Annotated in this window: 43 protein-coding genes and 2 pseudogenes; 23 read left to right on the forward strand and 22 right to left on the reverse strand. The window is 61.8% G+C overall.

The window, feature by feature from the left end:
* Positions 1–111 precede the first annotated feature (111 nt).
* From glgX to B348_RS0118975, 7 genes are all read left to right on the forward strand, one after another.
* Entirely contained in the window at positions 112–2,271 is a 2,160-nt protein-coding gene (glgX, locus tag B348_RS0118945) for a glycogen debranching protein GlgX (protein WP_017737649.1), read from the forward strand.
* 1 nt (position 2,272) lies between these two features.
* Positions 2,273–3,271 (forward strand): acyl-CoA dehydrogenase family protein, encoded by a 999-nt coding sequence (locus B348_RS0118950; RefSeq protein WP_017737650.1) that lies wholly within the window; start codon positions 2,273–2,275, stop codon positions 3,269–3,271.
* Positions 3,268–4,026: a PIG-L deacetylase family protein gene (locus tag B348_RS0118955; RefSeq protein ID WP_017737651.1), complete on the forward strand. Its 759-nt coding sequence runs from the start codon at positions 3,268–3,270 to the stop codon at positions 4,024–4,026. The genes B348_RS0118950 and B348_RS0118955 overlap by 4 nt, the downstream gene beginning before the upstream one ends.
* On the forward strand, positions 4,023–4,622 hold the full coding sequence (locus B348_RS0118960) for an SAM-dependent methyltransferase (RefSeq protein ID WP_017737652.1): 600 nt from the start codon (positions 4,023–4,025) through the stop codon (positions 4,620–4,622). The genes B348_RS0118955 and B348_RS0118960 overlap by 4 nt, the downstream gene beginning before the upstream one ends.
* The gene (locus B348_RS0118965) at positions 4,619–5,278 is read left to right on the forward strand and encodes a glycosyltransferase family 2 protein (protein WP_017737653.1); all 660 of its coding nucleotides are present in this window, start codon (positions 4,619–4,621) and stop codon (positions 5,276–5,278) included. The genes B348_RS0118960 and B348_RS0118965 overlap by 4 nt, the downstream gene beginning before the upstream one ends.
* Before the next feature lie 177 nt (positions 5,279–5,455).
* Positions 5,456–6,217 (forward strand): PIG-L deacetylase family protein, encoded by a 762-nt coding sequence (locus B348_RS0118970; protein WP_017737654.1) that lies wholly within the window; start codon positions 5,456–5,458, stop codon positions 6,215–6,217.
* Between the two features lie 245 nt (positions 6,218–6,462).
* On the forward strand, positions 6,463–9,024 hold the full coding sequence (locus B348_RS0118975; protein WP_017737655.1) for an autotransporter outer membrane beta-barrel domain-containing protein: 2,562 nt from the start codon (positions 6,463–6,465) through the stop codon (positions 9,022–9,024).
* Between the two features lie 29 nt (positions 9,025–9,053).
* Here B348_RS0118975 and B348_RS0118980 read toward each other — a convergent pair whose 3' ends face one another.
* The 7 genes from B348_RS0118980 to B348_RS0119010 all read right to left on the reverse strand — a co-directional run bounded on the left by B348_RS0118980 (position 9,054) and on the right by B348_RS0119010 (position 18,366).
* Positions 9,054–11,237, reverse strand: coding sequence for a TonB-dependent siderophore receptor (locus B348_RS0118980; RefSeq protein ID WP_157356528.1), 2,184 nt, complete (start codon positions 11,235–11,237; stop codon positions 9,054–9,056).
* 66 nt (positions 11,238–11,303) lie between these two features.
* Complete coding sequence (locus B348_RS0118985; RefSeq protein WP_017737657.1) at positions 11,304–12,236, reverse strand: siderophore ABC transporter substrate-binding protein; 933 nt, start codon at positions 12,234–12,236, stop codon at positions 11,304–11,306.
* An 8-nt stretch (positions 12,237–12,244) separates the two neighbouring features.
* Positions 12,245–13,009: an ABC transporter ATP-binding protein gene (locus B348_RS0118990; RefSeq protein WP_017737658.1), complete on the reverse strand. Its 765-nt coding sequence runs from the start codon at positions 13,007–13,009 to the stop codon at positions 12,245–12,247.
* Entirely contained in the window at positions 13,006–13,938 is a 933-nt protein-coding gene (locus tag B348_RS0118995; protein ID WP_017737659.1) for an iron chelate uptake ABC transporter family permease subunit, read from the reverse strand. The genes B348_RS0118990 and B348_RS0118995 overlap by 4 nt, the downstream gene beginning before the upstream one ends.
* Positions 13,935–14,867, reverse strand: a complete 933-nt coding sequence (locus tag B348_RS0119000; RefSeq protein WP_026136900.1) for an iron chelate uptake ABC transporter family permease subunit — start codon at positions 14,865–14,867, stop codon at positions 13,935–13,937. Before B348_RS0119000 ends, B348_RS0118995 begins: the two co-directional genes overlap by 4 nt.
* Positions 14,867–16,594: an ABC transporter ATP-binding protein gene (locus B348_RS0119005; RefSeq protein WP_017737661.1), complete on the reverse strand. Its 1,728-nt coding sequence runs from the start codon at positions 16,592–16,594 to the stop codon at positions 14,867–14,869. Before B348_RS0119005 ends, B348_RS0119000 begins: the two co-directional genes overlap by 1 nt.
* The gene (locus B348_RS0119010) at positions 16,588–18,366 is read right to left on the reverse strand and encodes an ABC transporter ATP-binding protein (protein ID WP_026136901.1); all 1,779 of its coding nucleotides are present in this window, start codon (positions 18,364–18,366) and stop codon (positions 16,588–16,590) included. The genes B348_RS0119005 and B348_RS0119010 overlap by 7 nt, the downstream gene beginning before the upstream one ends.
* 116 nt (positions 18,367–18,482) lie before the next feature.
* Between B348_RS0119010 and B348_RS0119015 the strand changes: the two genes are divergently transcribed.
* Positions 18,483–19,094, forward strand: a complete 612-nt coding sequence (locus tag B348_RS0119015; RefSeq protein WP_017737663.1) for a TetR/AcrR family transcriptional regulator — start codon at positions 18,483–18,485, stop codon at positions 19,092–19,094.
* A gap of 222 nt (positions 19,095–19,316) precedes the next feature.
* Here B348_RS0119015 and B348_RS01000000130125 read toward each other — a convergent pair.
* Positions 19,317–19,797 (reverse strand): annotated as a pseudogene (locus tag B348_RS01000000130125) (GNAT family N-acetyltransferase).
* Positions 19,798–19,846: 49 nt separating this feature from the next.
* On the opposite strand from B348_RS01000000130125, the pseudogene B348_RS1000000131990 reads away from it, so the two are divergent.
* Positions 19,847–19,924 (forward strand): annotated as a pseudogene (locus B348_RS1000000131990) (hypothetical protein); the annotation flags it as partial.
* Positions 19,925–19,996: 72 nt separating this feature from the next.
* On the opposite strand, the gene B348_RS0119025 reads toward B348_RS1000000131990, so the two are convergent.
* The 3 genes from B348_RS0119025 to B348_RS0119040 all read right to left on the reverse strand — a co-directional run bounded on the left by B348_RS0119025 (position 19,997) and on the right by B348_RS0119040 (position 23,161).
* Entirely contained in the window at positions 19,997–21,211 is a 1,215-nt protein-coding gene (locus B348_RS0119025; RefSeq protein WP_017737665.1) for an aldose 1-epimerase family protein, read from the reverse strand.
* A gap of 242 nt (positions 21,212–21,453) precedes the next feature.
* Complete coding sequence (locus tag B348_RS0119030) at positions 21,454–22,014, reverse strand: hypothetical protein (protein ID WP_017737666.1); 561 nt, start codon at positions 22,012–22,014, stop codon at positions 21,454–21,456.
* A gap of 760 nt (positions 22,015–22,774) precedes the next feature.
* Entirely contained in the window at positions 22,775–23,161 is a 387-nt protein-coding gene (locus tag B348_RS0119040; protein WP_017737668.1) for a hypothetical protein, read from the reverse strand.
* A gap of 51 nt (positions 23,162–23,212) precedes the next feature.
* Between B348_RS0119040 and B348_RS1000000131120 the strand changes: the two genes are divergently transcribed.
* A complete protein-coding gene (locus B348_RS1000000131120) occupies positions 23,213–23,446 on the forward strand; it encodes a hypothetical protein (protein ID WP_371105906.1) in 234 nt (77 codons plus the stop codon).
* 125 nt (positions 23,447–23,571) lie between these two features.
* On the opposite strand, the gene B348_RS0119050 is transcribed toward B348_RS1000000131120, so the two are convergent.
* The 3 genes from B348_RS0119050 to fos all read right to left on the reverse strand — a co-directional run bounded on the left by B348_RS0119050 (position 23,572) and on the right by fos (position 25,063).
* Positions 23,572–24,027, reverse strand: a complete 456-nt coding sequence (locus B348_RS0119050) for a VOC family protein (RefSeq protein WP_017737670.1) — start codon at positions 24,025–24,027, stop codon at positions 23,572–23,574.
* Positions 24,028–24,060: 33 nt separating this feature from the next.
* Positions 24,061–24,492 carry a VOC family protein gene (locus B348_RS0119055; protein WP_017737671.1) on the reverse strand — a complete coding sequence of 144 codons (432 nt, stop codon included), beginning with the start codon at positions 24,490–24,492 and terminating at the stop codon, positions 24,061–24,063.
* Between the two features lie 160 nt (positions 24,493–24,652).
* Positions 24,653–25,063 carry a fosfomycin resistance glutathione transferase gene (fos, locus tag B348_RS0119060; protein ID WP_026136902.1) on the reverse strand — a complete coding sequence of 137 codons (411 nt, stop codon included), beginning with the start codon at positions 25,061–25,063 and terminating at the stop codon, positions 24,653–24,655.
* A gap of 159 nt (positions 25,064–25,222) precedes the next feature.
* On the opposite strand from fos, the gene B348_RS0119065 reads away from it, so the two are divergent.
* Both B348_RS0119065 and B348_RS0119070 read left to right on the forward strand, forming a co-directional pair.
* Entirely contained in the window at positions 25,223–25,825 is a 603-nt protein-coding gene (locus B348_RS0119065) for a hypothetical protein (protein WP_017737673.1), read from the forward strand.
* 11 nt (positions 25,826–25,836) lie between these two features.
* The gene (locus B348_RS0119070) at positions 25,837–26,136 is read left to right on the forward strand and encodes a hypothetical protein (RefSeq protein ID WP_017737674.1); all 300 of its coding nucleotides are present in this window, start codon (positions 25,837–25,839) and stop codon (positions 26,134–26,136) included.
* A gap of 203 nt (positions 26,137–26,339) precedes the next feature.
* Here the strand turns inward: B348_RS0119070 and B348_RS0119075 are convergent, their stop codons facing one another.
* Positions 26,340–26,858, reverse strand: coding sequence for a GNAT family N-acetyltransferase (locus B348_RS0119075; protein WP_017737675.1), 519 nt, complete (start codon positions 26,856–26,858; stop codon positions 26,340–26,342).
* Positions 26,859–26,988: 130 nt separating this feature from the next.
* Here B348_RS0119075 and B348_RS0119080 point away from each other — a divergent pair, with 130 nt between their 5' ends.
* Positions 26,989–27,882, forward strand: a complete 894-nt coding sequence (locus tag B348_RS0119080; RefSeq protein ID WP_017737676.1) for a LysR family transcriptional regulator — start codon at positions 26,989–26,991, stop codon at positions 27,880–27,882.
* On the opposite strand, the gene B348_RS0119085 is transcribed toward B348_RS0119080, so the two are convergent.
* The 7 genes from B348_RS0119085 to B348_RS0119115 all read right to left on the reverse strand — a co-directional run bounded on the left by B348_RS0119085 (position 27,879) and on the right by B348_RS0119115 (position 34,399).
* Entirely contained in the window at positions 27,879–28,994 is a 1,116-nt protein-coding gene (locus B348_RS0119085; protein ID WP_017737677.1) for a carboxymuconolactone decarboxylase family protein, read from the reverse strand. The genes B348_RS0119080 and B348_RS0119085 overlap by 4 nt on opposite strands.
* Before the next feature lie 10 nt (positions 28,995–29,004).
* Positions 29,005–30,060, reverse strand: coding sequence for an alpha/beta hydrolase (locus B348_RS0119090; RefSeq protein WP_026136903.1), 1,056 nt, complete (start codon positions 30,058–30,060; stop codon positions 29,005–29,007).
* Positions 30,061–30,162: 102 nt separating this feature from the next.
* Entirely contained in the window at positions 30,163–30,828 is a 666-nt protein-coding gene (locus B348_RS0119095; RefSeq protein ID WP_017737679.1) for a TIGR02466 family protein, read from the reverse strand.
* A gap of 79 nt (positions 30,829–30,907) precedes the next feature.
* The gene (locus B348_RS0119100) at positions 30,908–32,119 is read right to left on the reverse strand and encodes an FAD-dependent monooxygenase (RefSeq protein WP_017737680.1); all 1,212 of its coding nucleotides are present in this window, start codon (positions 32,117–32,119) and stop codon (positions 30,908–30,910) included.
* Positions 32,109–32,600 carry a MarR family winged helix-turn-helix transcriptional regulator gene (locus tag B348_RS0119105; protein WP_017737681.1) on the reverse strand — a complete coding sequence of 164 codons (492 nt, stop codon included), beginning with the start codon at positions 32,598–32,600 and terminating at the stop codon, positions 32,109–32,111. Before B348_RS0119105 ends, B348_RS0119100 begins: the two co-directional genes overlap by 11 nt.
* A gap of 228 nt (positions 32,601–32,828) precedes the next feature.
* A complete protein-coding gene (locus B348_RS0119110) occupies positions 32,829–33,146 on the reverse strand; it encodes a hypothetical protein (RefSeq protein ID WP_017737682.1) in 318 nt (105 codons plus the stop codon).
* An 11-nt stretch (positions 33,147–33,157) separates the two neighbouring features.
* Positions 33,158–34,399, reverse strand: a complete 1,242-nt coding sequence (locus B348_RS0119115) for a hypothetical protein (RefSeq protein ID WP_017737683.1) — start codon at positions 34,397–34,399, stop codon at positions 33,158–33,160.
* A 379-nt stretch (positions 34,400–34,778) separates the two neighbouring features.
* Here B348_RS0119115 and B348_RS0119120 point away from each other — a divergent pair, with 379 nt between their 5' ends.
* The 10 genes from B348_RS0119120 (at position 34,779) to B348_RS0119165 (ending at position 45,997) form a co-directional block, all read left to right on the forward strand.
* Positions 34,779–35,399 carry a LysE family translocator gene (locus B348_RS0119120; RefSeq protein WP_017737684.1) on the forward strand — a complete coding sequence of 207 codons (621 nt, stop codon included), beginning with the start codon at positions 34,779–34,781 and terminating at the stop codon, positions 35,397–35,399.
* Positions 35,400–35,496: 97 nt separating this feature from the next.
* Positions 35,497–36,012 (forward strand): sigma-70 family RNA polymerase sigma factor, encoded by a 516-nt coding sequence (locus tag B348_RS0119125; protein WP_017737685.1) that lies wholly within the window; start codon positions 35,497–35,499, stop codon positions 36,010–36,012.
* On the forward strand, positions 36,009–36,980 hold the full coding sequence (locus B348_RS0119130; protein ID WP_017737686.1) for a FecR domain-containing protein: 972 nt from the start codon (positions 36,009–36,011) through the stop codon (positions 36,978–36,980). The genes B348_RS0119125 and B348_RS0119130 overlap by 4 nt, the downstream gene beginning before the upstream one ends.
* 97 nt (positions 36,981–37,077) lie before the next feature.
* Complete coding sequence (locus B348_RS0119135; protein ID WP_017737687.1) at positions 37,078–39,519, forward strand: TonB-dependent siderophore receptor; 2,442 nt, start codon at positions 37,078–37,080, stop codon at positions 39,517–39,519.
* 155 nt (positions 39,520–39,674) lie between these two features.
* Positions 39,675–40,394, forward strand: a complete 720-nt coding sequence (locus tag B348_RS0119140; protein ID WP_017737688.1) for an SDR family oxidoreductase — start codon at positions 39,675–39,677, stop codon at positions 40,392–40,394.
* Between the two features lie 59 nt (positions 40,395–40,453).
* The gene (locus tag B348_RS0119145) at positions 40,454–40,936 is read left to right on the forward strand and encodes a VOC family protein (RefSeq protein ID WP_017737689.1); all 483 of its coding nucleotides are present in this window, start codon (positions 40,454–40,456) and stop codon (positions 40,934–40,936) included.
* Positions 40,937–41,217: 281 nt separating this feature from the next.
* Positions 41,218–42,066 carry a 4-hydroxy-tetrahydrodipicolinate synthase gene (gene dapA / locus B348_RS0119150; RefSeq protein ID WP_017737690.1) on the forward strand — a complete coding sequence of 283 codons (849 nt, stop codon included), beginning with the start codon at positions 41,218–41,220 and terminating at the stop codon, positions 42,064–42,066.
* A gap of 145 nt (positions 42,067–42,211) precedes the next feature.
* Complete coding sequence (locus tag B348_RS0119155; protein ID WP_017737691.1) at positions 42,212–43,348, forward strand: carboxylesterase; 1,137 nt, start codon at positions 42,212–42,214, stop codon at positions 43,346–43,348.
* Positions 43,349–43,457: 109 nt separating this feature from the next.
* Positions 43,458–44,834 (forward strand): pyridoxal-phosphate dependent enzyme, encoded by a 1,377-nt coding sequence (locus B348_RS0119160; RefSeq protein WP_017737692.1) that lies wholly within the window; start codon positions 43,458–43,460, stop codon positions 44,832–44,834.
* Positions 44,831–45,997 (forward strand): cystathionine gamma-synthase, encoded by a 1,167-nt coding sequence (locus tag B348_RS0119165; RefSeq protein ID WP_017737693.1) that lies wholly within the window; start codon positions 44,831–44,833, stop codon positions 45,995–45,997. Before B348_RS0119160 ends, B348_RS0119165 begins: the two co-directional genes overlap by 4 nt.
* Positions 45,998–46,110: the final 113 nt, after the last annotated feature.

Genomic DNA, 46,110 nt, shown 5'->3' on the forward strand with positions numbered 1-46,110 from the left:
GCAAGCCCGCTCCCACAGGAGGCACGCATTTCACTCTGAATCTGATGTTTACCTGACCCATTGTCGGCACGGCTTCGTTCGCCCCGAAAAAACCTTTGCAGGAGCACCCCCATGAGCAAACCCGAGAAAACCCCGCCGACGCCCAAAGACGAGCCGTCGCGCATTCGTGAAGGTTTGCCCTTCCCCCTCGGCGCGACCTGGGATGGCCTGGGCGTCAACTTCGCGCTGTTTTCGGCCAACGCCACCAAGGTTGAACTGTGCCTGTTCGACGACACCGGCGAAGTCGAGCTGGAGCGCATCGAACTGCCCGAATACACCGACGAAACCTTCCACGGCTACCTGCCCGACGCCCACCCCGGGCTGATCTACGGCTACCGCGTGTACGGTGCGTATGACCCGGCCAACGGCCACCGCTTTAACCACAACAAGTTGCTGATCGACCCCTACGCCAAGCAACTGGTGGGCGAACTGAAATGGTCCGAGGCGCTGTTCGGCTACACCATCGGCCACCCGGACGACGACCTCAGTTTCGACGAACGCGACAGTGCGCCCTTCGTGCCCAAGTGCAAGGTCATCGACCCGGCGCACACCTGGGGCAACGACCAGCCGGTGCGTGTGCCATGGGACCGCACGATCATCTATGAAACCCACCTGCGCGGCATCAGCATGCGCCACCCTTCGGTGGGCGAAGCGGTGCGCGGCACCTGCGCCGGGCTGATGGAGGACGATGTGCTCAAGCACATCCGCCAGCTCGGTGTGTCGTCGGTGGAATTGCTCCCCGTGCACGCCTTCGTCAATGACCAGCACCTGCTGCAAAAAGGCATGACCAACTACTGGGGCTACAACAGCATCGCGTTTTTTGCCCCTGACCCGCGTTACCTGGCCAGCGGCAAGATCGCCGAGTTCAAGGAGATGGTCGCGCACCTGCACGAGCAGAAACTCGAAGTGATCCTCGACGTGGTCTACAACCACACCGCCGAGGGCAACGAGCGCGGCCCGACCCTGTCCATGCGCGGGATCGACAACGCCTCGTACTACCGCCTGATGCCGGATGACAAGCGCTTCTACATCAACGATTCCGGCACCGGCAACACCCTGGACCTGAGCCACCCGTGCGTGCTGCAAATGGTCACGGACTCCCTGCGCTACTGGGCCAACGAGATGCACGTGGATGGGTTCCGCTTCGACCTGGCGACCATCCTCGGCCGTTACCGTGATGGTTTCGACGAGCGCCACAGCTTCCTCGTCGCCTGCCGCCAGGACCCGGTACTGCGCCAGCTCAAACTCATCGCCGAACCCTGGGACTGCGGCCCCGGCGGTTATCAAGTAGGCAACTTCCCGCCGGGCTGGGTGGAGTGGAACGACCGCTTCCGCGACACCGTGCGCGCCTTCTGGAAAGGCGATGACGGCCAGCTGGCCGATTTTGCCGCGCGCATGACTGCCTCCGGCGAGATGTTCAACCATCGCGGGCGTCGCCCCTACAGCTCGGTGAATTTCATCACTGCCCACGACGGCTTCACCCTGCACGACCTGGTGTCGTACAACGACAAGCACAACGAGGCCAACGACGAGAACAACCAGGACGGCAGCAACAACAACCTGTCCTGGAACCACGGCGTCGAAGGCCCCACCGACGACCCGGAAATCAACGCGCTGCGCTTGCGCCAGATGCGCAACTTCTTCGCCACCCTGCTGCTGGCCCAGGGCACGCCGATGCTGGTGGCGGGTGACGAGTTCGCGCGCACCCAGCACGGCAACAACAACGCCTATTGCCAGGACAGCGAAATCGGCTGGGTCAACTGGGACCTGGATGAGGACGGCAAGGCGCTGCTCAAGTTCGTCAAGCGCCTGATCAAGCTGCGCCTGGCCTACCCGATCCTGCGGCGTGGGCGCTTCCTGGTGGGCGACTACAACGAAGACATCGGCATCAAGGATGTCACCTGGCTCGCCCCGGACGGCAACGAAATGACCACCGAGCAATGGCATGACAGCCAAGGCCGTTGCCTCGGCATGCTGATGGATGGCCGGGCGCAAGAGACCGGGATCCGTCGCCCCGGTGCCGACGCCACCCTGTTGCTGGTGGTGAACGCCCACCACGACATGGTCAATTTCCGCCTGCCGCCAGTGCCGGAAGGCGAGTTCTGGACCTGCATGGTCGATACCAATCAACCCTCGGTACGTGGCCAGGAACGCTTCGAGTTCGATCACGAGTACGCCGTGACCGGCCGCTCACTGCTGCTGTTTGAACTGCAACATTCGGAAGAGGTGTGAGATGACGCTCCACGGGTTCCTTCAGGACAGCCGGAATTATGGCAACACGCAGGCACTGGGCGAGGCACTGAAGGCGCTTCAACGCGCAGAGCTGGACTGCCTGCCGCTGCCGGGCAGCGGCGAAACCCTGGAGCGCTTCCGCCGCTTGGCGCAGGTCGCAGGCCATGATCTGGGCCTGTGCAAGCTGTTTGAGGGGCACACCGACGCCTTGGCGATCATTGCCGAACTGCACGGCCCGCTGCCGCCGTCGGGCAGCACCTGGGACATGTGGGCCGCCGAGCCACCGACGGCCAAGGTCCGCGTACGCCGGGATGGCCAGCACTGGGTCGTCGACGGGCGCAAGGCCTGGTGCTCCGGCGCGGCCGTGGTCAGCCATGGGTTGTTGACCGCCTGGAATGAGGCGGATGAGCAGCAGTTGGTCGCCGTCCCCATGGATCAACCGGGGGTCACAGTGACGGACGCCGGCTGGCACGCCGTGGGCATGGCGGCCACAGGCAGTGTGGAAGTTGTGTTCAGTGGCGCCACAGGCGTGGCAGTCGGCGGGCCGGGGGATTACCTCGCGCGCCCCGGTTTCTGGCAGGGAGGGATCGGCATCGCCGCCTGCTGGTACGGCGCCGCGCAGCGCCTGGCTGAAACGCTGCGTGCGCTCTGCACGCAACGCCCGGCCCCCCATGCCCTCGCCCACCTGGGCGCGGTGGACAGTGCATTGAACAGCGCGGCCTGCGTTTTGCGCGCGTGTGCCCGGCAAGTGGATCAGCAACCGTTGGCCAATGCCCAGCCATGGGCGCAACAGGCCCGCGCCTGTGTCGAGGACAGCGTGGAGCAGGTGATCCGCCACGTCGGTCGCGCCGTCGGGGCGGGCCCGTACTGCAAGGATGCGCACTTTGCGCAGTTGATGGCGGACCTGCCGGTGTATGTCCGCCAGAGTCATGCCGAACGCGACCTGGCTGCGCTGGGTGAAAATGTCGTCGGTGCACCCACAGGAAGGTGGCAGTTATGAAACCCAATCCGATCGTCGGCCAGGACACGCCGCTGCACTGTTGGCAGGCATCCACACAATTGGCGCAAGTGGCCCACATCAGCGTCGCGCAATTGGTGCCCGAGGGGTGTCGCGCGGTGATTATCGCGCCGCACCCGGATGATGAAGTACTCAGTTGTGGCGGGCTGTTGCAAGGGTTGGCGGCGTTGGGGCGGCCCGTGCAGTTGATCTCCGTCACGGATGGCAGCGCCAGCCACCCAGGTTCACGCCGTTGGCCGGTGGCGCGGCTGAATGTGGTGCGCCCGCAAGAATCGGCCCAGGCCCTGCAGCGCCTAGGCCTGCCACTGCAAGGCCTGACATGGTTGCGCGCCGGGTTTGCCGACAGCCAGGTGGCCGCCCGCGAGGGGGAACTCGCCGCGTTTATCGGCCGCCATCTCACGCCCACGGACGTGGTGTTCGCCACGTGGCGCGAGGACGGCCATTGCGACCATGAAGCCGTGGGCCGCGCCAGCGCCGTGGCGGCGCAGGCCGTTGGCGCGCGGTTGTATGAGCTGCCGGTGTGGGCCTGGCATTGGGCGTCCCCCGAAGACAGCCAGTTGCCCTGGCACCGCGCGCGCAAAATCCCGTTGACCCGCGCTGCCGTGGCGCGCAAACGCCATGCGATCCATGCGTTTGCCAGCCAGCTGGAGGGTGACCCGCAGATCGGCTTGCCGGCGGTCTTGCCGCCGCATGTGGTGGAACGTCTGCTGCAACCGTTCGAAGTGGTGTTTGTATGAGTGTGGCCACGCCGTATTTTGACCAGTTGTTTGCCGGCAACGATGACCCCTGGGCCTTTCGCCAACGCTGGTATGAGCGCCGCAAACGCGCACTGACCCTGGCAGTGCTCACGCGCCCACGGTACGCCTCGGTGTTCGAACCCGGCTGCGCCAACGGCGAGCTGAGCGCCGAGCTGGCACCCCGCTGTGATCGCCTGCTGTGCTGCGACACGGCAAGTGCCGCCGTCGCACTGGCGCGCAGCCGCTTGCTCGGGTTCGCCCACGCGCGGGTGGAGCAAGCGCGCCTGCCCGAGCAATGGCCGAGCGAACGGTTCGACCTGATCGTGTTGAGCGAGTGGTGTTACTACCTTGATGTGGCGGACCTGCACCGGGTAATCGAACACGCCCTTGGCTCGCTGAGCGACGACGGGCAACTGCTCGCCTGCCACTGGCGCCCGCCCATCGAGGGTTGCCCGCAAACGGCGGACCAGGTGCATGCCGTGCTGGCGCAACGTTTGGGAATGGCACAGGTGGTGAGCCATCACGAACCCGATTTCCTGCTCGATCTCTGGAGCCGCGACGGCCGCTCGGTGGCGACACTCGAGGGCCTGCAATGATCGGCGTGCTGATTCCCGTGCATAACGAAGAAGCCTTGCTGGCGGAATGCTTGAAGGCCGCTGTGATCGCCGCCAACCACCCTGGGCTGTTGGGCGAACGGGTCCAGGTCCTGGTGCTGCTCGACAGTTGCAGTGACAGCAGTGCGCAGATCGCCCAGGCCTACCCGGTGCACAGCCTGTCGGTGCAGGCGCGCAACGTGGGACGGGTGCGCGGCATAGGCGCCCGGCACTTGTTGAACCAGGGCGCGCGGTGGATTGCCTGCACGGATGCCGACAGCCGCGTGGCGCCAGACTGGTTGGTGGCGCAATTGGCGCTGGGGGTCGAGGCCGTGTGTGGAACGGTCACCGTAGACGCCTGGAGTGAAGGCTTCGATCCGGCCGCGCAGATCCGCTATCACCAGGCCTATCAAGCCCGGGACGGGCACCGGCACGTGCACGGCGCCAACCTGGGCATGAGTGCCGGCGCTTACGTGCGAGCCGGCGGCTTCGAGCCCCTGGCGTGCCATGAAGATGTGCAGTTGGTACGCAATCTGGAGCGCTGCGGGGCCTCCATTGCCTGGAGCCACACCCCGCAGGTGATCACCAGTGCCCGCCTCGATTGCCGCGCCGAGGGCGGCTTCGGCGATTACTTGAAGAGCCTGATGCACGCCCCGTGAAAAAAACGACATTGCAAGATGTAAAAGCGACCAGTCCTTGACTATGCTGAGGACGCCTTGCTGGCAATCCAGGGTTGGAGTGCCGCGCAATCACCACAGCGGAGCCTGTGGTGAATAAAAGAGCGTCGTCCCGTCAACGGGGTACGACCCGCATTCACCGACAAGGACGTGACACCCATGAAGCTTGCCTCGTTAAGCGAAGGCCGCCGTGGCCCGGCGCAAATCTGGAACAGTGCGCCACAGCTGGCGCAAATCCCCGTGATCAATCCGAGCACGCTGGTACCGCCGGGCGCCCGCGTGGTGGTGATTGCCCCGCACCCTGGCGATGAAGTGCTGGCCTGCGGTGGCTTGCTGCAACTGCTCAGCACCCTCGATCACCCGCTGCAACTGATTTCGCTCACCGACGGTAGCGCCAGCCACCCGGGTTCCAACGTCTGGCCGGCGAGTCGCTTGAGCGTGGTGCGCCCCCAGGAAAGCGTCGAGGCGCTACGCCGCCTGGGCATGCCATTGCACAGTTTGAAGTGGATTCGCGGCGGTTTTTGCGACAACGCCCTGGCCGCGCGCGAGCAACCCTTGAGCCAATTTATCGCGCGCTACCTGCAACCGGGCGATGTGGTCTTCAGCACCTGGCGCAACGACGGCAACGACGACCATGATGCCGTGGGCCGCGCCAGCGCAAAGGCGTGCAGCTTGACGGGGGCACGGCATATCGAACTGCCGATCTGGGCCTGGCACTGGCCCGCGCGCGAAGCCTCGGTCATCCCCTGGCAACGAGCCCGCAAGGTGCGCCTGGATAGCTGGAACGTGGCGCGCAAACTGCACGCCACCCATGCCTACGCCAGCCAACTGGCCGGCGACCCCGAGATCGGTCTGGCGCCCATGCTTGCCCAGGTGCTGCTGGAGCGTATGCGCGAGCCGTTTGAAATCATTTTTGCCTAGGTCCCCACTCGTCTGGACCTGTTATTTCTTACAGTAGCGACCCAGGCCATCCCCGACTAAGGTAAAAAAGCGCTGCACAGGTTGAGGTGCAGTCGAGAAACCCATGCCAACCCTTTGCATTGGCCGGTGTTTTTGAGCAGGTAACCCGTCGTCCCTGGTTCGTATCGCGCACAACGTTGTCATGGTCAGAATCCCACCTGCCGACGCGGGTGCCGGAATAACGCCCCTCTGCTCGAGGACGGATCATGCGCGTATGCACACCTCCCCTGCTCTACCTGAGTCTCGCCGCCTCTGCGCTGTTCACCTGGCCGCTGCTGGCACAGGCCGCCTGCACCGTCAGCGGCAGCCCTGCGAGCGGTCAGGTGTTTACCTGTGTCAGCGGCACCGACCCCGGTATCAGCGCCCTGACGGGTGACAACCAGGTGCTGTTCCCCAGCGGCAACAGCACGATCAACGGCAATGTGACACTGGGCCCGGGCAACGATCTGGTCCAGTTGGACGCACCGGACACGCGGATCAACGGTGCGGTGAGCATGGGCGATGGCGCGAACATCTTTCGCCTGAACAAGGGCACGATCAGCGGCGCGGTCAGCCAGGGTTCGGGCGCCGATATCGCACAAATCAGCGGTGGCCAGGCGGGAGCGATCAGCCAGGGGGCCGGCGTTGACAATTTCTCCCTGAGTGGCGGCACCATCGCCTCGCTGGCCCAGGGCGATGGGCACGACAAATTCTTCATGAGTGGCGGCACGATCACCGGTGCGTTCGAAGACGGCGATGATGCCAAGATGACCGGCGGCACGATTGGCCGGGTGGATATGAAACTCGACAAAAACCTCTTCGACATGAGTGGCGGGACCATCATCAACAACCTGGTGACCGGCTTTGACAGCGACACCATCTTGATCTCGGGCACCGCCTATATCGGCGGCAACGTCAGCACCAGCGGCGGCTCGGACACCATCACCGTCACGGGCGGCACCCTCAACGGGCAAGTCCTCGCCAGCACCGGCGAGGACCACTTCAGCTGGATCGGCGGTGGCCGAGTCAACGGGTTCATCCTGCTGGGCCCCGACAACGACACGGCGCTGTTGCAGAACCTCAATGAAACCCTGCTGTCTGCCACATCAGTGATCGACGGTGGCACCGGCACCGACACGCTTACCTTCGACAACACCCAGGCTGCGACGCCCGGGCGCTACTCCAGCTGGGAGCAGGTGACGCTGGACAACAACGCCAGCTTCAACCTCGGCGGTACATTTGTGCTGGGCGACACCGGTACCGGTACCGGCACGATGACGATCAATGGCAGCAGCAAACTGTTGGTCAACACCGGTGCCATCAGCGCCTTCACTGCCGGGCAGTTGGTGACCCTGAACAACCGCGGCATGATCGAGATGAACAGCACCAACGCCTCCACCACTGACACCCTGACGGTCAACGGCAATTACATCGGCATGGGTGGCGGGATCGCGCTGCAAAGCGTGTTGGGCGGCGACGGTTCCGCCAGCGACAAACTGGTGGTCAGCCAAGGCACGATCCAGGGCAGCACCGCCATCAGCGTCACCAACGTTGGCGGCGCGGGTGCCGCCACCTTGCAGGACGGCATTCAAGTGGTGCTGGCCAGCAACGGTGCCAGCGGCGGCGCCAGCGCGTTTACCTTGGCCGGTCCGGTGTCTGCCGGGGCGTTTCAGTATCGCTTGTTCAAGGGGGGCGTCACGCCCGGCACCGCAGAGAACTACTACCTGCGTTCCACCGTGCCGGTCACCCCGCCTGACCCGGTAATTGTCGTGCCGCTTCCCAGTCCCGGGCCCGACGAGCCGCCCCTGCCGCCCAACCCGGGGATCACGCCGATTCCGATCTACCGCCCCGAAGTGCCGATCTACGCTGCGCTGTTTCCAGCCGCCCAGCAAATCGTCCAGGGCATGCTGGGCACCTACCACGAACGCATGGGCGAGCAGAGCCAACCACAGAGCGACCCTCTTCGCGCAGGTTGGGGCCGCGTCTACGGCAGCAGCAGCCGGCAACGCTTCGCCGGCACGGTCAGCCCCACGCTCAACAGCTCGATCAGCGGCTTTCAAGTGGGCAGCGACCTCTTTACCCACAGCACGGACGACGGCCAGGTGCTGCATGCCGGGTTTTTCGTCGGCCACAGCCGCTTGCGGGGCGATATCAAAGGTTTCAATGGCGGCTGGCAGGACAACGACGCAGGCAGCACCACCCTGCGCGGTGACAGCCTGGGCGCTTATCTGACGCTGATTGGCACCCACCAGGCTTATCTGGATGTGGTGTTGGTGGGCACGCGACTGGACGGCCACAACGCGTCTGACCGTGGCGTGAAGATGAAGACCCGTGGGCACAACGTCTCGGCCTCGGCGGAAGTCGGCCGGCCGTTCCAGGTAACGCCCCACTGGGTTGTAGAGCCCCAGGCCCAGTTGATCGTTGGCAAGACCCGACTGGACAGCCAGAACGACGGTATCTCCGACGTTGCGTACAAAGCCGACACCACCGTCACCACCCGCCTGGGCGTACGCCTGCGCGGTGATTACCACGTCAGCGGCATGCCGTTGCAACCCTATGCGCGCGCCAACGTCTGGCACACCGCAGGCGGAAAAAACACCGTGACCTTTGCCGACGTCACCGACATCGATACCGAACAGAAATCCACCACCCTGGGCGTCAGCCTCGGCGCCAACCTCACGGTGGCGCCGGGCGTCAGCCTTTACAGCGAAGTGGGTTTCAATCGGAACCTGGACAGCAATGCCTTCAATGGCCGCCAAGGCACGCTGGGCCTAAGAATGTCATTTTGACGCCCTCGCCACAGGTTGCTGTTTTACCCTTAGAAATCCACCGTTGCCGACAACTCGAACGTACGCGGCGCGCCCAACCCAAGGCTTGACGTCAACGGCATGCCCCAGTACGCCTTGTCGGTGACGTTGGTCACCGTGCCACGCAAGGTCACCGGCCGCCCGGCGACCTGCATCGCATACCGCGAGCCCAGGTCGAAAATCGTGTAGCCGGGGATCGACTGCGCGTTGTCATCGCTGATGTATTGCTGGGAAACTGCCGTCGCGTTGGCCGTCAAGGTCAGGCCGGACACCACCGGCGTGTCCCATTCCACCCCGAGCTTGCCTTGCAGCTTGGGCAAACCGGTGGCCGTCTTGCCTTCATCATCGCCCCCCGGCGACTTGGTGATCTTCGGATCCACATGGGCCACGCCGCCCATCAGGCGCACATCGTCGATGGGCGAGCCGAAGAAGCCCCACTCGATCCCACGGTTGCGCTGCTCACCACCAAAGGAAAACACATTGGTCACCGGATCGGTCGAGCTGCCCGGGCGTTCGATCTGATACAGGCTGAGGGTGTGGGTGAACGTGCCCAGGTCGAGCTTGAGGCCGATCTCCTTCTGCTTGGATTTATACGGGGCAAACACATCGCCGTAGTTGGCCGCTGTCATCGGCGCCATCGCGCCTTTGCTCAGGCCCTCGATGTAGTTGGCGTACACCGAAACCTGCTCCGTGAGCTTGACCACCACGGCTGCGGCGGGCGTTGTCGCGCTTTCGTCATAGCCGGGCTTGTTACGGGCGCCGGTGGTGGTATTGAAGGTGTCCGTGACCACGTTCTGGCGGCGCACGCCAAGCGTCAACTGCACCTTGTCGTCCAGGACCGACAAGGTATCCGCCACGCCGTAGCTGGTCAGCGTGGATTCGGTGTGTGCCACCGGCGCAAAGCTGCGCGGCGCCTCGGGGCCCCAGGTCGGGTGATAGATATTGGTCAGCCAATCCGCACCGGGCACCCAACGCCGGCCGTAGTCCTTTTGCTTGTCGGCATACCGCGTGGCGTTGACCACCCACTGGTGCCCGACCGGCCCGGTCTGCCACTTACCCTTGAGCCCCGCCTCGCCCGAGGTTTTCTCGATGTCCATCTTCAACTGGCCCATGCTGGTCTTCAAATCCCCGGCGTTGTTGATCACCTGGGCCGACATCGCGCCGCTGTAGCGGTAGTGGGTTTCGCTGGCACCGAACGCCGCGTAGGCCAGCAGGTGCTCGGTCAGGTCAAACTCGCCGCGCACAATCGCGCCCTGGTCCTTGGTATCGACAAACGCCCAGTCCGGGTTGAGCAAGGTGTCGGACTTCGGCGGCTTGGGCACGGCCACATTCGCCGCCAGGCTGATCCCACGGTTTTGCCCGCGCACACGGTCTTCGCTGTTGTAGAGGTCGGCGGACAGCCGCGCACGCTCGCCGCGCCAATCCAGGCCCAACGAATTCAACTGGGCTTTCTGCTGTTGCTGCTCGGTCGCGGTGTCGCCATCGCGGTACATGCCGTTGAAGCGCACGCCAAATTGCTGCTCGTCGCCAAAGCGCCGGCCGACGTCGAGGTGGCCGCCGAACTGCGCGTCGGACAGGTAGGTGGTGGTGAAGCGCGTCAGCGGCTGCGCACCGGCACGCTTGGGCACCAGGTTGACCATGCCACCCACCGAACCGCCCGGCGGCATGCCGTTGAGCAGCGCCGACGGGCCCTTCAACACTTCGATGCGCTCGTACATTTCCGGCGAGATGCGGTAGTACGGCGCCACGCCAAACAGTCCGTCGATGGTCACGTCGCTGATGCTGGTGGCAAAACCACGGATCGAATAGTTCTCGCTGTAGGTGCCCTTCAGGCCATTGCTGAATACCGCAGGGTCGGTGGCGGCGATCACATCGGTGACGGTCTGGGCCTGGCGATCGGCGATGTATTTTTCCGTGTAGCTGATGGTGCTGAACGGCGTTTCCATAAAGTCCTTGTTGCCCAGCAGGCCGAGGCGGCTGCCGTATGCCACCTGGTCACCGGCGTAGGTCAGCGGCAGCTCTGTGGCCGGCGCTTCACCCTCGACGCGAATGGCGGGCAAGGTGGACACGCGGTTTTCTTCGGCTTGCGCCAGTTCTTCGGCGAATGCGGGGGCGCTGCTGATCGCCAGCCCGAGCAAGGCCATGGCGGCAAAACCCGGACGAGCGGGCACAGGGGTACGTGTACGGTGAGTCATGGAAGGCTCCGTAAGGTGGGATGTTTTTTTAGTGTTGGCAGTTTGAAGCGGGGTTAACGCCTGGAATCAGGGTTGATAGCCCTGGATCACATCGGCGATCACTTGCTTGATCGAGCTCGGGCTGGCCGCCATGACGTACCAGGCATCGGCATCGACAAACACCACGCGCCCGGTTTTCCAGGCCTTGGTCTGGCGCAACAACGGGTTGCCCAGGGTGTGCGCGTTGAGCAACGGGCGGTGCTCCATCACGGCCGTGCGGTCGACCACGTAGAGAATGTCCGGGTTGGCCTGCTGGATGAATTCACTGGAAATCGGCTGGCCATGCAAGCCGGCCTCGGCGGTCGGGCTCGCCGGTTTCACCCCCAGCTCGGTGAACACAAAGCCGTAGCGCGACTGCACGCCAAACGAGCTGAACGCGCCGTTGTTATGCAGCACCACCAAGGCGCGCTCGGGGCGCTCGGCGGTGATGCGTTTCGCTTCTACGACCTTGGCGTCGAGGGCGGCGACCTGTTGTTGCGCCAGGGTGGACTTGTCGAAAAGTTGCCCGAGGGTCAGCAGGTGCTGCTTGATCACCTCGATATGGCGCTTCTGGCTGTCGCGGTAATCCACGTCGAAATGCACGGTGGGCGCGATCTCGCTGAGTTCGCCGTAGTGCGGGGCCTGCAACGAGGTGATCAGGATCAGGTCCGGCTTGGCCGCGTGCACCCGCTCCAGGTTCGGCTGGACGATAGCGCCGGTGTCCACCACCGCCGCGTCGTCCTTGTAGCGTTGCAGGAACGGCGGCACGAAGTCCTTGGGCATGCCGGCCACCGGTACGCCCAGTTGGTCGAGGAAGTCCACTTCGTTCATGTCCAGGGCGACTACGCGTTGTACGGGCGGCTGAACCCGTGTGGTGCCCAACGCGTGCGTCACGCTGATCGGTGCGGCGGCCGAAGCCGGGCCGGCGCCGAGGGCGACCAGTAACAGGGCTGATGCCCAAGCGGTGTGTTTGCGCTTCATGGGAGTTCTCATGCGGGGTTGAAGTAGTTGCACAGGCGGCCACGGGCGCCGTGGGTGATCTCGAAGTCGAGGTCGTACAGTTCGCCCAGGCGGGTTTCGTTGACCACCTCGGCCACACTGCCGGCGCAATGCACGGCGCCGGCTTTCATGGCGAGGATGTGGTCGGAGTAATGGGCGGCGAAATTGATGTCGTGCACCACCAGGATCACCGTGCGGCCCTGCTCGTCACACAGGCGGCGCAGCGCGCGCATGATGTGCACGGCATGCTTGATATCGAGGTTGTTCAACGGCTCGTCGAGCAGCAGGCAGTCGGTCTGCTGGGCGATGGTCATGGCGAGGAACGCCATTTGTCGCTGGCCGCCGCTGAGTTCGTCGAGGTAGGCGCGGCGCAGCGGTTGCAGCGCGAGAAAGCTCAGGGAGTCATCGATCACGCGGTGGTCTTCGGCGGTCAGCGCGCCACGGCTGTAGGGGAAGCGCCCGAAGGCCACCAGTTCCTCGACGGTCAGGCGCAGGTTGAAATCCGGCGCCTGGCGCAAGGTGGCCACGCGCTTGGCGTAGTCGCGCAGCGGGATGTCGCTGACCTCGCGGCCATCCAGGCGAATGTCGCCGCCGCTTGGCGCCATCAGCCGCGCGATCATCATCAGCAACGTGGTCTTGCCGGCGCCATTGGGGCCGATCAGCGAGGTCAGGCGCCCGGCGGTAAAGCGCGCGTTGACGCCGGCCAGCACGGTCTTGCTGCCGTAGGTTTTGTGGAGGTTGTGCACAGTGATCATCGGATGCCTCGGGTGCGCAGCATCAGCGCCAGGAAGTACGTGCCGCACAGCAGGTTCACAAGAATGCTGACGGTGGTCTTGTAGTTGAAGACATGCTCGACCAGCAGTTGCGCCGCGATAAACATCGCGATGGCAATCGCGCTGCCCATGGGCAAGGTCACGCGGTGGCGGAAGGTGCGCGCCAACGCATAAGTCGTGTTGGCGACAAATACGCCCATGAACGCGGTAGGCCCGAGCAGCCCGGTGGAAATCGCCACCAACGCCGCCACGAGCGCGAGTTGCAGGCGCACCACGCGCGGGTAATCCACCCCCAGCGACACGGCTTGGTCGCGACCGAGGGCGAGCACGTCGAGGGTCGGCAAGGTGCGGGCAAAGCCCAGGCACAGCGCCGCCACTAGCAACCCCGAGAACAGCAGTTGCTGCGGCTGCACGCGGTTGAACGATGCCTGGCTGAAGCCTTGCAGGATCGAGAACTCGCCGGGGCTGATCTTCAACTGCACGAACTGCGTGACCGTGCCGATCACCAGGCTCAACACCAGGCCCAGCAGCAACAGGAAATACACGTTGCCGTTGCCCTCACGCAGCAACCAGCGTTGCAACGCCCAGGAATAGCCGAGCATCAGCAGCACCGACAGCACAAAGTTGCCCTGGCTGCCCAGCACCACCAGGCTGGCGGTGCCCAGTACCAGCACCAGCAACGCCTGGAACAACAGGTACACCGCTTCGTAGCCCATGATCGCCGGCGTGAGGATGCGGTTGCCGGTGAGGGTCTGGAAGATGATCGACGACCACGCCACGCACACGCCGCCAATACACATCGCCGCCAACCGCGCGAGGCGCTTGGGGATCACGTAATCGAAATCCAGCCCCGAACGGAACAGCACAAAGCCCAACGCCAGGGCGAGCACCAAGGCCCACAGCCGCTTCATCGCTGCCTCCAGACGATCAACCCGAGGAACAAGCCGCCGCCGACAATGCCGGCAGTGAGGCCAATCGGTACTTCGAACGGGAAGATCAGCAGGCGCCCGAGAATGTCGCAGGCCAGCAGCAATGCGGCACCGCCGAGGGCGACGATGGGCAACGTGCGGCTGAGGTTTTCGCCGTAGTACAAGGCCACCAGATTGGGAATCACCAGCCCGACAAAGGGGATCGAACCGATGGTGATCACCGTCGCCGCCACGGTCACGGCCACCAGCAACAGGCCCAGCGCCGCCGTGGCCGCGTAGTTCAGGCCCAGGCTGCTGGCCATGCCCTCGCCCATGCCCATCACGGTGAAGCGCTGCGCATACAGGTAAGCCAGCGCGACGATGGGCAGGATCAAGTAAATGATCTCGTAGTTGCCCTGCACCACCTTGGAAAAATCCCCCAGCAACCAGCCCTGCATGCTTTGCAGGATGTTGTGGCGATAGGCATAAAACTCGGCGATGGCGCTGAGTACACCGCCGTACATCAGGCCAATCACCGGCACCAGCAACGTGTGCTGAAAACGCAGGCGCCGGATGATCGCCAGGAACACCAGGCTCGCGGCGAAGCAACACAGCAGCGCAAACAGCATGCGCACGCCGGCGCTGGCGGCCGGCGCCACGCCCAGCGACACGAGAATGCCGAGCTTGGCCGCGTCCAGCCCGCCGGTAGTGCCCGGCTCGACGAACTTGTTGCGCAGGATGTGCTGCAAGATCACCCCGCACACCGCCAAGCCGACGCCGGTCAACACCAGCGCGGCCAAGCGCGGCAGGCGGCTGGCCGTCAGCGTCAGCCAGCCATCGCTGTCGAGTGCCAACAGGTCGATTTCGCGGGCACCGACCAGCAGCGACACGCCGCACAGCACCAGCAACACGCCACAGCCCACTAGACGCATCATGCAATCCGCCAACCACGGGCCGCCCGGCGCTGGGCGAGGAACTGCGCGTAACGGCCACCGCTGGCCGCCAAGGTCGCAGGCGTACCCTGCTCGACGATCTCGCCGTCATCCAGCACCACAATCTGGTCGGCCATGGCTACCGTCGATAGCTGGTGCGCGATCACAATCAAGGTGCAGCGCCCGCGCAACCTGGCCAGCGCCTCGCCGATGGCGGCCTGGTTGTAGGTATCGAGGGCGGCGGTGGCTTCGTCCACCAGCAGGATCGGCGCGTCCTTGAGCAACGCACGGGCAATGGCGATACGTTGGCGCTCGCCCCCGGACAACCGCGCCCCGCCCTCGCCCACTGGCGTGTGCAGGCCCAGGGGCAAGCGCGCGATGATCTCGGCGACGCCGGCTTGCTCTGCGACCGCCGCGATCTCGGCCAGGCTGGCGTCCGGTTTACCGAGGCGGATGTTGTCGGCAATGCTGCCCTGGAACAGGTAGGTGTCCTGGAAAATCTGGCTGATCTGCGCGGCCAGCGCCGCTTCGGACATCTCGCGCACCTCCACGCCACCGACCAACACCTGGCCCCGGCTCGCGTCGAAGATGCGCGCCAGCAGGCGCACCAGCGTGGTCTTGCCCGAGCCCGACGCACCGATCAGCGCGGTCATGCTGCCCGGTTCGATGCGCAGGCTCACCCCGCGCAGCACCGGGGGCTCACCGGGGGCATAACGAAAGCTGACGTTGCGCAATTCCACCGAGCGGTCCGTTGGCATTTTCGGTTGCGCGGCGACCGGCAATGGCTGCTCGGCTAGGATGCTGTGCACCGCATCGAGCTGGGCGTTGGCGCTGCGCAGGATCTCGCCATAACTGGCGACTTCCAGCAGCGGGTCGATGTAACGACACACCAGCACCAGCGCCACGCAGGCGGCGACGGCTTCGTGGGCGTCCAGCGCGTCGCACCACAGCGCGACGGCCACCAGCAAGGCGCAGAAGATCCCTTGCACGGCCCAGGCATTGAGTACCGCCGACAACGACGAGCGATAAATCAAACGCTGGCCGGACTGGCGTTGCCTGTCGATGGCCTGGTCCAGCAAACGTGTGGCGCCACCGCTGCCATTGAATGCGCGCAACACCGACTGGGCCTGGGCGAACTCGACCATGCGCTGGCTGGTCTGGGCGAAGTGCTGCTGATAAGTGCTATCGGCACTGCGGCCCAAACGCGCGGTGAACAGCATCACGCCCACCAACAACGGCAGCGCCAGCAACGCCAACACACCCAAGGGCCAATGCAACACAAACAGCGTGGCAATCAGCACCAAAGGCGTCACCGCGCCGCTGATCACCGGGGTGAACACATGCGCCGGCAACTGCGCCACCGCCATCATGCCTTGGGTGATCAAATGACCGAGCCGCGCACTGTTTTGCGCGCTGAACCAACCCACCGGCAGGCGCGCCACGTGATCGCCGAGGCGTTGCCGCGCGCCTTGCAGCACCGCCACGCCGACGGCTACACCGGCCTTGTCGAGTGCGCGGCGCCACAGCGCACAGGCCGTTACGCCGACCAGCAGCGCAATCAGCCAACGCCCGGCCCCCAGTGCATCACCGGCCAACAGATGACTGATGACCGGAACCAGCGTGATCAGGGTCAGCCCGCTGAGCAGGCCGTAGAACACCGCCATCGCGGCGTAGCGGCGCAGCGTGGGCGCGTCTTCACCGAGCAGGCGCACAAAAGTCTTCAGCATGGTTGCACCGCCTGGGATTCGCTGCGGGCGTAATCGCCCAGTTGCCATAACCGCGCGTAGAGCCCGCCGTGGGCCAGCAGGTCGGCGTGGCGGCCCTGCTCGTGCAGGGTGCCGTCGTGGATCACGAGGATCTGGTCGGCGTGCATCACCGTGTCGAGCCGATGAGCAATGACCAGCAGCGTGCGGCCCTGGGCGAAGCGCGACAGGGCTTGCTGGATCGCCACTTCGTTGTCGGCATCGGCGGCGGCGGTGGCCTCGTCGAGCACCAGCACCGGCGGGTCCAGCAGCACCGCACGGGCAATGCTGAGGCGCTGTTGTTCGCCGCCGGAGAGCTGGGCGTCTTCGCCGATCACCGAGTCATAACCACGTGGTAGCAGCAGGATGCGGTCGTGGATGTTCGCCGTGCGCGCGGCGTGTTCAATGTCCAGTTGAGTCGCGGACGGTCGGCCGAGGGCGATGTTGTCGCGCACACTGGCGTTGATCAGGCGCACCTCTTGCAGCACAAAACCGATGCGCTGGTACAACAGCGGCGTGTCGATATGGCGCAGGTCGGCGCCGCCGAGGGTGATGCGCCCGCTGCTGGGGTCGAAAAACCGCAGCAGCAGGCGCGCCAGCGTGGACTTGCCGGCACCGGACAGGCCGACGATGGCCGTGGTGGTACCCGGTTGCAGGGTGAAATTAATATCGCTGAGCACCGCGTGGTCGCGTTCATAGGCATAACCGACCTGCTCAAAGCAGATCGTGTTGCCGCTGGGCAGTTGCATGGCCGATTGCGTCAGCGTCGGCGTGTCCAGCAACCCCTGCACGCGCTGCGCGGCGCCAGTGGCGTTGTGCAAATCGTGGGTGATGTAGTGCAACAACAGCAACGGTGCGCTCAGGCCCGGCGCCACCAAGACGAAGGGCAGCACGTCCACGGGCGCGATCCAGCCCAGGCCAACAAACAGCGTACCGGCCGCCAACATCACACCAAGCACGGTGACCGGCGCGATCATCGCATTGGCATTCGCCATCGATGCCACCAGCGGGCGGGTGAAGTCGATAAAGGTCGTGGCAAAGGTGTCGATGGCGCTGCGATAAGCCCCGTGCGCCTTGCCGCTGGCGCCGAACGCCTTGACCACCGGGATGCCGTTGACGAACTCCACCACCGCGTTGTCGATGCGCGCCATCCCGCCGACAAATTCCTGCATACTCGCGCCGCTGGCGCGCATGGCCCGCGAGAAAAACAGGAAATACCCGGCAAACGGCAGCAGTGCCACCAGCGCCAGGCGCCAGTCCATGACAAACAGGTAGACCGCCGACACCAACACCGCCCCGCCCGCGCGGCCAGCGGTGGTGTAGAAGTGCGCGGTGAGGCTGTGCAGCGTATTGATATCGTCCTGCATCGCCCGTTTCACTTCGCCCGAGGCCCGGCTGCTGAACCAACCCAGCGGCACACGGCTCAGGCGCTGGGTGATCGCGCGGCGCAAATGATGGGTCAGGCGATTGTCGGCCAGGTGGGCGAGCAACTCCGCGGTAAAAATCAACGCCATCCCCGCGAAAAGGCTGACAGCGCTAAGGCCAACAAGCCACCACACTTCGCTCGATAGCTGACCGGCATCGGCGAGTACACGTGCGGCGATATGGGCGATGGCGGCCAGCGGCACCAGCGTCAGCATCGCGCCGACAGCAGCAAGCCCTGCGGCTATGCAAAGACGCCCACGGATAGGCGTCAGAATCCGGCCAAGCGTGCCTGCGACTTGAGGGGTGGCCGAAGCCGCTTCAGGAGAGTCCATTGACAGAAAAAGTCCGTTTGAGAATCAGAATCATATTTAGTTGCATGGCTATAAACTAATTTGCGCAAAGCCGACAAGACAGCTACAACCTTGTGTTCAGCAATTAAGGAATCCCCATGGAACCCGCAAAAAAACCCGCCACCCGCGGCCGCCCGCCGAGCATCACCCGCGAACGCATCGTCGACGCCGGCATCGAGATGGGCCTGCCCAACATCACCTTCGTCGGCCTCGCGGCGGCGTTGGGCGTCAGCCATATGGCGCTGTACAAACACGTGGCCAACCTCGAAGCGCTCAAGGCCATGGTCGCCGAAGAAATCTTCACCCGCTGGCAGATCCCCCAGAACTGCGGCGATGCCGATGGCGGGTTGAAGGACTACCTGATCGTGTTTGCCACCTCGGTTCGCGAGTTCGTCAAAACCCATCCGGGGCTGACGCCCTACGTGATCCGCCGCGCGGCCGCGACCGCGCCGATGCTGGCCAAGATTGATGGGCACCAGGCGCTGATTGCGCAGGGGTTTGGGGTGAGCAAGGAACAGGCGCGGTGGTTGCTGGCGACGGTGGCGTTTCACTGCATGGCGGTGGCGGACACGGTGTATACGGTGACGCAGCGGGAACCGGTGGTGGAAACGGCGCGGGCTACGGAGGAAGCGGAGATGGAGGTGGAGTTGGCGTGGGGGATGGAGGCGTTGGTGGTGGGGGCGTTGGTGATGGTGGAAGGGGTTGCCTGAGCGTTGGCAAGGCCTGCTTTGGGCAGGCTGTCTCAATTTTTGAGAAAGTTCCATGGGGGGATGTGGCTTTCGGGCGTACAATTTTTATTTTTCGCCGTCACGTGAACCATCCCTGACTTCGTAGGCATGCGGAGTGACCGATTGGCTGTCTGTTGCCGTTCGCGACCGGCGGTTTTCGACTCAGAGTGTGAAAAAAAGTACGTCGAGATGCATCACATCCAGCTAGCAATCTGGGCCAACCGCCGAAACGCTCTGACGAACATAATAATTGTCGAACTCACTGCTTTCGACTAACTGAAAGCCATGGCGGATATAAAAGCGATTCGAAGCGCTTTCTTTGAGAGCACCCACTTTAATAGAGAGCGCAGCTGCATCCGCCATTTTGAAAATCTGTGTGAGTACAGCAGAGCCTATTCCTGATCCTTGCGCGCTCGGTCTCACATACAAGTGGTCGAGCAAAAGTTCATTGGGGTGATGCTTGACCACGACAAAACCAACCCTCTCTCCAGATACCTCGATGTAGTGTGTGTTGCGGGCTTCAAAACCGCTAAGAAACCGCTCGCGCGCGCACCGGATCAAATCGCCCAACACGCTCCAGACTTTCGCGCATGGCCTCAATTCGAATAGCTACAAGATTGTCCAAGTCGCCTTGTTGAGCCAGGACCAAAATGACTGGAGAATTTTGATTGGGTGCGGCGGGCATATTTTGTGCTCTATTTACCATCCTGGAAGGCCAGTATAGAGAGCCTGATAGGTTCAAGGCAGTCAACAACCGCGACCGCAATTTCACCAGTTCAAAGCTGAAGCGGTGGATGGAGGAAATTGAATCAAAAAAAGGACAGATTTATTTCTGAAAAATAAATCTGTCCCTCATAAACGCATAGACGATGCTCCAGCCTGTGTCACCCCTTGGTCAGATCAACCAACGGCGTCTGCCGCACCTCAGTCTCCCGCCCAGCCTGAATCTCGACAACCTGCTTCAAGGCTCTATCCACCGCCGCCTTATCCGGCAACAAGCTATAGCTGATGCGGAACTGCTTGTGTTCCTTGGGCCCAATTGTCGGTACTAGATTCAGTGGCCGCTGATAACGGCGGTTGTAGGAAAAACTTGTCCCAGGCTCCAGCCCTGTGACATAGCCCTGGCCTTCGGTGTCGGTGTTTTTCCACAGGGAAAACACGGGCAGTGTCTGGGTATTGAAGCCGACCGCAACGCCCAGGCTGCCGGCCTTGTTATGCAACACGGTCAACGTATCGCCTTTGGCATCGGCATACGGCACCACGTTGTACACCGTTTCGTCGTAGTCCCTGGTCGGTGCGCGGTAGGTTTGCCAGTCGGGCAGATCGTCCTTGGCCTTGTCGTTGAACGGCGACACCTGTTTCACCGGCGCGGCGAAACGAGCGCCCTGCTCCAGGAACGGGGTGCTGAAGTTGCTGTGATACAGCGCCTGGTATTCCTTCGGATAGTCGCCGTTGTTGGTCAGGGTGTCGTTGAGGGCGAACACGACGCTGCCGGGTTCGGTCACCAGTTCGGTCGCGACCGAGAAGTCGACCTTCTTGAACGCCTGCTCTTTCAGCTCGCCGCGCAGGGTAATGGCGTACGGTGGTTTTTCATCGATATGCAGCGTGACTTTATTCGCAGGAATGTTGGCGGCTCGACCATGCAGGGTCAGCAGTTCGCCGTTGTCGACGCCGGGGTGGCCGACCCATTCGTATCCGCAGCGGGTGACCAGCTCATTGAAACCTTCCAACCAACCCAGGCCACCGCGGCCATTGAGTTCGATAAAAGACGGATTGACCACTTCCTTGACCGGCGAATCCCAGCCCATGCGTACATTGCCAACCGAGGCCTGCAAGACGTTCATTCCGCGAGTCGGCACTACCGAGAGTTTCATCGTGCCGTTATCGATGTCGACGATACTGACGCCCTCCTGCCGACCGCCGTGCAAGGTGCGCATGGTAACGCTGAAGGGTTTGTCGGTTTTTATTCCGAGTTGTTGACTGGTGATCTGCCAGCTCTGGGCGGCTTTGTCAGTGTCGAGCAGAACGTAATCCCAGGCCATGGCGTGGGAGGCGGCGGACAGTGCGCTGATGGCAACAAAAAGTTTGAGCGGGGTCATGGCGGCAGCCTTTCTTGGAGTTGTGCCATTTTTATAAACGCGATGAAACGTTTCAGCAAGCTAAAAGATTGACACGGTGATGTCGCTGATAGCCCATTTCTGCATGCTGTGACCGGCTAAAATCGACCCTAGGATGCTCTTCGCGAAAGGCGGCAATCGGCCAAAAGCTGCCGCTACCTGAGCGTTCCAACGCCCGAAATGAGCCCCCCGTAACCGCAAAACAAAGCCTGTCAACATGCCTCTCAACGCGTCGCACATTGACCTATCCGAAGAAAATCTTTAAGCGCCGCCTGATAAAGCGTCAATGGCTGATTGTCCGTATTGAATAGTGCAAACGGAATCATCGTGAGATGTGAAAACGACGTGGAGTTTATCGAGTAGGTTTTCTGCCTGCAAAAGCGCTGATCCTTATTCAATATAAAATCGAACTTGAAAAGGTTTGTCCGCGTACACCAACTGGGGATCAAACCCAGACTCAGGCCCGTCAAGTAATCTTGTCCGCAAGCGCCGCCAGATGAGAACTCCGAGATCTTTATTTCTAATGCCGGCAGGGTCGGAGCGGCGAGGCTGGAGCCCGTATCCTGTGCATCGGAAATGACTTTGAGTGTCGCTGCGTATGCGTCCTTGCCGAAGCGACTGTCTTTCCATGGGGAGTTTATTGCGTAACTGAAGCTGGAGATGATTTCTTGTGTTTCGGGTTCAGCGGGTTCGCTGATTGTCGGCTGGGACGAATAAGATGTGCAGCCGGAACAGAGTATCGCAATGCTGACAAACACAAATCCGTTGGCTATTAAGCGACGCATACTCAACTTTCCCTAACTATCAATTAGCCGACATTCCTGTCACTTAATGCCGTATAGCATCTTATCTACATGCCGGATTGCTGAATCAGCATATCAGGGCAGACTGTATGCGCGACACATCGGGAGAGAGAAAAGGCCACCGCCATGCGTTCTTTGCCCCAATCCGATGCGAACGATTGGGCAAGTGCAATGCAAATGGGCGGTCAGATGGAGTGCAATTACCCACCCTAGAGGCCAACAATGTGGTGTAGGGCCAATTTGGAAAGGCAGCATCAGAGCACATATCCAGCCCCCCTCCAAAACTGGTGCAACCGGTGTTACGCGTGTAACGCCCTTCACCAAATGCCCGGTTTCATTGGCTTTTATGCCTGTTACACAGTTGGGCGACATAGCGTACCCCCGATGTAACGCTGCCCCTGCGTGTAACGCTAAAGTCAGCATCCTCCAGGGTCCCCACCATCGAACCCAAGCCAAGAGCATGACCCACCCGCTTCGCTGAAGGAGCAATACCACAAGGGCTAAGGGGCTACCCCAATAAAACCGTGCTACCAGTGTTACGCGTGTTACATGGCGAAGAGTTGTTACATCAATTAATGCCTTGGCAGGAGCTGACTGTGATGATTGCGGCGGGTACCATCGACCTAGGGGCTGCGTTTAAAAGGGCCGCTACCGGCCAAAAGCAGTTCCTCAATTCAGGGGCGTTTTCGTCCGAAAAAACACCATTCAGAAATGTCTGAAAGAGGACGCGCAGGCACCTACCTCAAGGACGATGCAGCCCTGTCGCATCCCGCCAGTACAAGGTTTGTTCGAACTGAAAGCTAATAAGAAAGAAGGCCGAACACGAGTGAAATATGGACTGAGCGATTTTATCCAAATCTTCCATAGCCGACTCCCCCTCTGGTTCGGGCCCTTTAATTCTGATGGTGCAACGCACCGCGACAGGGAAGGCGATACCCATTGTATTCTCAGCATAAATCGTAGGGTCATCGAGTACGTCATTGGTACTCAATTTAAGTCCCGAGTTAAATTCAGCGGATAGCCCATTTCCTGCGACCTCTATTTCCCAAGCACCAGCATTCGCAAGTGCTTTGCTCAGCGTCGAAATTGTGAGCGTACTATCAGCTTCCAAGCACAGATCAAGACTCATGAATCCTCCCTTTTCCTTGGCTGCACACTTGCACCAAAATTTTTGAATGCGATCTTCTCGACAGTGTATTTGGCTAGCGGTTTGAATGTCTGCTTTTGGCCGAAAGCAGTCATCACTCTCCTGTTCAACATCGCCTTTCGTAGCGAGTTGGAAACTGATGCCGTCCTCGCACAATTGCTGGCCATTCCGCTACGCGATGGTTGTGATCTGCTGGATATTATCGGTCAACGCTTGTGTGCCGGGGTTGCGGGTGCGGAAGCAGCGCCTTTACCCACTGCGATCTAGCCTTAGCCAGTCAACGCGCATTCGGGTCGCTGCACTTGTAACGCGCGTCTTGATATATGCGTTGCTGATCCACCGCCATCGCGGGCAAGCCCGCTCCCACAGTTGGATCGTGTTGTATCAGATACTCAAGAAAACGCTGTCTCTATAAATGCCTCTAGCGCTTTGTCTTCGAGGATTTCGATAGAGAAGTGCCCGAAGCGCTTAGGCAACCAAATAATGCGTCCCCCCGACGGCGATTGCAGGTTCGCGCGGGCCAATGGCTTTCCGTTTTCGTCTTCTGGCTGAACACCGGCGGCCATCAGTTCGTCGTAGGCCTTTTCGATATCCGGCGTCGAATAGCAGTGGCGATAAATCATCCCTTCTCCTGCGGAGTCCAACAGCTCCTTCAGGTTTCCCGCCAATGGCTGGACCAACATGAAACGCTCTTGACCGATCAGCGCAATCGCGTAGCGCACGTGCAGGCCACCTCGTTCCCAGACGAGGTTTTTGGAGATCCTGGCATTCAGGATCTGCGCGTAGTAGGCACAGGCTTCTTCGAGATTGTTAACCAGTACATCTACGTGACTGAACTTCAGATCCATTGCCGCCCTCCTGTTGAATGACGTGCGTGTTAATCAGATTGCGCAAACCGGTCGCTCGCCCAACCGCTCTACCAGCCTGACGAGATAACCATCAGGATCCTGAACGATGAATTCGCGCTGGCCGACTTCCAGATGTTCCGCCCGATACCAGGTGTCTTTGCATTCCAGGTACAGCGCAAATCCAGCCTCTTCTAGTTTCTGCATGATCGGTGCGACAGCCTCAACATCAATTTGTAGGTTGATACCTCTGCCAAACGGCTTGGCGAGTGGCGCGGAAAGCCATTGGCCCGCGCTGGGCTCAATCTGCTCAAGCATGACTTGAGCGCCGCTTGAATCAAGGTAGGCAAATCCGTCTTCCGGGCGTTGATAAACTACTTTGAATCCCAGGCAAGAAACCCAGAAATTCAGGCTGCTCTCCAGGTTAGTTACCATTAACTCTGGAACCAGTTTGTTGCGTTCGAACATCAGATGACTTCCATTTCACAAAGGTCTTTCGGGCAGCGGGCATGATCATGCCAAGCCTACAACACGCGTCTTGATACAGGCTTGACTGATCCACCGCCATCGCGGGCAAGCCCGCTCCCACAGTTGGGGGGCGGTGTATCAGCCTACTCTGTCAACAAGATCAATCGAAGAACTCCATACCGGCATACGGCTGGCGTCGGCATTGTTCAATTCGGGAAGCCAGGTTGCCGACATGCACTTCCAGGCGATGCCCGTCGGGATCTGCAAAATAAAACGAGCTGCCTTCGCTCGAATTGGATTTCCACTCGGTAACGTCAAGACGCCGCAAGCAAGCGGTGACTGCTTCAAAATCGTCCTGCGCCACTGAAAACGCGTAATGGGTGTAATCAGGCTGTTGCTCCGACACTCGGTTCTCATCGAGGGACAGACAAAGCCAGAGATCACCTAACGAAAGATAAGCGCCGGCCTCCCAACGAGCGGCCAATTTAAAGCCGGGAAGAGCCAGGTAAAACTCGATACTGCGGGAGAGGTCCACAACCGCCAACGTAAGATGATTCAGGCCAATCAACATGAGCATTTACCCGGTACCAATCCATTAGAACCGGTGAGAGTATCAACACCGACTTTTTCAATACAATCGACCAAGAGCGGCCTGGCGAAATTTTACCGGTCTTGCAATGCGCGTCCTTTCTTGTGGTCTCTACCCCGACTCCGCAAAAGGACACGCTCCATGTCGATCCGCCCTGCCCTTTGCCTGCTGGCCCTGCCGTTTTTCGCCGGCTGCCAGTATTTCCCCCACACCGATTACTTCACGGCACCTGCAAACGAGCCCAACCCGGCCTGGATACGCATCGTCAACTTCACGCAGCATGCCGATCTGTACCAGTACGAAAACGGCAGACGTTCGGGTGGCGTCATTCGCAGTGGGCCGCTGCCGTTCACCGTTACGCAGGATGAGGGAATGCCCAAGGCCGGGCAGAAGCTCACGTCGGACTATTACGAAACGCGGGTAAGACCCGGTATTGAAACGCACGTGGGCATGTTCTGGGAGGGCGCGCGCACGCAATCCTGCTCTGTCACGGCGAAGTTCACGCCCCAGGCTGGGCGCTTTTACCAGTTCCGGCTGACTTCCGGTTCGGCTGGCAGCTGTACGCTGTACCCGTCGCTGATCGAGCGCGACAAGGACGGAGACGGCTGGCATCTCACGCCAAACCCGCAGGTGACGTACAAGGGCGAAGGGCCCACGGCGAAAACCCATTACGGCAATAGCCGCTTCGAGGATCCCGATTACCATCCACCTGCGGAGCTTTATCCGGGCGTGGACGTTTTATAAGGAGTTGTGCAGTGGGTGACAGGAATTACTGGCTAACGCTCGGCTTACGAGCATCAGAAGATCTGTTTGCATGGTCGGCTTTTGTCGCGCAAACAGAGTTCCTGTGGCAGGACACTGCGTTGGTCCAGGACGCCGCCGCGTGGCAGCGTGTCTGGTTCGAGCTGGAGATCATCAACGGGTTGGCGTTGGCGCAATGGGACGATGAGGGAAGGCCAGATGATTGGTCAGGTGCCTGGGACAAAGACTATCGACAAGAAGCGGCTGGCCTGGCGGCTGAGTTGGTGGGAATGCTTGGCGATGGCCGAAAATAATTCATGCCTTGGTTTTTCTTTCACTGGTCCACCGCTATCGCGGGCAAGCCCGCTCCCACAGGGGATTGGGGTTTGCAGGCCAGATCAGGTTTGCACCGCTCAAAAATGTGGGAGCTGGCTTGCCTGCGATGGCGGTGGGTCAGCTGCATCTGTATAAACTGACAGCCCGCTCCCACAGGTGGAGTGTGTTGTATCAGCGACATTTAGCGGGATAGCGGCAACTGGTACCTCACCTCCAACAAGGTAACTCCGCCTCTCTCCAGCGTGCGCTCACTCCCCGCCTCCTCAACACACCCTGCCCTGCGATAAAACCGGATAGCCCGTTCATTCCCCGCCAACACCCACAGCGTCAACCGCTGAAAACCCTGCGCGCTCAACTGCTGCACGCCGGCTTGCCACAAGACCAGCCCCACACCCGTGTGCCAGTGCTCGGCCAGCACGTAGAGAGCCATGACCTCACCACTCTCCCCGACGACGGCATCTTCATCACGACCGGCGCCGATGCATATCCAGCCAACCACCTGCCCGCCCGCCTCAGCGACCACTACGTTGGACTCACCCGACTCAATCGAGCGGCTCCAGAACGCTTCTCGCCGCGCCAGGGTCGCGCCCAGCGAGTGCAGGTAGTCGGCCGGCATCAGGTCGCGATAGGCGGCTTGCCAGCTGCGGATATGCACGTGGGCAATGGCGTTGGCGTCGGAGGGCAATGCGGTACGGATCATCGAAGGCGTCCTTCTTCGGGTATGAAATGCAGGTGGAGCCAGTCTGCCGCCCTTACGTGACAAAACCCGTTCACTACAGAAATACGCTCCGGTGGCATAATCAGGCTCCATTCATACCAGAGCCGTATCAATGACCGCCGATCGTTACGACCAACTGGCCATCTTCTCCATCGTCGCCCAGGAGCGCAGCTTTACCCGCGCGGCCGCCCGCCTCGGCATGTCGCAACCCGCGTTGAGTCGCGCGATGCGCCAGTTGGAAGAACGCCTGGGCGTACGCCTGCTGGCGCGCACCACCCGCAGTGTGTCGGCGACCCAGGCCGGGGAGCATCTGTTGCAGGTGATCGCGCCGTGCTTCGAGGAGATCGACAGCGAGCTGGCCTCTCTCAGCAAGTACCGTGACAAACCCGCCGGAAAGCTGCGGATCACAGCCGGGGAACATGCGGCGATTTCGGTGTTGCATCCGATGCTCGGCAAGCTGCTGCCGGATCATCCTGACCTGAATATCGAGATCATCGTGGATTACGGTTTCACCGATATCGTCGCGCAAGGGTTTGATGCGGGGGTGCGCCTCGGTGAGCAGGTGGCCAAGGACATGATCGCCATGCGCATCGGCCCGGATATGCGCATGGCGGTGGTGGGGTCGCCGGCGTATTTTGCGCGGTATCCGGTGCCGCTGATCCCTAACGAGCTGATGGCGCACAACTGCATCACCTTGCGCATGCCGACTCACGGTGGACTGTATGCGTGGGAATTCGAGAAGGCCGGCCAGACGTTAAACGTGCGGGTCGAAGGCCAGTTGGTGTTCAACACCATCGCCATGCGCCTGGAGGCGGTGCTCCAGGGCTTGGGGTTGGCGTACATGCCGGAGAACCTGGTGCTGGAGCATGTGGCGCAGGGCCGCTTGGTGCGGGTGTTGGAGGACTGGTGTGAACCGTTTTCGGGCTACCACCTGTATTACCCGAGCCGGCGCCAAAGCTCGCCGGCGTTTACCCTGGTGCGTGACACCCTGCGCTATCACGGTTAGTGCTGATCGAGCGCCTCGGTGGTGCGCTGGGCAGCGGCGACATCACCTTGCTCGGCCAATAACTGCGCCACTTCACGCAATTGCGCGTCACTCAGGCCCACCCGCAAACTCGCCGCGATATGTGAGCGCAGCTGCGGCTCGACGCCAGGGGTGACGGCCAACGCGGCGACGGTCGCCAGCTCGCGGCTCTGCCAGTCGAGGTTGTCCCGCGCGAAGATGTCGCCGAACAAGTGCGCTTGCAGGTATTGATTGATCACCGGGGCGAACTCGAACAGCGGCCCTTGGACCGGGGCGCCGGCGATTTTGGTCTGGTTGGCTTTGCCGAGGATCAGCAACGGTTCGCCGACGGGAATCAGCGCGATGGGCTCTCGTCCTTGCTCATCTTTGATACCGCCTTGCCTGCGCGCTTCCACCACGCGCATCAGCTCGCCGAGGGCGTTGAGGCTGCGGGGGAAGCCGGTGTAGGCGTACAGCTGCACAAGGATTTCCTTGGCTTCGCTGATCGTCAGGCCGGCGTTCAGGCCCTGGTTCAACGCCGCGTTCAAGCCAGGCAGATTGCTGGTTGCCATCGCGGCGGCAATCAGCGGGATGGCCTGTTGCCTGGCTGAGAGCGCACTGCCGATGGCCGGTTTGGGCAACGGTTTGAGGTACTCCGCATCGCTGACTTTTTCCAGCCACTCGACGTTTTTACCGTCAACCGATCCGGTCACCGCGAGGTGCATCATCGCGCTGTTCGGCGCAGCACCATGCCAGTGCTTGACGCCCGGCGGGCAGACGATCACATCCCCCGGCAGGATGCGCTGCACCGGCTTGCCCCACTCCTGTGTCAAGCCGACACCCGACATCACCACCAGGCGCTGGCCCGCCGGGTGGGTGTGCCAGGCCGAGCGTGCGCCCGCTTCAAAGCTGACGTAGGCACCGGACGCATTGACCTCGTCAGACGCGGGAAACAGCGGATCCACCCGCACCTGCCCGGAAAAATAATCCTCTGGCCCCACCATCGGCGCCTGGCTATGGGCGCGGCGGATCTGCTGTGATTCGCCGCCACTCTCGGCGCCTGCGGCAAACGGCGCCGTGGCGCACAGTGCAATGCCTAAAAGCGTGCTTTTCATGCTGAACCCCTCAAAGTGTGCGGGCGTAGAACGCCGTCAATTGGGCGATGGCGCTGTCCACATACGCGGGCACCCAGTAGGTTTCGATGTGCGTGGCACCGTCGATCTTGAACAGCTGCTTGTCCTGGGTGCCCGTGGCCTTGGCAAACGCCTGCTCGGTCATGTAGAGGCTGTCGGCCTTGCTGCCGGCGATCATCAGCAGCGGCTTGTCGATCAGTTCGATCTGGTCGGTGGCATCGAAACTCATCAGGTCCAGCAGACTGCTCAGGGTGTATTTGAAGGTGGAATTGGGGTGCGCGTGCGTCTTGCCGTAATACTCAAAGCCCTGGCGATACAGGTCGAACGGCAGCTTGGCGATTTGTTCATCGGTCAGCTTGACGTCGCCGGTGTACACCACCGCGCCGCCAGCGGCTTCTTGTGCGCGGGCAGCGGACGCTTGTTGCAGGCGCTCCTGGATCGTCGCGACTTGCGAGTCCTGGTAGCCATTACGGCGCACCAGGCCAGAGTTGAACATGCTCACCGTGGCAATCGCGGCGAAGCGCTTGTCGGTGTGCGCCGCCGCCAGGGAATACCCGCCGCCGCCGCAGATCCCCAGCAAGCCCAGGCGCGTGGCGTCGGCGCCGGGATAGTGGGCGATAAAGTCGGCCATGCCGTGGATGTCTTCAATGCGATGGGCCGGCTTGTCGACGTTACGCGGCTCGCCACCACTGGCACCTTGATAAGCCGCATCGGCGGTGATCGTGATGTAGCCCTGGTCAGCCATGCGCTGGGCATACAGGCCGGCGACCTGCTCTTTTACGCCGCCATTGGGGTGGGCGACGACCACCACCGGGTATTTGTGCGTCGCGTCATAGTTCGCCGGGGTGTAGACGTTGGCGGCGATGTCGAGGCCATTGAGCTTGTAGCTCACCGGGTGGATGTTGACCTTGCCGGGCTGGTTTTTTGTCAGCGCACCGGCGTACGTCAGGGTGAAGGGGTTTTGCTTGTAGTCCGCTGCCTGCAGTTCGGCGCCGGACATGCCGATCATCGCGGCCATGAAGGTGCTTTTCAGTGGGGTGCGCATCAGGTCAGTGCTCCGTATTGGCTTGAAGAGCAAACTACCGTTCACGCATTGATGGATAAACCGGCTAAATCACATAGCACTGATACCAAAATCACATAAACCCATTCATACGCCAAAGTTGAACGCGATGGACATCCGTGGCCGCGTCCCTTCAAACCGCCGTACGGCATGCATCAGCCAGGAGGGGAACATCACGAAGGTGCCGCTGGTGGCCGAGCAGGTGCTGCTGAACCCCGCCGTCAGGCAATCTTCGACGCGCATGCGCAGCGCGGGGTTGTAGGTCGAGGCCACCATCCCCCGTGGGTCGATGAACTCCAGGTCGCCGCCGACGCTTGCGTCCTCTTCCCGCCCGCCTGCATCGACCCAGTAAACGCCGGACCAGAATGCGCCAGGATGGCCATGCAAGGCGTTGCTGTGGCCGGCCTCATTCACGTTGGCCCAGGCGTTGAGCGTCCATTCGAACGCCGGCTCGGTGAAACCGTAGGGTTCGTGGTGAACGGCGGTCAGTTGGCTGGCGAAGTCTCTGGCAAAGGCCACCAATGCATCGCAGGCTTCCCCGCCCCACTGCGCGAAATCGTGGGCGGATTGCCAACCGCCATCGTTGCTGCGGTGGGTGCCGCAGAGGTCCTGCGCCATGCGCGTGGTGATGAGCGTCTTCAGCTCAGCGTTGAGCCATTCTGCGTCGGGGTGCTGGAGGCTCGCCAAGGGCGTGGCGAAGAGCCGGCGGATGTTGATGAGGTCAGGATTTACACGCGTGCTGCTGGGTTGCATGGGCTGTTCGCCAGGTTGTGCCAGGAGGCATAGACCATACGGGGCGAACGCCTTTAGCGATGTAATCCTTTGTTAAGGTCTAGGGGATTTTAGTAATACGGGCCTCGTCATAACACGGCAACTCAATGGCGTCGGCTTTCGGCGACAGGAGCTTGCCGAACAGGGTTTTGAACCCCGACGCGGTGGCCAGCCTCAACACCGCGTGGCCGAGGGCAATGCCCGCGCGCGAGTGCGGCGATGCCAGCCGAGGGGCGAACCTGGGGACGCTTTGCGCCTGCTTGACGTAAGGGCGCATGAGTTTTTCATAGGCCGCAAACGCTTGGCGGTGATCGGCGTGACGCCCGAGTTCACCGGCGAGTACGTAGGCGCCGCACAGCCCCAGGCTGGTCCCCATGCCGCTGATGGGCGATGCGCAGTAGGCGGCGTCCCCGACCAACGCAATGCGGCCCTTGGACCAGCGCGGCATTTTGACCTGACCCACCGCGTCCAGATAAAGATCGCTGGCGTGTTCCAGCGCGGCGAGTACGCGGGGCGCCTCCCAGCCGGCGTCGGCGAACAGGCGCTTGAGCAACGCGACTTGGGCGTCCCTTGGGAGCTTTTCATAGCCGCTGGGCGCTTGCTGGAACGACAAGAAGGCGCGTGTCGTGCCCAGGTTGTCCGGGCGCAAGCAGATACAACGGCCACCGGGCAGGTTGTGCCAGCGCATCACCTGGCCATCGCTGGCCTCGCGCGGCACGGTGAAATACGCGGTGTAGAGATCCAGGGAGCGGCGCTCGACGTCGTTGCCGAACACTTGATTGCGCGTCGCGGAACCAATCCCTTCGGCAATGATGACCAGGTCGTAAACCTGCTCGACGCGCTGCTCGAAGCGCACGTGGACATGGTCGCCATCGTCTTCCAGGGCGTTGATGCTGTCACCGAAGCGGTACGTGACCCGATCCTCGCTCTGCTGGATCAACAGCTTGGCAAGTTCACCGCGCAGGATCTCCAGTTCGGCGATCGGGCCGTCACCGTCGAAGGCATTTACACCAATGAACGCCTTGGTCCGGTTGCCCTGGTCAACAAAGGCGATGCCTTGCTCCTGGGTGCTATTGGCCCGAATCAGCGCCTCCAACCCCATACGTTGCACCACCACCCGCCCGGCCCCGCGCACGTCGATGGTTTGCCCGCCATCACGAAACGCCGGCGCCTTCTCGACCACCGTGACGTCCATGCCCTGCCGGGCCAGCCAATACGCCAACGCGGGGCCGGCGATGCTCGCGCCGCTGATCAATACCGTTTTAGCGGTCATGACCGCTCCCCGCCAACGTGTTGCGGTAGACCTCGATCACCTGCCCGAGAAACGCCTCGACCACCGCGCGGTCCTGGCCTTCCAGCGCGCCAAGTACGCGGCTCAGCCCACTGAGCATCGGCGCAATATGCCGATACGCCTGCACCACCGATGCGGGCTGTGGACACACCAGCACCCGACGCTTGTCCTCCAGCTGCCGCTCGCGCACCACATGCCCCGCACGCTCCAGCCGGTCGATGACCTGGGTGATGCCTGCGGTGGTCACCGAGAGGCGCGCGGCCAGCTCGGTCGGCGGCAGCGGGCCGTCGGTGATCAGGTGCTCCAGCGCCGCCATGTCGGTCTGGTTGATACCCAGCGCCGCGCCCAGGTGGCCGGCGGATTTGCGCGTCAGGATGGCGATCTGTTGCAACTGCTGGCCGACGGGATCGCTGGCGATCTGCAGGGTGCGTGGGTCCTCGGCTGAGGATTGGGGGGACTTCATGGGTGGGGCTCTGGTCGTTTGGGGAAGCGCGAAATTAGCACATAGCTAGCTTCCTTAGCTACCCTGATCAAGCACCTTGAGCACATCAATGAAAAACTTCCTCCGAGCAGGCGCTTAAACCTTCTTCACAAGCGGTGGTGACAGGCTTTATGCACCCGCGCAAACATACCCTCTACATACACACGACCTCTGTGGGCTCACGAGTATTCCCAGAGATCAAACGGCATATCAGTAGTAAACCATTACATTCCGCTCTCCCACCTCCGTCGTAAAAAATGTATAACCTGCGTTATTCGCCTGCTCTTTTCTCAAGTCCAATAAATCCATAGAAATATCAGTCAATACTTTAATCTTTCGAGCCGTGCCCACCGTCCTGCAAAGCACCAGCACTTTATGCGTTTGATCCGGATCACCCCAGAACACTTTCGATTCCCAGTGACGGGCTTCTCCTGCCGCGATCAACGATTCAAAAAAAGCATAATCCTCACTCGCTGCTGTTAAAGAGATGAGATCGCATACAACATCTTTGTCTTGTCCAAAAATCATGATTTGTCTCCTTATTTTTTGGGGAACGGGCTGGCTTGGGCACCGGAGTCTGATGGAGGCGTGACTGGCACTCTTCTCGACAGTTCGGTGGCTCTCTGACGCATGCTCTTATACAACGCAGGATTTTCAATCAACTCTTCAACACTACCCACTTCCTGGATCGCCCCACTTGGAAGTATCAAGTACTCCCGGGCCAGATAGCCGATGGCCAAGGGTTTGGGAAAGGTCTCATCCATTGTCACACCACGCGCAGTGCGTGATGCCAACTTGAACGAAGCACCGGGCAGCACATATCCGCCATATTTCTGCTCAGACTCCAGGTTGGCCATCTGTCGTCTGATATTGCCCAATTGCTGCTGAGTTCTTAACTTATTAAGCGTCGCTATATCTGCCTGCAACGCTGCAATATCAGAATCGCTACTTTCCGCCTCTCCTGCAGCCGGCACCGCCGGGGTATCAGGCACTACCGCGCCTTTCTTCAATTCGATCTGCTTGTTGAGCTGGGTAATCAATGCCTTGTAGGACTCTTCAGACGCGCTCAACAGTTCCGGCGCATTGACCTCTGCCCCGGCCCGCACGTCAGTGCCTGAGGTATCAGCGAACGTCAACGACACGGTGGCGCCTTTAATGCTGTACACGCGACTGATTACCCTAAGAATCGTCGGGCCCGGGTTGCCTTTCGCGAGCGTACCAAGATCACTTTTATTATCCGTTGCCCATTTCCCTATGAGCCGATTCATCGCTTTATCGGTAAGCCCTTGATTGGAGGCGCCCTTGAATACAACAGACCCCGTTGCGCTTTGCGCGCCGGCCACTGAAAGTGCAACGGGGACTGAATTAAGTGGAATAGCCAACCCAAGTGCCCCGCGTTTATCCACGGAGAACGTATAACTCGGGAACGCCGTATTCGGCGCCCGATGAAAAGAGGCTGCCTCTGTTGTTGCAAATCCATTGGCATACAGGTTGTCGTACTCGGCTTGCGCTATAGCAATCCTGTCGTAGCGATTGATCAGCGGCAAAAAACCCTTTGACTCCCAGGTCTCGATTTCGCTGGCTATATCGTTTTTCGATATAAATACATCGCCAGGTCGCAGATCTTCATCCAATGGATAGACCGGCATCACCTGACTTGCACGCACGGTCATGCTCCAATCTTTCGCCACACGCTCGAGTGAGTTTTTTGGCGCCATTATTCCGCATGACGCGAGTGCGCAACTGACAACAACTAAAATTCCTTTAGTTTTAAGCATCATGCCTATCTCCTACGCCGTCTGGACACACAAAGATCATCATGATCTGCGCCAGCAATCCAGACGTTAGCTACGTCAAAACGGCTATGCGTTAGCGAGATAAAATATATATAGCTCAGGCATTTTGGTTTTGCTGCCTGTTATTAAAAATAATATTCGCAGCTTGTCGATTGCGTACTTTTTACTCACAGAGCCAATCCAAACGTACTTGTATTTTTTACACTTCGTGTAAAAAGGCTGGGCCTGCTGCGCAGTCCAACGGGAGCAAGCTCCCTCGCCACAACTACAGTGTTCCCCGTTGACTGACTGGCATTTCGGATTGCCCAGGCACCTTGCGCCCTTTACTCTTCAGCCTCCCCGCCCACGCGAACCCGGAGCCGCCATGGACCTCGCCACCCTCGCCCTTTTCCTCCCCGCCTGCTTCGCCCTGAACATGGCGCCCGGCCCCAACAACCTATTGTCCGTCAGCAACTCGACCCGCTACGGCTACCGCACCTCCTGCCTGGCCGGTATCGGCCGCCTGCTGGCCTTCGCCGGCATGATCGCCCTCGCTTCTGCCGGCCTCGCGGTGGTGCTGCAAACTTCGGAGTTGTTGTTCTACGGGATCAAGATCCTGGGAGCGGCGTACCTGTTTTACCTGGCGTTCCAGTTGTGGCGGGCGAATCCGCAGGGGGAATCGGAAGCGACGACAGGCAAGGCAGGCTTGTGGGCGTTGGCACGGCAGGAATTTTTGGTGGCGGCGGGCAATCCGAAAGCCATCCTCATCTTCACCGCCTTCCTCCCGCAATTCGTCGTCCCGGGCCAGCCCATCACCCCGCAATTCGCCCTGCTGGGCGCGATGTTCCTGATGCTGGAATGGATCGCCATCAGCGCCTACGCCTATATGGGCCTGCACATGCGCCGCTGGTTTGCCGAACCGCGTGGCAAGCGGATATTCAATCGGTGTTGCGCGGGGTTGTTGTCGGCGGCGGCGACGGTGTTGTTGATGGCGCGACGGGCATAAGCCAGGAATAAACGCAGTCTTTACTTGCTGACGACGGCTGACAAACACTAGGATGCGATGAATTCTCAAATGCACTGTGTTCTTGCAGAGGCTTTCTGTGTCGTCGTCATCCACGCCCCCAGCCCCGCACGCCGATATTCGCGCGCTGTACATCGATCATCACGCCTGGTTGCTGGGCTGGTTGCGCAGGCGGCTGCACCACGGTGACAGCGCCGCCGACCTGGCCCAGGATACGTTTGTACACATCCTCGGCAAGCCGGAGCGGTTGCAGGAGTTGCGCCAGCCACGGGCCTGGTTGAGTACGGTGGCCCATGGCTTGTTGGTGGATCAGGTGCGCCGGCAGCGGGTCGAGCGGGCTTATCTTGAGGCCATTGCTCATCTGCCGGAGGCTGAGGTGCCGTCGCCGGAATCACAGTTGATCCTGCTGGAAACCCTGGCACGCGTGGACGCGTTGCTCGATGGCCTGCGCCCCAAGGTGCGCATGGCCTTTCTGCTGTCGCGCCTGGAGGGCCTCAGCTACAAGGAAATCGCCGTGCGCCTGGCCGTGAGCCTCGGGTCGGTGGAGAAGTACATGGCCTGTGCCATTCGCCATTGCTATCTGGCTCAGCGATGAGCGCACATCCCCTGCCCGATAACGTACTGGACCAAGCCATCGGTTGGCTGGTGCGGATCGAATCCTCCGGTTCAAACCCTCAAGTGCTGGCAGCCTGCCTGGATTGGCGCCAAGCCGAAGCGCTGCATGAAACCGCCTGGCAAGCGCTGCAAAAAAGCGACGCGGCCTTCCAAGGGCTGGGCGCGCTGCCGGGCACAGTGGCGCTGGATACGTTGGAGCGCTTGCACAGCGGCCATCACAGCCGGCGCCACGCGCTCAAATTGCTGGGGATGGGATTGCTCATCACCGGGGCCGCCGGCTGGCAACTGCGTGACAGCACGCAGCTGCCCTGGGGCGCGGACTATGCCACCGGGGTGGGCGAACGGCGTCAGTTCCTGCTGCAGGATGGCACGCGCCTGCAACTGAACACCGCCAGTTCAGTCGACGTCGAATTCACTGCCCAGCGCCGGCTGATCAACCTGCGGCGCGGTGAAATATTTGTCGATACCGGCAAGGACGGCGCCGCACCTGATGGGCGTCGCAGTTTCTGGGTCAGCACCCGGCACGCGCGGCTGCAGGCCATCGGCACCGCCTTCGGCGTGCGTGATGAAGAACACGGCACCCGGGTTCGGGTCGAGGACGGCGTGGTGGCCATTCACAGCAAGGGCGATCCGATCCTGATTGCCGCCGGTGAGGAATACCTGATCAATCTCGACGGCAGCCAACGCGTCGAGGCCAGCACCCTCAACGCCAGCGCCTGGACCCGCGGGCAACTGGTAGCCAAGCGCATGCGCCTGGGCGACCTGACCGCCGAATTGGCGCGTTACCGTCACGGCTGGTTGCGCTGCGATCCCGCCATCGCGCAACTGGAGGTGTCGGGGGTCTTCCAGCTGGATGACATCGACCGCGCGTTGAGCGCCCTGAGCGATTCGCTACCGGTACGTGTCGAACGCTTTACGCCGCTCTGGACCCGCGTGATCGCCCGTTGAGCCAGACGAGAAATAATCGCAAAAAGATTTACGGGTTTTGCCCCGTCCTTCGACAAACAGGACATACCCCCTGTTATTCGAAAGGAGCTCGTCGTTCATGTCCTCTGCTTTGATTTCCCCTCGGTCGCTGTCACGCAGTGCCCTTGCACTTGCCCTCCAGGGCATCCTACTGGCCAGCGTTGCGGTGCAGGCCGCGCAGGCGGACAGTCGTCATTACGAATTGGCCGCCGGTCCACTGGAGGAGTCGCTCAACAGTTTCGCCCAGGCGGCCGGGATCACCTTGCCCTTCGACCCGGCGCTGGTGCAAGGCAAGCGCGCGCCGGCACTGCGCGGGGACTACGACGTACACGAAGGTCTCAGCCGCCTGTTGAATGACAGCAACCTGAGCGTTATGCGCAGTGCCAGCGGCAACTACCTGCTGGTACCGCGCGGCGGCGATTCCGGGGCGCTTGAGTTGGGCGCCACCAACATCAGCGGCCTGAACCTCGGGGCTACGACCGAAAACAGCAGCTCCTACACCACCGGCGCCATGCAGACCGCAACCAAGCTGCCATTGTCCCTACGGGAAACGCCGCAGTCGGTCACCGTGATTACCCGTCAACGCATGGACGACCAAGGCATGCGCAGCCTCGACGATGTGGTCCAGGCCACCCCCGGGCTGCGCCTGGCCGCCGCACGCCCGGCCAATAGCGAGTTCTTTGCCCGTGGTTTCCCCATCACCAACCTGATGTTCGACGGCCTGCCCACCACCTACAACGCTGACTGGGTCGCCACCGCCGACCTCGCCCCCTACGACCGTGTCGAAGTGGTGCGCGGCGCCACCGGCATGATGCAAGGCGCCGGCAACCCCTCGGCCGCCATCAACATGGTGCGCAAGCGTCCCACCCAGGTTTTCCAGGCGAGCATCACCGCCAGCGCCGGCAGCTGGGACAACTATCGCAGCGAGCTGGACGTCAGCGGCCCGGTCAACGACAGCGGCACCCTGCGCGGCCGTTTTGTCGGTGCCTACCACGACAAGGACAGCTATCAGGATTACGCCGGCCGCGAACGCGGCGTGTTCTACGGCGTCAGCGAGTACGACCTGAGCGACAGCATCACCCTGACCCTCGGTGCCTCCGAGCAGAACGACAATAACAACATCAACTGGGGCGGCTTGCCGGTGAGCCCCAATGGCAGCCACATGGGCTTTTCACGCTCAAAGACCTTCGGCTACAGCTGGTCGCACCAGGACATCGACAACAAGACCCTGTTCGCCGAGCTCGACCAGCGCTTCGACAACGACTGGCGCCTGCACCTGGGCGCGTCGAAAAACTGGTCCGAGTTCAAGATGATGGGCGCCGTACTGGAGCGCAACAACGACGCCACCTACCGCCAACGCGTGTTCAACCAGGGCCGTGACTTCGACCAGTCCACCTACGACTTCTTCGCCAGCGGACCCTTCGCCCTCCTCGGCCGTCAGCATGAACTGGTGGTGGGCGCCAGCAAGCGCCAACTCAAGACCGAGGCCGTCGGCGGCACGGTGTTCGTCGACAACATCGACATCAACCGCTTCAACCCCGGTGGCCTGGCGCGGCCGAGCGTGCCGGACGTCTACACCCTCAGCGAGAAGGTCGATCAGGAAGGGCTCTACGTCACCACCCGCTGGAACCTCGCCGACCCGCTCAAAGTCATCCTTGGCGCCCGCCTGGACTGGTACGACGCGACCTCGATCTATGACCAGATCAACGACCAGTACTACACCTCGGGCAAAACCCGCGAGGTACGTCACCTCACCCGTTACGCCGGTGTCATCTACGACCTGGACGACAACCACTCGGTGTACGCCAGCTACACCGACATCTTCCAGCCCCAGACCGAAAAGAACGGCGAAGGTGGCGGGATCAAGCCCATCACCGGGGAAAACTACGAAGTGGGCATCAAGGGCGAATACTTTGGCGGCGCACTGAATGCCAGTGCCTCGGTGTTCCAGATCGACCAGCTCAACCGGGCGGCAGAAGTGGCGGACGCCAGAACCTGCACATTCATCCCGGTCGGCGCCTACGGTTGCTACGAGGCCGCGGGCAAAGTGCGCAGCCAGGGCGTGGAGCTGGAGATCAACGGCGCACTGACCCCGAACTGGCAGGTGGGCGCCGGCTACACCTTCGCCCAGGCCAAGTACGAAAAAGATGCCGACGCCGCCAAGGAAGGCACCCTGTTCGACACTGACGTACCGCGCCACATGTTCAAGGCCAGCACCACCTATCGCCTGCAAGGCGAGCTGAACCGCTGGCGGATCGGCGCCAACCTCTACAGCCAGAGCAGCACCTACAACAAGGGCCGCAATGTGTTCGGCAACTTCCAGATCGAGCAAGAGGCCTATGCCTTGGTGGGACTGATGGCCGGGTATCAGGTCAATAAACACCTGGACACCCAGCTGAACATCAACAACGTGTTCGACAAAAAGTACTATCAGGGGATTGCCAGCAACTCCACGTGGAGCCCGTATGATGTGTACGGCGACCCGCGTAACTTTACGGTCACGGCTAAGTACAGTTTCTGACGGGATGCAAGCGTTCGACACATCGATCCTGCTGCGGCAGAGCCTGGGACGATGTGGGCGAACGAGGTCAACGCGGAGCTTGGCTGACACCGCAGCCTTGCGCCAGAATCAGCCGCTGAACACGACGAGCAGCCCCCCAGTCAAGGAGACACCCCATGAAAACCCTAGTGATCGGCGCCAGCAAAGGCCTGGGCAAAGCCCTCATCGAAGGCCTCGGCGAGCCCGGCGATACGCTGATCGGCGTGTCCCGCAGCCAGCCCGAGCACCTGGACCACCAGGCTGGCGTCAGCGTGCACTGGGTCGAGGCCAACCTGGCCGAACCCGCCGCAGCCGCGCAGGTCATCGCCGCGGCGGTCGCCGAAGACGGGCTGGATACGCTGATCTATAACCTGGGCATCTGGGAAGAATTCGCCTTCGACCCGGCGTACAACTTCCTGACAGACGACGACAGCCAGATCGAAGCCATTGTGGCCTGCAACATCACCTCGACCCTGCTGCTGATCAAGCGGCTGTTGCCGGTGCTGCTCAACAGCGCAACCCCCAGGATCATCCTCACCGGCTCGACCTCCGGCCTGCCGCAAAGTGGCCGCCCGGAAGTGACCTTTGGTGCCTCCAAGTTCGCCTTGCGCGGTATCGCCGACGCCTTACGTGAAGGCTATCGCCAGCAGCGACTGGGCGTGACGTGCCTGAACCTGGGCTACCTGAATACCGAAGACCCACTGAGCACGCCGCGCGAGCTTGCCGCGCAACGGGCTGAGGGCCACGCGATTCCCGTGCACGATGTGGTGCAGGTGGTGCGCATGGCGTTGAGCCTGTCCTCGGCGAGTTTCGTCAAGGACATCACGTTGCCAGCCATCCTGGACGAGCGTTTTTAGGCCGGCGAACGCTGGGCATTGTCTAGACTTCACTCAGCCATTTTCCGTGGAGACCCGCCATGCCCAGCAAAACCACGCTCTGCCTCTGGTACAACGGCACCGCCCTGGACGCCGCCACCTTTTACGCCAAGACCTTCCCGGACAGCCGCGTCGTTGCCACGCACCTCGCCCCCGGTGACTTCCCATCGGGCCGGCAAGGCGATGTGTTGACCGTCGAGTTCATTGTCATGGGCATCCCCTGCCTTGGCTTGAACGGCGGCCCGGCGTTTCCCCACACTGAGGCGTTTTCGTTCCAGGTGGCCACCGACGACCAGGCCGAAACCGACCGCTATTGGCACGCCATCATCGACAACGGCGGCCAGGCGAGCGCCTGCGGCTGGTGCAAGGACCAGTGGGGGCTGTCGTGGCAGATCACGCCACGGGCCTTGACCGCTGCGGTGACCCATCCCGACCCCGCCACCGCCAAGCGCGCGTTCGATGCGATGATGACCATGACCAGGATCGACATTGCTGCCATAGAGGCCGCCGTCGCCGGTGCTTGACACATTCCCTCACATCCCCTGAAGATGGTCGCCTCATTCAGGGTGTGACAATTCATGTCTACTAAGTCGCTGGTCAACCTTTCCGTCATTGGCTCGATTGCCAAGGCGCAAGGTTGCGTGGCGCACGCCCTCAAATCGAAGAAACAGTCGCTCATGTGACCGGGGCGCGCTGTCCCGTCAGATGAGCTGACAGGACATTGAGCGCGACGGTCTCCCCCCTTGCACAATTCCCTCTGCCCTTCTGACGGTGACTTGATCGGTCAATCATCAGGAGAAAGTGCATGTCAGCGTTTCAAGGTATCTGGGTTCCCGTGGTCACGCCATTCCAGGATGGCGCCATCGATTTTGGCGGCCTGCAACGGCTGGTGGGTCACCTGCTGGAAAGACACGTGGCCGGGATCATGGTGTGCACCACCACGGGCGAAGCGGCATCACTGAGCCGGCCAGAACAACTGGCGGTGCTGGATGCGGTGTTGCAGCAGGTTCCTGCGCAGCGTGTGGTGATGGGCCTGGCGGGCAATAACCAGATTGAACTGCTGCAGTTCCAGGAGGAAGTCCTCAAGCGCCCGGTCGCCGGATTGCTGGTGCCAGCACCGAGTTACATCCGCCCGTCCCAGGCCGGGCTGGAAGCGTTTTTCCGCACGGTGGCCGATGCTTCCAGCGTGCCGGTCATCCTCTATGACATTCCCTACCGCACCGGCGTGACCTTCGAGCAGGCAACCTTGCTGACTATCGTCAGCCATCCGCGCATCCAGGCCATCAAGGATTGCGGTGGCAACCTGGGCAATACCCTGGCGCTGTTGGCCAGCGGCCAGGTGGACGTGTTGTGCGGCGAAGACCAGCAGATCTTCAACGCGCTGTGCCTGGGCGCCAGTGGCGCGATTGCAGCGTCGGCCCATGTGCAGACAGAACGGTTCGTGGCGCTGTGGCAGCAGGTGCGGGACAACCAGTTGGCCGAGGCGCGGGCGACATTTTTCCAATTGCTGCCACTGATCAACACCATGTTTATTGAACCCAATCCCGCGCCGGTGAAAGCCGCACTGGCCCTGGAAGGCTTGATCGACAGTGAACTGCGGGCGCCCATGCAGCGCGCCAGTGAAACAGTCATCGCCCGGCTCAAACAGTTGTAGGAAGGCACTTACAGTGCAGTTCAGCATAGGCTGCGCCGGTTACCAATCGTTATATTTTCCCTTGCCGTTGGGGCGTTTGCCGGCTGGATCGCTGCCGGACAGGCGCGTAAGGTCGGCTGCACTCTGCGCCGCTTGGGAATATGCGATGAAGTTACTGCGTTTGCTGGTGCTGCTCAGCCTGGTGGGTTGCGCCGACCGCTCCACGGCGCTGTCCGCCCCCAGCCCTACCAGCTTCGAACAGTACCGCCAGCAAACGCTGGCGAGGCTGGAGCGTGACCGGCGCTTCCAAAACCCCGACCACGGGCTGGAACTGGACTGGAATGCGCCGCGCGAATGGGTCGCGCAAACCCCCAATGGCCACGGTGTCCTGCTGGTACATGGCCTGGGGGATTCGCCGGGTTCGTTCAGCGATATCGGCGCTCAGTTGGCGTCACGGGGTTATCGGGTGCGCACGCTGCTGTTGCCCGGGCATGGCACGCAGCCCTACGACATGCTGGACGTCGATATCGCCGACTGGCGCAGGACGGTGGCGCAGCAAGTGGCCCTGTTGCGCCAGGACGTTGACCAGGTCTACCTGGGGGGCTTCTCTACCGGCGCCAACCTGGTACTGGAATACGCCATGGACGACCCTGGCATCGCCGGCCTGCTGATGTTTTCTCCGGCGTTCAAGGCGCGTAACCGCTTTATCTGGATGCTGCCATGGCTGACCTACGTAAAACCCTGGCTACGCGACCCCGAAGGCCCACGGCAATTGCAGTCGCCACTGCGTTACCAGAACATCCCCACCAACGGTTTTGCCCAGTTCTATCGCACCAGCGCAGCGGTGCGCGACAAGTTGGCCGACGCCACGTTTGACCGCCCGGTGCTGATCGTCAGTGCCGCCCACGACTCCGTGGTGGACGTGCAGTTCGTGAGGGAGGCCTTTACCGCGCGCTTCTCCCACCCTGCCTCGCGGATGATCTGGTACGGCGAACTGCCAGCCCCGCAGCGATCACCGCGCATCCTGGTGCGCAGTGACCACTTGCCGGCCGAACGCATCAGCCAGTTTTCCCATATGGGCGTGTTGTTCGCCCCGGGCAACCCGCAATACGGCCGCCAGGGGCAGCAGCCGGAGTGCTGGAACGGCCAGACGGATGAAGGCCTGCAACACTGCCTCGCCGGCAAGCCCGTGTGGTATTCGGCCTGGGGCTACCGCGAGCCGGACAAGGTGCATGCACGGCTGACCTTCAACCCTTACTTCGAGTGGCAGGCCGAGGTCATGGAACAGGTGATGCGCCAATAACGGACAGGCAACCGCCTTGCCGCTGGCGAGTGCTGCGATCCCGGCCTATGGTCCAAGGCACGCCTTGCACTTTGTTGTCCGACCTACGCGCCCCGTAACAGGTGACACCATGCCCAGCCTCTCCCGCCCCGCCGTGCTCGAACTGATCGGCAACACGCCGCTGGTCCGGGTCAGTCGCTTCGACACCGGCCCCTGCACGCTGTTTCTCAAGCTTGAATCCCAGAACCCGGGCGGCTCGATCAAGGACCGCATCGGCCTGGCCATGATCGACGCCGCCGAACGCGACGGCCGCCTGCGCCCCGGCGGCACCATCATTGAAGCCACCGCCGGCAACACCGGCCTGGGCCTTGCATTGGTGGGCCGGGCCAAGGGCTACCGCGTGGTGCTGGTGGTGCCCGACAAGATGTCCACGGAAAAGGTGCTGCACCTCAAGGCCATGGGCGCCGAAGTGCATATCACCCGCTCAGACGTGGGCAAGGGCCACCCCGAGTATTACCAGGACGTCGCCGCGCGCCTGGCCAAGGGCATTGCCGGTTCCTTCTTTGCCGACCAGTTCAACAACCCCGCCAACCCCCTGGCCCACGAGACCGGCACCGCGCCGGAAATCTGGGCGCAAACGGAGCACGACCTGGACGCGATCGTGGTGGGCGTCGGCTCGGCCGGCACCCTCACCGGCCTGACCCGCTTCTTCAAGCGCGTGCAACCGGAACTGGCGATGGTGCTGGCCGATCCGGTGGGTTCGGTGATGGCCGAATACAGCCGCAGCGGCACCCTGCCAACACCCGGGTCGTGGGCCGTGGAAGGCATTGGCGAAGACTTCATCCCCTCGATTGCCGACCTGTCCAGCGTCCGCCAAGCCTATTCCATCAGCGATGAAGAAAGCTTCGACCACGCCCGCCAACTGCTCAAGGCCGAAGGCATTCTTGGTGGCTCGTCCACCGGCACCCTGTTTGCTGCCGCCTTGCGCTACTGCCGCGAACAGACCGCGCCCAAGCGCGTGGTCACCTTTGTGTGCGACACCGGCACGCGCTACCTGTCGAAGGTCTACAACGACCAATGGATGAACGACGCCGGCCTGCTGCACTACAAGCACTACGGCGACCTGCGCGACCTGATCGCCCGCCGCTTCGAAGACGGCCGCGTAATCAGCGTAAGCCCGGATGACACCTTGCTCACCGCCTTCCAGCGCATGCGCCTGGCCGACGTGTCCCAACTGCCGGTGCTGGTGGACGGCAAGCAACTGGTGGGCGTGATCGACGAATCCGACATCCTGCTGGGCCTGCACCACGATGCTGCGGACTTCAACATGGTCGTCGCCAGCGCCATGACCGACAGCCTGCAAACCCTCGACCCCAGCGCCAGCCTCGCGGAACTCCAGGACGAGCTGGATCGTGGCCTCGTCGCAATCATTGCCGACGCCTCCGGCTTCCATGGCCTGATCACCCGCGTCGATCTGCTCAACCACCTACGGAGATCCCTTGCATGAGCCAGCCCGATAAAAGCGCGTTTGCTACCCGTGTGATCCACGCCGGGCAAAGCCCCGACCCAACCACCGGCGCGCTGATGCCACCGATCTACGCCAACTCCACCTACCTGCAAGACAGCCCCGGCGTGCACAAGGGCTTCGATTACGGGCGCTCCCACAACCCCACGCGGTTTGCCCTGGAGCGTTGCGTGGCGGATCTGGAAGGTGGCACCCGGGCGTTTGCCTTCGCCTCCGGGCTGGCCGCGATTTCCACGGTGCTGGAGTTGTTGGACGCCGGTTCCCACATCGTCTCCGGCAATGACTTGTATGGCGGCACCTTCCGTCTGTTCGACAAGGTGCGCCAGCGCAGCGCCGGGCACCGTTTCAGCTTTGTGGATTTGAGTGATGTGCCTGCGTTCGAAGCCGCATTGCAGGACAACACGCGCATGGTCTGGGTCGAAACACCCAGCAACCCATTGCTCAGCCTCACCGACCTCAGCGCCATCGCGAGTATCTGCCGGGCGCGGGGGATTATCTGTGTGGCCGACAACACCTTCGCCAGCCCCTGGGTTCAACGGCCGCTGGAGCTGGGGTTCGACGTGGTGGTGCATTCCACCACCAAGTACCTCAATGGCCACTCGGATGTAATCGGCGGCATCGCCGTGGTGGGCGACAACCCTGAGCTGGCGGAACGCGTGGGTTTCCTGCAGAACTCCGTGGGCGCCATCGCCGGGCCGTTCGATGCCTTCCTCACCCTGCGCGGTGTGAAAACCCTGGCCCTGCGCATGGAGCGCCATTGCAGCAACGCACTCGACCTGGCCACTTGGCTGGAACAGCAGCCGCAAGTATCGCGGGTTTACTACCCCGGCCTGGTTTCCCACCCACAACACGCACTGGCCCGCCGGCAAATGCGCGGGTTTGGCGGGATGATTTCAGTGGATTTGCGCACAGACCTGGCGGGGGCCACACGTTTCCTGGAAAACGTGAAGCTGTTCGCCCTGGCCGAAAGCCTGGGCGGCGTGGAAAGCCTGATCGAGCACCCGGCGATCATGACCCATGCCAGCATTCCCGCCACCACGCGGGCGCAGTTGGGGATTGGCGATGGTTTGGTGCGATTGTCGGTGGGGGTTGAGGATGTGGAGGATTTGCGGGCGGACCTGGCACGAGCGTTGGCCCACATCTAAGGCTTGTCTGGATGCTTGTTTGTGCCTGGGAGCTTGTTTGTGTGGGAGCTGCTTTTATGTGGGAGCTGGCTTGCCTGCGATGCAGGCACCTCGGTCCTTCAGTTGAACCGAGG

The sequence above is a fragment of the Pseudomonas sp. CBZ-4 genome (genome assembly GCF_000346755.1).
GTDB lineage: Bacteria > Pseudomonadota > Gammaproteobacteria > Pseudomonadales > Pseudomonadaceae > Aquipseudomonas.

Coding starts and splice junctions, on each gene's coding strand:
- glgX (WP_017737649.1), top strand. CDS start 112: ATGAGCAAACCCGAGAAAACCCCGCCGACGCCCAAAGACGAGCCGTCG.
- B348_RS0118950 (WP_017737650.1), top strand. CDS start 2,273: ATGACGCTCCACGGGTTCCTTCAGGACAGCCGGAATTATGGCAACACG.
- B348_RS0118955 (WP_017737651.1), top strand. CDS start 3,268: ATGAAACCCAATCCGATCGTCGGCCAGGACACGCCGCTGCACTGTTGG.
- B348_RS0118960 (WP_017737652.1), top strand. CDS start 4,023: ATGAGTGTGGCCACGCCGTATTTTGACCAGTTGTTTGCCGGCAACGAT.
- B348_RS0118965 (WP_017737653.1), top strand. CDS start 4,619: ATGATCGGCGTGCTGATTCCCGTGCATAACGAAGAAGCCTTGCTGGCG.
- B348_RS0118970 (WP_017737654.1), top strand. CDS start 5,456: ATGAAGCTTGCCTCGTTAAGCGAAGGCCGCCGTGGCCCGGCGCAAATC.
- B348_RS0118975 (WP_017737655.1), top strand. CDS start 6,463: ATGCGCGTATGCACACCTCCCCTGCTCTACCTGAGTCTCGCCGCCTCT.
- B348_RS0118980 (WP_157356528.1), bottom strand. CDS start 11,237: ATGACTCACCGTACACGTACCCCTGTGCCCGCTCGTCCGGGTTTTGCC.
- B348_RS0118985 (WP_017737657.1), bottom strand. CDS start 12,236: ATGAAGCGCAAACACACCGCTTGGGCATCAGCCCTGTTACTGGTCGCC.
- B348_RS0118990 (WP_017737658.1), bottom strand. CDS start 13,009: ATGATCACTGTGCACAACCTCCACAAAACCTACGGCAGCAAGACCGTG.
- B348_RS0118995 (WP_017737659.1), bottom strand. CDS start 13,938: ATGAAGCGGCTGTGGGCCTTGGTGCTCGCCCTGGCGTTGGGCTTTGTG.
- B348_RS0119000 (WP_026136900.1), bottom strand. CDS start 14,867: ATGCGTCTAGTGGGCTGTGGCGTGTTGCTGGTGCTGTGCGGCGTGTCG.
- B348_RS0119005 (WP_017737661.1), bottom strand. CDS start 16,594: ATGCTGAAGACTTTTGTGCGCCTGCTCGGTGAAGACGCGCCCACGCTG.
- B348_RS0119010 (WP_026136901.1), bottom strand. CDS start 18,366: ATGGACTCTCCTGAAGCGGCTTCGGCCACCCCTCAAGTCGCAGGCACG.
- B348_RS0119015 (WP_017737663.1), top strand. CDS start 18,483: ATGGAACCCGCAAAAAAACCCGCCACCCGCGGCCGCCCGCCGAGCATC.
- B348_RS0119025 (WP_017737665.1), bottom strand. CDS start 21,211: ATGACCCCGCTCAAACTTTTTGTTGCCATCAGCGCACTGTCCGCCGCC.
- B348_RS0119030 (WP_017737666.1), bottom strand. CDS start 22,014: ATGCGTCGCTTAATAGCCAACGGATTTGTGTTTGTCAGCATTGCGATA.
- B348_RS0119040 (WP_017737668.1), bottom strand. CDS start 23,161: ATGAGTCTTGATCTGTGCTTGGAAGCTGATAGTACGCTCACAATTTCG.
- B348_RS0119050 (WP_017737670.1), bottom strand. CDS start 24,027: ATGGATCTGAAGTTCAGTCACGTAGATGTACTGGTTAACAATCTCGAA.
- B348_RS0119055 (WP_017737671.1), bottom strand. CDS start 24,492: ATGTTCGAACGCAACAAACTGGTTCCAGAGTTAATGGTAACTAACCTG.
- fos (WP_026136902.1), bottom strand. CDS start 25,063: ATGTTGATTGGCCTGAATCATCTTACGTTGGCGGTTGTGGACCTCTCC.
- B348_RS0119065 (WP_017737673.1), top strand. CDS start 25,223: ATGTCGATCCGCCCTGCCCTTTGCCTGCTGGCCCTGCCGTTTTTCGCC.
- B348_RS0119075 (WP_017737675.1), bottom strand. CDS start 26,858: ATGATCCGTACCGCATTGCCCTCCGACGCCAACGCCATTGCCCACGTG.
- B348_RS0119080 (WP_017737676.1), top strand. CDS start 26,989: ATGACCGCCGATCGTTACGACCAACTGGCCATCTTCTCCATCGTCGCC.
- B348_RS0119085 (WP_017737677.1), bottom strand. CDS start 28,994: ATGAAAAGCACGCTTTTAGGCATTGCACTGTGCGCCACGGCGCCGTTT.
- B348_RS0119095 (WP_017737679.1), bottom strand. CDS start 30,828: ATGCAACCCAGCAGCACGCGTGTAAATCCTGACCTCATCAACATCCGC.
- B348_RS0119100 (WP_017737680.1), bottom strand. CDS start 32,119: ATGACCGCTAAAACGGTATTGATCAGCGGCGCGAGCATCGCCGGCCCC.
- B348_RS0119105 (WP_017737681.1), bottom strand. CDS start 32,600: ATGAAGTCCCCCCAATCCTCAGCCGAGGACCCACGCACCCTGCAGATC.
- B348_RS0119110 (WP_017737682.1), bottom strand. CDS start 33,146: ATGATTTTTGGACAAGACAAAGATGTTGTATGCGATCTCATCTCTTTA.
- B348_RS0119115 (WP_017737683.1), bottom strand. CDS start 34,399: ATGATGCTTAAAACTAAAGGAATTTTAGTTGTTGTCAGTTGCGCACTC.
- B348_RS0119120 (WP_017737684.1), top strand. CDS start 34,779: ATGGACCTCGCCACCCTCGCCCTTTTCCTCCCCGCCTGCTTCGCCCTG.
- B348_RS0119130 (WP_017737686.1), top strand. CDS start 36,009: ATGAGCGCACATCCCCTGCCCGATAACGTACTGGACCAAGCCATCGGT.
- B348_RS0119135 (WP_017737687.1), top strand. CDS start 37,078: ATGTCCTCTGCTTTGATTTCCCCTCGGTCGCTGTCACGCAGTGCCCTT.
- B348_RS0119140 (WP_017737688.1), top strand. CDS start 39,675: ATGAAAACCCTAGTGATCGGCGCCAGCAAAGGCCTGGGCAAAGCCCTC.
- B348_RS0119145 (WP_017737689.1), top strand. CDS start 40,454: ATGCCCAGCAAAACCACGCTCTGCCTCTGGTACAACGGCACCGCCCTG.
- dapA (WP_017737690.1), top strand. CDS start 41,218: ATGTCAGCGTTTCAAGGTATCTGGGTTCCCGTGGTCACGCCATTCCAG.
- B348_RS0119155 (WP_017737691.1), top strand. CDS start 42,212: ATGAAGTTACTGCGTTTGCTGGTGCTGCTCAGCCTGGTGGGTTGCGCC.
- B348_RS0119160 (WP_017737692.1), top strand. CDS start 43,458: ATGCCCAGCCTCTCCCGCCCCGCCGTGCTCGAACTGATCGGCAACACG.
- B348_RS0119165 (WP_017737693.1), top strand. CDS start 44,831: ATGAGCCAGCCCGATAAAAGCGCGTTTGCTACCCGTGTGATCCACGCC.